The sequence below is a fragment of the Streptomyces sp. NPDC127129 genome (assembly GCF_042671585.1).
GTDB lineage: Bacteria > Actinomycetota > Actinomycetes > Streptomycetales > Streptomycetaceae > Streptomyces.
The window spans coordinates 112,562-159,409 of the sequence record NZ_JBHXTV010000020.1 but is presented as its reverse complement, the minus strand read 5'-3'; the positions used below and the strand labels follow the sequence as shown (position 1 = coordinate 159,409).

General features: G+C 72.2%; 42 protein-coding genes (1 of these 42 running past the window's edge). 18 read left to right on the top strand and 24 right to left on the bottom strand.

The features are described from left to right. Together ACFVGW_RS31675 and trpS are read left to right on the top strand one after the other, a co-directional pair. Positions 1 to 265: hypothetical protein (locus tag ACFVGW_RS31675; protein ID WP_385854354.1), on the top strand; the 265-nt coding region annotated here is incomplete at its 5' end. 413 nt (positions 266 to 678) lie between these two features. Beyond that, the gene (gene trpS / locus ACFVGW_RS31670) at positions 679 to 1,677 is read left to right on the top strand and encodes a tryptophan--tRNA ligase (RefSeq protein ID WP_385854353.1); all 999 of its coding nucleotides are present in this window, start codon (positions 679 to 681) and stop codon (positions 1,675 to 1,677) included. Here trpS and ACFVGW_RS31665 read toward each other — a convergent pair. Beyond that, complete coding sequence (locus ACFVGW_RS31665; protein ID WP_385854352.1) at positions 1,644 to 2,645, bottom strand: GlxA family transcriptional regulator; 1,002 nt, start codon at positions 2,643 to 2,645, stop codon at positions 1,644 to 1,646. The two genes, trpS and ACFVGW_RS31665, sit on opposite strands and share 34 nt — an antisense overlap. Positions 2,646 to 2,720: 75 nt before the next feature. Here ACFVGW_RS31665 and ACFVGW_RS31660 point away from each other — a divergent pair, with 75 nt between their 5' ends. Continuing rightward, positions 2,721 to 3,311, top strand: a complete 591-nt coding sequence (locus ACFVGW_RS31660; protein WP_385854351.1) for a cysteine hydrolase family protein — start codon at positions 2,721 to 2,723, stop codon at positions 3,309 to 3,311. 15 nt (positions 3,312 to 3,326) lie between these two features. Here ACFVGW_RS31660 and proC read toward each other — a convergent pair whose 3' ends face one another. The 6 genes from proC to ACFVGW_RS31630 all read right to left on the bottom strand — a co-directional run bounded on the left by proC (position 3,327) and on the right by ACFVGW_RS31630 (position 8,013). Next, entirely contained in the window at positions 3,327 to 4,136 is an 810-nt protein-coding gene (gene proC, locus ACFVGW_RS31655) for a pyrroline-5-carboxylate reductase (RefSeq protein ID WP_352187815.1), read from the bottom strand. Positions 4,137 to 4,272: 136 nt separating this feature from the next. Beyond that, positions 4,273 to 5,010, bottom strand: coding sequence for an ABC transporter permease (locus ACFVGW_RS31650; protein ID WP_383289067.1), 738 nt, complete (start codon positions 5,008 to 5,010; stop codon positions 4,273 to 4,275). After that, positions 5,007 to 5,801, bottom strand: coding sequence for an ABC transporter ATP-binding protein (locus ACFVGW_RS31645; RefSeq protein WP_385854350.1), 795 nt, complete (start codon positions 5,799 to 5,801; stop codon positions 5,007 to 5,009). Before ACFVGW_RS31645 ends, ACFVGW_RS31650 begins: the two co-directional genes overlap by 4 nt. A gap of 94 nt (positions 5,802 to 5,895) precedes the next feature. Continuing rightward, the gene (locus ACFVGW_RS31640) at positions 5,896 to 7,077 is read right to left on the bottom strand and encodes an NAD(P)/FAD-dependent oxidoreductase (protein ID WP_385854349.1); all 1,182 of its coding nucleotides are present in this window, start codon (positions 7,075 to 7,077) and stop codon (positions 5,896 to 5,898) included. Between the two features lie 63 nt (positions 7,078 to 7,140). Next, positions 7,141 to 7,668, bottom strand: a complete 528-nt coding sequence (locus tag ACFVGW_RS31635) for a hypothetical protein (RefSeq protein WP_385854348.1) — start codon at positions 7,666 to 7,668, stop codon at positions 7,141 to 7,143. A gap of 33 nt (positions 7,669 to 7,701) precedes the next feature. After that, a complete protein-coding gene (locus tag ACFVGW_RS31630) occupies positions 7,702 to 8,013 on the bottom strand; it encodes a peptidase (RefSeq protein WP_352187810.1) in 312 nt (103 codons plus the stop codon). Between the two features lie 153 nt (positions 8,014 to 8,166). Here ACFVGW_RS31630 and ACFVGW_RS31625 point away from each other — a divergent pair, with 153 nt between their 5' ends. Next, positions 8,167 to 10,356, top strand: a complete 2,190-nt coding sequence (locus ACFVGW_RS31625; RefSeq protein ID WP_385854347.1) for a protein kinase — start codon at positions 8,167 to 8,169, stop codon at positions 10,354 to 10,356. 242 nt (positions 10,357 to 10,598) lie between these two features. Here the strand turns inward: ACFVGW_RS31625 and ilvD are convergent, their stop codons facing one another. From ilvD to ACFVGW_RS31605, 4 genes are all read right to left on the bottom strand, one after another. After that, entirely contained in the window at positions 10,599 to 12,452 is a 1,854-nt protein-coding gene (gene ilvD, locus ACFVGW_RS31620) for a dihydroxy-acid dehydratase (RefSeq protein WP_385854346.1), read from the bottom strand. Positions 12,453 to 12,628: 176 nt separating this feature from the next. Next, positions 12,629 to 13,258, bottom strand: a complete 630-nt coding sequence (locus ACFVGW_RS31615) for a TetR family transcriptional regulator (RefSeq protein WP_352187807.1) — start codon at positions 13,256 to 13,258, stop codon at positions 12,629 to 12,631. Then, on the bottom strand, positions 13,255 to 14,088 hold the full coding sequence (locus tag ACFVGW_RS31610) for a sugar phosphate isomerase/epimerase family protein (RefSeq protein WP_385854345.1): 834 nt from the start codon (positions 14,086 to 14,088) through the stop codon (positions 13,255 to 13,257). The genes ACFVGW_RS31615 and ACFVGW_RS31610 overlap by 4 nt, the downstream gene beginning before the upstream one ends. 163 nt (positions 14,089 to 14,251) lie before the next feature. Then, on the bottom strand, positions 14,252 to 15,184 hold the full coding sequence (locus ACFVGW_RS31605) for a Ppx/GppA family phosphatase (protein WP_385854344.1): 933 nt from the start codon (positions 15,182 to 15,184) through the stop codon (positions 14,252 to 14,254). Positions 15,185 to 15,224: 40 nt separating this feature from the next. Here ACFVGW_RS31605 and ACFVGW_RS31600 point away from each other — a divergent pair, with 40 nt between their 5' ends. Then, positions 15,225 to 16,073, top strand: coding sequence for a hypothetical protein (locus ACFVGW_RS31600; RefSeq protein ID WP_385854343.1), 849 nt, complete (start codon positions 15,225 to 15,227; stop codon positions 16,071 to 16,073). Between the two features lie 163 nt (positions 16,074 to 16,236). On the opposite strand, the gene ACFVGW_RS31595 is transcribed toward ACFVGW_RS31600, so the two are convergent. Then, positions 16,237 to 17,958: a hypothetical protein gene (locus tag ACFVGW_RS31595; protein ID WP_385854342.1), complete on the bottom strand. Its 1,722-nt coding sequence runs from the start codon at positions 17,956 to 17,958 to the stop codon at positions 16,237 to 16,239. Between the two features lie 173 nt (positions 17,959 to 18,131). Between ACFVGW_RS31595 and radA the strand changes: the two genes are divergently transcribed. Further along, entirely contained in the window at positions 18,132 to 19,535 is a 1,404-nt protein-coding gene (gene radA, locus ACFVGW_RS31590; protein ID WP_385854341.1) for a DNA repair protein RadA, read from the top strand. Positions 19,536 to 19,897: 362 nt separating this feature from the next. Next, positions 19,898 to 20,956 carry a DNA integrity scanning diadenylate cyclase DisA gene (disA, locus tag ACFVGW_RS31585; RefSeq protein WP_383179004.1) on the top strand — a complete coding sequence of 353 codons (1,059 nt, stop codon included), beginning with the start codon at positions 19,898 to 19,900 and terminating at the stop codon, positions 20,954 to 20,956. A gap of 284 nt (positions 20,957 to 21,240) precedes the next feature. Here the strand turns inward: disA and ACFVGW_RS31580 are convergent, their stop codons facing one another. Continuing rightward, complete coding sequence (locus ACFVGW_RS31580; protein ID WP_385854340.1) at positions 21,241 to 22,059, bottom strand: hypothetical protein; 819 nt, start codon at positions 22,057 to 22,059, stop codon at positions 21,241 to 21,243. A gap of 183 nt (positions 22,060 to 22,242) precedes the next feature. Here ACFVGW_RS31580 and ACFVGW_RS31575 point away from each other — a divergent pair, with 183 nt between their 5' ends. The 6 genes from ACFVGW_RS31575 to cseC all read left to right on the top strand — a co-directional run bounded on the left by ACFVGW_RS31575 (position 22,243) and on the right by cseC (position 27,423). After that, entirely contained in the window at positions 22,243 to 22,896 is a 654-nt protein-coding gene (locus tag ACFVGW_RS31575) for a phosphatase PAP2 family protein (RefSeq protein WP_385854339.1), read from the top strand. A 33-nt stretch (positions 22,897 to 22,929) separates the two neighbouring features. Then, complete coding sequence (locus tag ACFVGW_RS31570) at positions 22,930 to 23,859, top strand: A/G-specific adenine glycosylase (protein ID WP_383222211.1); 930 nt, start codon at positions 22,930 to 22,932, stop codon at positions 23,857 to 23,859. Positions 23,860 to 24,085: 226 nt separating this feature from the next. Further along, a complete protein-coding gene (locus ACFVGW_RS31565; RefSeq protein ID WP_352187798.1) occupies positions 24,086 to 24,649 on the top strand; it encodes a SigE family RNA polymerase sigma factor in 564 nt (187 codons plus the stop codon). Next, on the top strand, positions 24,637 to 25,344 hold the full coding sequence (locus ACFVGW_RS31560) for a hypothetical protein (protein ID WP_383222213.1): 708 nt from the start codon (positions 24,637 to 24,639) through the stop codon (positions 25,342 to 25,344). The genes ACFVGW_RS31565 and ACFVGW_RS31560 overlap by 13 nt, the downstream gene beginning before the upstream one ends. 25 nt (positions 25,345 to 25,369) lie before the next feature. Beyond that, the gene (gene cseB / locus ACFVGW_RS31555) at positions 25,370 to 26,074 is read left to right on the top strand and encodes a two-component system response regulator CseB (protein ID WP_385854338.1); all 705 of its coding nucleotides are present in this window, start codon (positions 25,370 to 25,372) and stop codon (positions 26,072 to 26,074) included. 32 nt (positions 26,075 to 26,106) lie between these two features. Next, positions 26,107 to 27,423, top strand: coding sequence for a two-component system sensor histidine kinase CseC (cseC, locus tag ACFVGW_RS31550; protein WP_383222217.1), 1,317 nt, complete (start codon positions 26,107 to 26,109; stop codon positions 27,421 to 27,423). A gap of 157 nt (positions 27,424 to 27,580) precedes the next feature. Here cseC and ACFVGW_RS31545 read toward each other — a convergent pair whose 3' ends face one another. After that, entirely contained in the window at positions 27,581 to 29,158 is a 1,578-nt protein-coding gene (locus ACFVGW_RS31545) for an MDR family MFS transporter (protein WP_383222218.1), read from the bottom strand. 101 nt (positions 29,159 to 29,259) lie between these two features. Here ACFVGW_RS31545 and ACFVGW_RS31540 point away from each other — a divergent pair, with 101 nt between their 5' ends. Then, positions 29,260 to 29,817: a TetR/AcrR family transcriptional regulator gene (locus ACFVGW_RS31540; protein WP_383222220.1), complete on the top strand. Its 558-nt coding sequence runs from the start codon at positions 29,260 to 29,262 to the stop codon at positions 29,815 to 29,817. Between the two features lie 13 nt (positions 29,818 to 29,830). On the opposite strand, the gene ACFVGW_RS31535 is transcribed toward ACFVGW_RS31540, so the two are convergent. Continuing rightward, on the bottom strand, positions 29,831 to 30,535 hold the full coding sequence (locus ACFVGW_RS31535) for a M23 family metallopeptidase (RefSeq protein ID WP_385854337.1): 705 nt from the start codon (positions 30,533 to 30,535) through the stop codon (positions 29,831 to 29,833). Between the two features lie 489 nt (positions 30,536 to 31,024). On the opposite strand from ACFVGW_RS31535, the gene ACFVGW_RS31530 reads away from it, so the two are divergent. The 3 genes from ACFVGW_RS31530 to ACFVGW_RS31520 are packed head-to-tail and all read left to right on the top strand — an operon-like array spanning position 31,025 to position 37,399. Then, positions 31,025 to 34,135: an NACHT domain-containing protein gene (locus ACFVGW_RS31530; RefSeq protein WP_385854336.1), complete on the top strand. Its 3,111-nt coding sequence runs from the start codon at positions 31,025 to 31,027 to the stop codon at positions 34,133 to 34,135. A 28-nt stretch (positions 34,136 to 34,163) separates the two neighbouring features. Continuing rightward, complete coding sequence (locus tag ACFVGW_RS31525; protein WP_385854335.1) at positions 34,164 to 34,493, top strand: trypco2 family protein; 330 nt, start codon at positions 34,164 to 34,166, stop codon at positions 34,491 to 34,493. Further along, positions 34,490 to 37,399, top strand: coding sequence for an NACHT domain-containing protein (locus tag ACFVGW_RS31520; RefSeq protein WP_385854334.1), 2,910 nt, complete (start codon positions 34,490 to 34,492; stop codon positions 37,397 to 37,399). The genes ACFVGW_RS31525 and ACFVGW_RS31520 overlap by 4 nt, the downstream gene beginning before the upstream one ends. A 76-nt stretch (positions 37,400 to 37,475) precedes the next feature. Here ACFVGW_RS31520 and ACFVGW_RS31515 read toward each other — a convergent pair whose 3' ends face one another. Then, complete coding sequence (locus ACFVGW_RS31515; RefSeq protein ID WP_361442350.1) at positions 37,476 to 40,001, bottom strand: ATP-dependent Clp protease ATP-binding subunit; 2,526 nt, start codon at positions 39,999 to 40,001, stop codon at positions 37,476 to 37,478. Positions 40,002 to 40,463: 462 nt separating this feature from the next. Here ACFVGW_RS31515 and ACFVGW_RS31510 point away from each other — a divergent pair, with 462 nt between their 5' ends. After that, positions 40,464 to 41,114 (top strand): SCO3374 family protein, encoded by a 651-nt coding sequence (locus tag ACFVGW_RS31510; RefSeq protein ID WP_385854333.1) that lies wholly within the window; start codon positions 40,464 to 40,466, stop codon positions 41,112 to 41,114. On the opposite strand, the gene ACFVGW_RS31505 is transcribed toward ACFVGW_RS31510, so the two are convergent. The 8 genes from ACFVGW_RS31505 to ACFVGW_RS31470 all read right to left on the bottom strand — a co-directional run. Next, positions 41,093 to 41,428: an Lsr2 family protein gene (locus ACFVGW_RS31505; protein WP_147979058.1), complete on the bottom strand. Its 336-nt coding sequence runs from the start codon at positions 41,426 to 41,428 to the stop codon at positions 41,093 to 41,095. The two genes, ACFVGW_RS31510 and ACFVGW_RS31505, sit on opposite strands and share 22 nt — an antisense overlap. A gap of 144 nt (positions 41,429 to 41,572) precedes the next feature. Next, complete coding sequence (locus ACFVGW_RS31500) at positions 41,573 to 42,100, bottom strand: amino-acid N-acetyltransferase (RefSeq protein WP_385854332.1); 528 nt, start codon at positions 42,098 to 42,100, stop codon at positions 41,573 to 41,575. Positions 42,101 to 42,109: 9 nt separating this feature from the next. Then, a complete protein-coding gene (locus ACFVGW_RS31495) occupies positions 42,110 to 42,625 on the bottom strand; it encodes a BlaI/MecI/CopY family transcriptional regulator (RefSeq protein ID WP_385854331.1) in 516 nt (171 codons plus the stop codon). 109 nt (positions 42,626 to 42,734) lie between these two features. Next, the gene (locus tag ACFVGW_RS31490) at positions 42,735 to 42,911 is read right to left on the bottom strand and encodes a hypothetical protein (RefSeq protein WP_352187784.1); all 177 of its coding nucleotides are present in this window, start codon (positions 42,909 to 42,911) and stop codon (positions 42,735 to 42,737) included. Between the two features lie 14 nt (positions 42,912 to 42,925). Continuing rightward, entirely contained in the window at positions 42,926 to 43,531 is a 606-nt protein-coding gene (locus tag ACFVGW_RS31485) for a hypothetical protein (RefSeq protein ID WP_385854356.1), read from the bottom strand. A gap of 129 nt (positions 43,532 to 43,660) precedes the next feature. Further along, positions 43,661 to 44,467, bottom strand: coding sequence for a type III pantothenate kinase (locus tag ACFVGW_RS31480; protein WP_352187783.1), 807 nt, complete (start codon positions 44,465 to 44,467; stop codon positions 43,661 to 43,663). After that, the gene (nadC, locus tag ACFVGW_RS31475; RefSeq protein WP_352187782.1) at positions 44,467 to 45,486 is read right to left on the bottom strand and encodes a carboxylating nicotinate-nucleotide diphosphorylase; all 1,020 of its coding nucleotides are present in this window, start codon (positions 45,484 to 45,486) and stop codon (positions 44,467 to 44,469) included. The genes ACFVGW_RS31480 and nadC overlap by 1 nt, the downstream gene beginning before the upstream one ends. Continuing rightward, a protein-coding gene (locus tag ACFVGW_RS31470) for an L-aspartate oxidase (RefSeq protein WP_385854330.1) crosses the window boundary here: on the bottom strand, positions 45,483 to 46,848 show its 3' portion. The gene runs 329 nt beyond the window's last position; the window shows 1,366 of its 1,695 coding nt (coding positions 330-1,695); its start codon lies beyond the right edge, outside the window; its stop codon occupies positions 45,483 to 45,485. The genes nadC and ACFVGW_RS31470 overlap by 4 nt, the downstream gene beginning before the upstream one ends.

The window sequence follows — 46,848 nt, the reverse complement described above, 5'->3', positions numbered from 1 at the left end:
GCACGCTGTTGAGTTCTCAAGGAACGGACGCTTCCTTCGTACTCACCCTCTCGGGCTTTCCTCCGGGCTTTTCCCTTCGGTCTTTCGTGTTTCCAGCTTAGCAGATCCGTTTTCCGTTTCTGCCACCCGCTGGAGCGGGCTGCCGGGCCGTTCTTCGCTTTCGCGTTTCCCTTTCCGGCGGTTCCGACTCTATCAGATCCTTTCGGGCCTGATTCCCAGTCAGCGGGAGTTGTCTTCGCGGCTGTTGGGCCGTTCCGACGAGTGAGACTTTAGCGGATTCCTCGCCCCCGACGCTAATCGGGGACTCACGCTCAAACCTTCGAACGCGGATTCCTCATTTCGCAAAAACGCACGGAAAGCGTGACGGCACGACGAAGCACCATCAGCTGGTAGTGGATCTTGCGGAATGGCTGTCCGGGGCCGACCGGAGTCGGTGCTCACGTCGGACAACTCGGAGAACACTACGTATCGGGGAATCCCGTGTCAACCCCCGTCCTCTCCCGTAGCCTCTCCGTATGACCACGCATGCGCACACGACCCAGTGGTGGGCCGCCTGACAGGGCGGCCCCTACTGACGCATGCACTCAGCGGCCGCCGACTCGGCGGCCGTTCGCGTATCCCCACTCCGGGACGTGCGGCCGACAGGTCGGCGCACAGGAGAGAGGGAGAACCAACGCGATGAAGCGGATCTTCAGCGGGATCAAGCCCACCGGGCATCTGACCCTGGGCAACTACCTCGGAGCCGTACGGCGGTGGGTCGAAGAGGACCAGCACCGGTCGGACTCGCTCTTCAGCGTGGTGGATCTGCACGCGCTGACCGTCGAGCACGACCCGGCCCGTGTGCGGCGGCTGAGCCGGCAGGCGGCCACGCTCCTGCTGGCGGCCGGCCTCGACCCCAAGCTCTGCACCCTCTTCGTCCAGAGTCATGTGGACGAGCACGCCCGGCTGTCGTACCTGCTGGAGTGCACGGCCACCGACGGTGAGCTGCGACGGATGATCCAGTACAAGGAGAAGGGCGCGCGGGCGCTGGCGGCCGGGCAGGGGGTCCGGCTGTCGCTGCTGACGTATCCGGTGCTGATGGCGGCGGACATCCTGGCCTACGGGACGGACGAGGTGCCGGTCGGCGACGACCAGACGCAGCATGTGGAGCTGACCCGGGATCTGGCCGTGCGGTTCAACCAGCGGTACGGGCATGTGTTCACGGTGCCGAGGGCGACGCATCCCGCGGTGGGGGCTCGGGTGATGGATCTGCAGGACCCGGGTTCCAAGATGGGGAAGTCGCACGAGAACGCGGCGGGGATCGTCTATCTCCTGGACGACGAGGCGACCGTGCGCCGGAAGATCATGCGTGCGGTGACGGACAGCGGGCGGGATGTCGCCTACGACCGGGAGGGCCGGCCGGGGGTCGCGAATCTGCTCGATCTGCTGGCCGCCTCGACGGGTGGGAACCCGGAAGCCCTGGCCGGTGTATATGAGTCGTACGGATCCTTGAAGCGGGACACGGCGGACGCGGTGGTCGAGCTGCTGAGGCCGGTGAGGGAGCGGCACGCGGAGCTGGCGGCCGATCCGGGACATGTGGATCAGGTGCTACGGGACGGGGCCGAGCGGGCCCGGGGGATGGCGCGGCCGTTGGTGGACCGGGCCTATCGGGCGATCGGGTTGATGCCTGCCGTGTGACGGAAGGCGTTGCGGTAGTCGCGCGGGTTGGTGGCGAGGTGCGAGGCGAAGTGCTGGCGCATCGTGACCTCGCTGCCGAATCCCGCGCGGCGGGCGACTTCGGGGAGGGGGTGGTCGGTGAGTTCGAGGAGTTTCTGGGCGGCGGCGACGCGCTGGGTGATGAGCCAGTGCAGGGGGGTGGTTCCGGTGGTGGCGTGGAAGTGGCGGGCGAAGGTGCGCGGGGACATACCGGCGCGGGCGGCCAGGCCGGCGACGGTGTGGGGTTCGTCGAGGTGGGCGAGGGCGTAGGAGCGGACGGCGGCCAGGGCGTCGGCGTCGCGGTCGGCCCGGGGTGTGGGGCGCTCGATGAACTGGGCCTGGGTGCCGGTGCGGAAGGGGGCGGTGACCATCGAGCGGGCGATCGTCGCGGCGGCCTCGGCGCCGTGGGCGGTACGGACGAGGTGGAGGCAGAGGTCGATGCCGGCGGCGGTGCCGGCCGAGGTCCAGATGCCGGAGTCCTCGACGAAGAGGGCGTCGGGTTCGACGGTGATCCGGGGGTACCGGGTGGCGAGGGTCGGGGCGAGGTGCCAGTGGGTGACCGCGCGCCGGCCGTCGAGGAGTCCCGCCTGGGCGAGGACGAAGGCGCCCGCGCAGAGGGAGGCGACGGGGGTTTTGGCGGTGTGGGCCCGGCGGAGAGCTTCGAGGACGGGGGCCGGGGTCTCGGCGTCGGGGTTCTCGATGCCGGGGACGAGGACGAGGTCGGCCTCGGCGAGCCAGGAGAGGGGACGGTCGGGGGTGAGGGTGAGGCCGCCGCGGAGGGTGACGGGGGTGGCCGGGTCGGCGGCGACGCGGCGGAGTTCGAAGGGAGGCACACCGCGGAGGTCGCGCTCGCTGCCCCAGACCTCGGTGATGACCGAGACGTCGAAGGCACGGATGCCGGGGAAGGCCATCAGGGCGATGCGTCGGGGCTCTTCCGGGGCTGTCGGCATGGGTGGCAGTAAACCATCGATCGCTGGCTTCTCCCCCTCTGGGTGCGGCAGCCCGGGGGCGGCAGCATCGGGGGTATGGAGATCGCGGAGAACACAGCGCTGGTTGTCGTCGACGTACAGAAGGGCTTCGAGGAGGAGTTCTGGGGGCAGCGGAACAACCCCGCCGCCGAGGGGAACATCGCGGCACTGATCGATCTGTGGCAGGAGACGGGGCGGCCGGTCGTGTTCGTACGGCACGACTCGCCGGCCGGGTCGCGGTCGCCGTTGCGGGTCGGGCACGTGGGGAACGAGTTCAAGGACTTCGTCGAGGAACGGAGGGGGAAGGGGAACGGGCCGGAGCTGCTGGTGACGAAGAGCGTGAACTCGGCGTTCTACGGGGAGCCGTCGCTGGACGTGTGGCTGAAGGGGGAGGGCATCGCGCAGATCGTGATCGTCGGGATCCAGACGAACATGTGCAACGAGACGACGGCGCGGATGGGCGGCAATCTCGGGTACGACGTGGTGTTTGCGCTGGACGCGATGCACACGTTCGACCTGGAGGGGCCGTTCGGATGGTCGGCGACGGCCGAGGAGCTGACCCGTGCGACGGCGGTGTCGCTGCACGGCGGTGGGTTCGCCCGGGTCGTGTCGACGGAGGACGTGCTGAAGGGTGCTGCGGCCCGGTGAGGGGGCCGGGGGCGGTCAGCCGTTGCCGGAGGCGAGCTCGCGGCTGCGGTCGCGGGCGGCTTCCAGGGCGGCGATGAGGGCGGCCCGTACGCCGTGGTTCTCCAGCTCGCGGATGGCGCTGATGGTGGTGCCGGCCGGGGAGGTGACGGCCTCGCGGAGCTTGACCGGGTGTTCGCCGCTGTCGCGGAGCATCACGGCGGCGCCGATGGCGGCCTGGACGATCAGGTCGTGGGCCTGGGCGCGGGGGAGGCCGAGGAGGATGCCGGCGTCGGTCATGGCCTCGACGAGGAAGTAGAAGTAGGCCGGGCCGGAGCCGGAGAGGGCGGTGGCGGCGTCCTGCTGGGACTCGGGGACGCGGAGGGTCTTGCCGACGCCGCCGAAGATCTCCTCGGCGTGGACGAGGTGGTCGGGGGTGGCGTGGCTGCCGCCGGAGATGACGGACATGCCTTCGTCGACGAGGACGGGGGTGTTGGGCATGACGCGGACGACGGGGGTGCCGGTGGTGAGCCGGTCCTCGATGAAGGAGGTGGGGATACCGGCGGCGGCGCTGATGACGAGGCGGTCGGCGGCGACGTGGGGGGCCAGTTCGTCGAGGAGGCGGCCCATGTCCTGCGGCTTCACGGCGAGGATGAGGGTGTCGGCGCGCTTGGCGGCCTCGGCGTTGCTGACGGCCTCGACGCCGTAGCGGGCACGCAGTTCTTCGGCGCGCTCGGTGCGGCGGGCGGTGACCACGAGGTTGGCGGGGCGCCAGCCGGCCCGGATCATGCCGCTGAGGAGCGCTTCACCGATCTTGCCGGTGCCGAGGACTGCGACGGTCTGGGTCATGGCTCTGTTCACCTCGCCGGAAGGGCATGTGCCGTGGTCCGTCCGTATGGACGGTTCGTCCACACGCAGGGACATCCTCCCATCGTGCGGGTGGGGACGGTGGGGGCGTCCGAGGGGCGGTACGCCCCCCGGCACGTCAGGCGGTGCGGCGGCGGAGGGTGGCGGCGCCGAGGGCGAGGACGAGCACGGCGCAGCCGGCGACGACGAGGGCGTCGCGGATGAAGTCGCCGGTGATGTCGGGGTGGCGGAGGACCTCGTTCATGCCGTCGACGGCGTACGACATGGGCAGGGCGTTGGAGATCCCTTCGAGAACGGGATGCATCTGGTCGCGTGCGATGAAGAGGCCGCAGAGGAGCAGCTGGGGGAAGATCACGGCCGGCATGAACTGGACGGCCTGGAACTCGGAGGCGGCGAAGGCCGAGACGAAGAGGCCGAGGGCGGTGCCGAGGAGGGCGTCGAGGAGGGCGACGAGCAGGAGGAGCCAGGGCGAGCCGATGACGTCGAGTCCGAGGAGGCCGACGGCGAGTCCGGTGGCGAGCGCGGACTGGACGATGGCGAGGAGTCCGAAGGCGAGGGCGTAGCCGGCGATGAGGTCGCCCTTGCCGAGCGGCATGGCGAGCAGCCGTTCCAGGGTGCCGGAGGTGCGCTCGCGCAGGGTGGCGATCGAGGTCACGAGGAACATCGTGATCAGCGGGAAGATGCCGAGCAGCGAGGCGCCGATGTTGTCGAAGGTCTCCGGGCTGCCGTCGAAGACGTACCGGAGCAGGAGCAGCATCAGGCACGGGACGAGGATCATCAGGGCGATCGAGCGCGGGTCGTGGCGCAGTTGGCGCAGGACGCGGGCGGCGGTGGCGAGGGTGCGGGCGCTGCTCATCGCTGGTGCTCCTGGAGGGGTACGGCCGCGCGGGCGTCGGCGGCGTCGACGAGGTGGAGGAAGGCCTCTTCGACGGTGGCGGTGTCGTTGCGTCGGCGCAGGGCTTCGGGGGTGTCCTCGGCGAGGATCTCGCCCTCGCGCATGAGGAGCAGCCGGTGGCAGCGCTCGGCCTCGTCCATGACGTGGGAGGAGACGAGGATCGCGGCCTCGCGCTCTTCGGCGATGCGGTGGAAGAGGTTCCAGAGGTCGCGGCGCAGGACGGGGTCGAGTCCGACGGTGGGTTCGTCGAGGACGAGGACCTCCGGGGTGCCGAGGAGGGCGACGGCGAGGGAGACGCGGCTGCGCTGGCCGCCGGAGAGTCGACCTGCGAGCGAGTCGGCGTGGCTGCCGAGGTCGACGTCGTCGATGGCGCGGGCGACGGCTGCGCGGCGGTCGTCGCGGTGGGCGCGGCCGGGGAGGAGGACGGCGGCGAAGTAGTCGAGGTTCTGGCGGACGGTGAGGTCGTCGTAGACGGACGGCGCCTGGGTGACGTAGCCGATGCGGGAGCGCAGGGAGGCGTCGCCCGCCGGTCGGCCGAGGACGTCGAGGGTTCCGGTGACGTGGGCCTGGGTGCCGACGATCGCGCGCATCAGGGTGGACTTGCCGCAGCCGGAGGGGCCGAGGAGGCCGGTGATCCGGCCCGGGGGCACGGCGAAGTCGAGGTCGCGCAGGACGGTGCGGGCGCCTCGTACGACGGTGAGGCCGCGCGCCACGATCGCCGGGGCGGTGCCCCCTTCCGAGTAATTCATCATGCGTTGAATAATGCTCGCGGGGGGTCGGAGCGTCAAGCGGCCTGCCCCGGCCGTCCATGGCCTTTTCGGCAGCGCTCCGGAAGAGGTCGGCGGGTCAGCCGATGCCGGGGATGAAGCGGACCAGCGAGGGGCGACGGGCCGCCAGGCGGAGGAAGCGGACCGTCGAGCGGACGATCTGCTCCTTCGTGGCGGCGGCGGCCCGGCCGGTGAGGAGACGTTCGCGCGGGGAGTCGTCGGGGCGGACGAACTGGACCAGGCCGTCGTGGCGGCCGAGGCTGACGCACTGGATGAGATAGCCGAAGCCGAGAGGGGCGGGCTGCTCGCCCCTCAGCTCGCCGATGATCGACGCAGCGGCGTGGCCACCCGTCGGCAGAGCGGTCGCGCAGGCCATCCGGAGCGCTCCGGCGATGGGGGTGGTGGCGGCGCCCGCGTCTCCGGGGACGTAGATGTCGGGGTGCGAGACCGCGCGCAAGGAGGCGTCGACGGCGATGCGGCCGGAGGGGGCGAGGGCGAGGCCGGCGGAGGCGGCGAGTTCGGCGTTGGGCGCCAGGGCGGCGGCCCAGACGACCACGGCGGCGTCGATGTCCTCGGGGTGCGCGACCCGGTGGCCCTCCTCGATCAGCACCCCGCGAGCCCGCAGGACCGAGCGGACATGGGCGGCGCCTCGGGGCGCGAGGCCCCGGCCGAGGCGGTCGGCGGTCAGCAGGCGGACGGGCGTGCCCGCGGGACCGTAGGTCTCGGCGAGTTCGGCGGCCATCTCGATGCCGGTGAGCCCGCCGCCGACGACGGTGACCGAGCCGGGACGGTCCCGCAGGTGCTTGTGGAGTTCGGGGGCCGTCTCGGCGGTGTAGGTGGCGGGGGCGGAGGCGCCACGGCCGGCGCCGGCGGAGGAACCGCGGCCCGCCGCACCTGCGCCGCCGCCCGGGAGGGCCGTGCGGCTGCCGAGGGCGTAGACGAGCCGGTCGTACGGCAGGCTGCGGCCGTCGTCGGTCGTGACCAGCCGGGCCTCCGGATCGAGGGCGGTGGCCCGGGCGGCGATGTGCTCGATCCCCGTGCCGCGCAGGAAGCCGGCGAGGGGGTGGGTGACGTCGGGGCGGCCGGCGGCGCGCTCGTGGAGCCGTACGCGTTCGGTGAACCGGTCGGCCGGGTCGACCAGGGTGACGTGGGCGTGCGGGGCCAGGCGGAGAGCCGCCATGAGACCGGCGTAACCGGCTCCGAGGACCAGGACGCGGGTGGCGGTGGCGTGCGGGCCGGGGTGCTGCGGTGTCGTCTTCATGCAAGGGGGACGGCCGGCCCCCTCGGAATGTGACATCGGCGGCCGCGTCGCCGCCCCGCGCCGCTATCTGCGCCTGGGCTTCTTGCGGGCCGCCGGGTTGCCCGTCCGGGCGCCGCGCCGCTTCTCGTACCGGCTGCGGGCCGTCTCGTACTCGGTGCGGTGCAGCTTCTCGCCCGGAGCCTCGACGAGGCTCCGGAAGAAGTAGGCCAGCAGCGAGCCGATGAAGCCGATCATCTTCAGACTGCGGAGCGCGTCCTCACGGGCCGGGTCGGCCGGGCGGCGGACGAAGCCCTCCCAGGTCTTGCGGAACGCGATGGCGCTGCAGATCGCGAACATGAGCACCACGAGCAGGTTCACGAAGCCGCCGACCTCGGCGATCTCCAGACCCTGGTAGGCGAACCGCAGCACGAAACAGCCCGCGGCCGCGGCGGCGAGCGCCCCGAGGGCGACACCGGCGCGGCGCAGGCCGTACTGCCCGTCGTGCTCCACCCAGGTCGTCCCGAAGAAACGGATCTCCTCGGGCTGCGGTCCGGCGGGGGTGGAGCCGGGCTCGGTGCTGCGGGGCTCGGCGGTCTGGTCTTCGTCGCTCACGAGGTCGATTATCCCCGGGCGGCGAGGGAAGGGTCAGCCGCAGCGCGGGGCGACGTACCCGTCACTGCCCGTCTTCACGTACGCGTCGGAGATGAACTCCCCGGACCCGATGTTGTCCCAGATGTTCGTCGTGCCGTACGGGCCGGTGATCGTCTGGCCGGGCGTCTGGCAGCGGATCGCCACCCAGGAGCCCGCGGGCAGGCTCCGCACCACCGCGTACTGCGTACCCGGGCCCGAGCGGACGTTGACGCGCGTCCCCGGCGCGATCGGGTACCGCGTCCCGCTCAGCGCCGACACCGCGTCCAGCCCGGCGGTCACCGCTTCCTTCGTGTCGTCCACGCCCATGGCGTCCTCCCCCGTGGAGCAAGCGCTCCGGTGCGATTCACTCTCTGCGACGCGCAGGCTAGCAAGCCCCACCGACATCCCGGGTGCCATCGACTAGGCTCCGTGCGTCGCGCACGCGCGCGACACTCGACGGGGACCACACGGGGGTGGGCGATGCCGCCGTTGCGCAGGACCGGGGCCGACCGGGACGCGGAAGAGCCCGAGTACGCGGGCGAGTACCGCCTCCAGGCCTGCCTCGGCTCGGGCGGCATGGGCGTGGTCCATCTGGCCAGCTCCGCCTCCGGGCTGCGGCTCGCGGTCAAGGTGGTCCACGGACAGTACGCGGAGGACCCGGAGTTCAGGGCCCGCTTCCGCCAGGAGGTGGCCGCCGCGCGCCGGGTCAGCGGAGCCTTCACCGCGCCCGTCGTGGACGCGGACCCCGACGCCGAACGCCCGTGGATGGCCACGCTCTACGTCCCCGGCCCCACCCTCGCCGACCAGGTGAAGCGGAACGGACCCCTGTCCCCCGCCGAACTGCGCCGGCTGACGGCCGGACTCGCCGAGGCCCTGCGCGACATCCACCGGGCCGGTGTCGTCCACCGCGACCTCAAGCCGAGCAACGTCCTGCTCACCGACACCGGGCCGAAGGTCATCGACTTCGGCATCTCCCGGCCGGTCGACAGCGATCTGCACACGGAGACCGGGAAGTTGATCGGGTCGCCGCCGTTCATGGCACCCGAGCAGTTCCAGCGGCCCCGCGAGGTCGGCCCGGCGGCGGACGTCTTCGCGCTCGGTTCCGTACTGGTGCACGCGGCCACCGGGCACGGGCCGTTCGACTCCGACAGCCCGTACATCGTCGCCTACCAGGTCGTCCACGACGAGCCCGATCTGACGGGCGTCCCGGAGGCCCTCGCCCCGCTCGTCGCGCGCTGCCTGGCCAAGGAGCCGGCGGAGCGCCCGACTCCGGCCGAGATCATGGCGGCGCTGCTGCCGCCCTCGTACGAGGCCGCGGCCTTCATACCCGCACAGCGGCGGCCGCCCGTGCTGCCCGGACACCTCGGGGACCCGCCCCGCCCGGACGTCGCGTCCGGGGCCGGCGGGACGTCAGCAGCGTGGGACGCGGACACGCCCGTACGCGCCCCGGCGCCGCGAGCCCGCCGACGACGACGGCGGCGGTCGTCGGTCGTGGCCGCCGCCACGCTCGCCGTCCTCGCGGCGGGCGGCGCGTTCGTGGTGCTGCGCGCCGGCGGCGAGGACCCCGCACCCCGGCCGAACCCGGCCGAGGCGGCCGCCGCCTTCGACGGCTGGCAGACCGTCCTGCGGAAGGACGGCGAGCCCTCCGCGCCGACCTGCACCCATGGCGCGGACGCCCTCTACTGCACGGGCGGGGGCACGGCCGCCGCCCGGCTCGACCCGGTGACCGGTCGGATCCTGTGGTCGCGCCCCGCCGCCGGCGGCCCGTCCGCACCGCCCGTCGCGGCCCCGCCGTCCGTGCTGCCGGGAGGGCTCGTCGCCGTCCCCTCGCCGAACGGTCCCCTGCGCACCTACGCGGCCACCGACGGCGCACCCGGCTGGCACACCGGCCCGGCCGTCGCCGAGCGGGTCGGACCCGCCGGGACGGCCGTCGTCCTGTCCACCGGGACCGGCGGGATCCGGGCCGTCGACAGCTCCACCGGGCAGCAGCTCTGGCGGCATGGCCTCCCCGGGTTCACCGCACCCCAGTTGGGGCCCTACGAGGCGACCACCGACCTCGTGACCGTCTCCGAGTCCTCCGCCGACGGAAGCCGCACCCGCGTGGCCGCGCTGCGCCCCGCGACCGGCGAAGTGGTCTGGCAGCGGCGTCTGGAGGGCCACCTCTCGCCGATCGGGCAGATGGGGGACGGCTCGCTGCTCCTGGCCTCGCACCATCGCGGCATGGAGGTCGACGCCCTGGTCCGCTACGACCCCGCCGACCACTCCGTCCGCCGTACGGCCCTGCAGGTCCGGCTCTACGACGCGCGGTTCGCCGTGCGCGGCGACACCGTGTACATGCTCGACCAGGCCGGCCACGTCACGGCCGTCGACACCGCCGCCGGCCCGTCCGGCAGTGTCCTGTGGGAGCTGGACACCGCGGCGGGATACGTCTCGGCGCCCGTCCTCGGTCCCGGCGAGCGGCTCTATCTCTCGGTGGCCGACGGGAGGCTGCTCGCCGTCGACACCGGGCGCGGGGCGCTCCTCGGGCAGACCGCGCCGCGGCTGCGGGACGGTCGGCTCGGGTACACGACGACCGTGCCGGCGCCGGTCGTCGCCGGGGAGAAGGTCTTCGCGACCGCGCCGGACGGGTCCGTGTTCGCGGTGGACGGGCGGAACCCCGCCGACTGGTGACGGCGGGTCAGCGTCCTGACGTACAGAAGCCGGTGTGGGCGGACGTGCCCCCGGCCCACGTCGACGGCCGTGGACGTGCCCCCGGCCCACGTCGACGGCCGTCGAAAAACGGCGGACGCGGGGAGGGAGCGTTTCCGCCCCGTCCCCGCGTCCGTCCGTCAGGTGTCTCCGGGTGGCCGGCCGGTGGCGGCCGAGCCGGGCCGCCACGACTGCCGGGCCGAGCCGGCTGCCGGGCCGCCGGGTCAGGCCAGCTTCGTCACGTCGCGCACCGCGCCCTTGTCCGCGCTCGTCGCCATCGCCGCGTACGCCCGCAGCGCCGCCGAGACCTTCCGCTGCCGGTTCTTCGGGGCGTAGACCCCGCCCAGGGCCTCACGGCGGGCCGCCAGCGTGGCCTCGTCGACGAGCAGCTCGATGGAGCGGCTGGGGATGTCGATACGGATCCGGTCACCGTCCTCGACCAGCGCGATCGTGCCGCCCGATGCCGCCTCGGGGGACGCGTGACCGATCGACAGGCCCGACGTACCGCCCGAGAAACGGCCGTCCGTCACCAGCGCGCAGGTCTTGCCCAGGCCCCGGCCCTTGAGGAAGGAGGTCGGGTAGAGCATCTCCTGCATGCCGGGGCCGCCGCGCGGGCCCTCGTAGCGGATGACGACCACGTCGCCGTCGGTGATCTGCTTGTTGAGGATCTTCTCGACGGCCTCGTCCTGCGATTCGCAGACGACGGCCGGGCCCTCGAAGGTCCAGATCGACTCGTCCACGCCGGCCGTCTTCACGACGCAGCCGTCGACGGCGAGGTTGCCGCGCAGGACCGCGAGTCCGCCGTCCTTCGAGTACGCGTGGGCCGCGTCGCGGATGCAGCCGCCGGCCGCGTCCGTGTCCAGGGAGTCCCAGCGCTCGGACTGCGAGAAGGCGGTCGCCGAGCGGACGCAGCCGGGCGCCGCGTGCCACAGCTCGACGGCCTCCTCGGAGGGGGAGCCGCCGCGCACGTCCCAGGTCCCCAGCCACTCCTTGATGGAGCGGGAGTGGACGGTGTGCACGTCCTCGTTGAGGAGGCCCGCGCGGTACAGCTCGCCCAGGATGGCCGGGATGCCGCCGGCGCGGTGCACGTCCTCCATGTAGTACGTGCCGCCGGGCGCGACGTTCGGCGCGACCTTGGCCAGGCACGGCACGCGGCGCGAGACCTCGTCCATGTCGGAGAGGCCGTAGTCCAGCTCGGCCTCCTGGGCGGCGGCCAGCAGGTGCAGGATCGTGTTGGTCGAGCCGCCCATGGCGATGTCCAGGGCCATGGCGTTCTCGAAGGCGGCGCGGGTGGCGACGGAGCGCGGCAGGACCGAGTCGTCGTCCTCGTCGTAGTAGCGACGGGTGATGTCGACGACCGTGCGCGCGGCGTTCTCGTACAGCGCCTTGCGGGCCGTGTGGGTGGCGAGGACCGAGCCGTTGCCGGGGAGGGAGAGGCCGATGGCCTCGGTCAGGCAGTTCATCGAGTTGGCGGTGAACATGCCGGAACAGGACCCGCAGGTCGGGCAGGCGTTCTCCTCGATCCGGAGGATGTCCTCGTCCGAGATCTTGTCGTTGACCGCGTCGGAGATCGCGTCGACCAGGTCGAGCGTACGGACCGTGCCGTCGACCAGCGTCGCCTTGCCGGACTCCATCGGACCGCCGGAGACGAAGACCGTCGGGATGTTGAGGCGCAGGGCGGCGTTCAGCATGCCCGGGGTGATCTTGTCGCAGTTGGAGATGCAGATCAGGGCGTCGGCGCAGTGGGCCTCGACCATGTACTCCACGCTGTCCGCGATCAGGTCGCGGGAGGGCAGGGAGTAGAGCATGCCGCCGTGGCCCATCGCGATGCCGTCGTCGACGGCGATCGTGTTGAACTCGCGCGGGATGGCACCGGCGGCCGTGATGGCCTCGGAGACGATCCGGCCGACGGGCTGGAGGTGGGTGTGGCCCGGGACGAACTCGGTGAAGGAGTTCGCCACCGCGATGATCGGCTTCCGGCCGATGTCCGCGCCGGGTACACCGGAGGCGCGCATAAGGGCGCGTGCGCCCGCCATGTTGCGGCCGTGGGTGACAGTGCGGGACCTCAGCTCGGGCATCGTCGCTCGCTCCTCAGTGATGGGTGTGCTTGCTGTCGAGCGTACGCTGCGCGACCAAGATCTGGACGGTGCGTCCGCATGTCGGACGTACTGTTCAGCCTTCGGTCAGAGCGTGGGGCGGAGCGTGGGGCGGAGCTTCGGTCGATGCGTCGGCCGGGTTTCGGCCAGGGCCCGGGTCACGACGTGGGGGACGGGTCCGTGAGGTAGCGCTGGAGCGTCGGGGCGACGTGGGCCACGATCTCCTCCGGGTCGGCGGAGGCCATCGGCTCGACCTTGATGACGTACCGCAGGATCGCGATCCCGATCATGTGGGAGGCGGCGAGCTCCGCGCGGAACTTCGGATCCGGTACGTCGAGATCCGCGGCGATCCGCTCCAGGAGCCGGCGCAGGACGAAGCCGCGCAGCACCTTGGCCGCCGCCTCGTGCGTCAGGGCGGAGCGGATGATCGCGAGGAGCGGGGCGCGGCTGACCGGGTTCTCCCAGACGCCGATGAAGTAGCGGGCGAGCCGCTCGCCGATGCCGTCGAGGGGGCCGCCGAGGATCGCGGGGAGGACGACGGCGGGCTCGAAGGAGACCTCGATCGCGGCGGCGAAGACCTCGTCCTTCGTACCGAAGTAGTGGTGCACGAGCGCCGGGTCCACGTCGGCCGCCTTGGCGATGCCGCGCACGGAGGTCTTGTCGTAGCCGCGCTCGGCGAACTGCGCGCGGGCGGCTTCCAGGATGCGCTCGCGCGCGCCGGGTCCGCTCTCCTCCTCGGTACGGGAGGGGCGGCCGCGGCGCCGCGGGGCCGGGGCCGGTCCCGTCATGAGCGGGGCACTCGGGAGGACTTGGCGGCGGAGACCAGGTGCAGGCGGGTGAAGGCGAGGGCCTCGGCGAGGTCCGCCTCGCGTTCGGCCGCGGACATCGCCCGCCGGGTGTTGACCTCGATGACCACGTGGCCGTCGAAGCCGCCCAGCGCCAGTCGCTCCAGGACCTCGGCGCAGGGCTGGTTGCCGCGGCCGGGGACCAGGTGCTCGTCCTTGGCCGAGCCCTTGCCGTCGGCGAGGTGGACGTGGCCGAGGCGGTCGCCCATGCGGTCGATCATCGCGAGGGCGTCCGTACGGGCGGTGGCGGTGTGGGAGAGGTCGACCGTGAAGTGGCGGTAGTCGTCCTTGGTGACGTCCCACTCGGGGGCGTACGCGAGCATCTCGCGGTCCTTGTACCGCCAGGGGTACATGTTCTCGACGGCGAACCGGACGTCCGTCTCGTCGGCCATCCGCCAGATGCCGTTGACGAAGTCGCGGGCGTACTGGCGCTGCCAGCGGAACGGCGGGTGGACGACGACCGTGGTGGCGCCGAGCTTCTCCGCGGCCGCCTGGGCGCGCTGGAGCTTGACCCAGGGGTCCGTGGACCAGACGCGCTGCGTGATCAGCAGGCAGGGTGCGTGAACGGCGAGGATCGGGACCTGGTGGTAGTCCGAGAGGCGGCGCAGGGCCTCGATGTCCTGGCTGACCGGATCGGTCCACACCATGATCTCGACACCGTCGTAACCGAGGCGCGCGGCGATCTCGAAGGCCGTCGCCGTCGACTCCGGATAGACCGAGGCCGTCGACAGGGCGACCTTCGCATCCGGGATGCGCACCACTGGTTCTGCCACGAAGGACAGCGTACGGGGCGGGGCGGTGGCCGGGGAGGTGGTTCCCGTCACGCTCGGTCGCGACGGGCGCGCGGGGGCGGCTCGCGAGCCCCCACGCGCGCGTGGAGCCGGGACTCCGGCCGGTACCGCTCCACGCACGCGTGGAGCCGGACTCCGACCGGGGCTACTCCTCCGGCAGGTGGTCCAGACGGCGCAGGATCACGCCCTCGCGCAGCGCCCAGGGGCAGATCTCCAGCTCGTCCACGCCGAAGAGGTCCATCGCTCCCTCCGCCACCAGCGCGCCCGCGAGCAGCTGACGCGCGCGGCCCTCCGACACGCCCGGGAGGCCGGCGCGCTGGGCCGCGCTCATCGCGCCGAGCTTGGGGACCCACTCCTCCAGGGACGCGCGGGTCAGGACGCGCCGCAGATAGAGCCCCCTCTCGGAGCCGGCCGCTCCGGCGATCCGGGCGAGCTGCTTGAAGGTCTTGGACGTGGCCACGACATGGTCGGGCTTGCCGAAGCGGCTGAATTCTCCGACCGTGCGGGCGATCTGGGCGCGCGCGTGGCGGCGCAGCGCCCGTACGTCCTCCGGGGCGGGCGGGTCGCCCGGCAGCCAGCCCGACGTCAGCCGGCCCGCTCCCAGGGGCAGCGAGACCGCCGTGTCCGGCTCCTCGTCGATGCCGTACGCGATCTCCAGCGAGCCGCCGCCGATGTCCAGGAGGAACAGCTTTCCCGCGGACCATCCGTACCAGCGGCGCGCCGCCAGGAACGTGAGCCGGGCCTCCTCGTCGCCGGTGAGGACCTGGAGGTCGATGCCGGTCTCCCGCTTCACGCGGTCGAGGACGGCGTCGGCGTTGGTCGCCTCGCGCACCGCGGAGGTCGCGAACGGCAGCACCTCCTCGCAGCCCTTGTCCTCGGCGGCCTGCAGCGCGCCCCGGACGGTCGCGATGAGCCGCTCGACCCCGTCGGGGGCGATGGCACCCTCGCCGTCGAGGAGCTCCGCCAGGCGCAGCTCGGCCTTGTGGGAGTGGGCGGGCAGCGGGCGGGCGCCGGGGTGGGCGTCCACCACCAGCAGGTGCACTGTGTTCGAACCGACGTCGAGGACTCCGAGTCTCATGGACGGAACGCTACTGCTCCCACCCGCATACGCTTGTCGTGTGCCAAAGACGAAAAAGGCGAAGCCGGGCAAAGACAGCACTGCCAAGGCTCAGAAGACCTCCAAGAAGCAGGGCGCGACCCCCGGGCCGGGCGAATCGGACGAGAAGGGCCTCGACTTTCCGCGCGCCTGGGTCGAGTTTCCCGATCCGGCCGACGACGAGCAGGTCTTCCGCTGTGACCTGACCTGGCTCACCTCCCGCTGGACGTGCATCTTCGGCAGCGGCTGCCAGGGCATCCAGGCCGGCCGCGCCGACGACGGCTGCTGCACGCTCGGCGCGCACTTCTCCGACGAGGACGACGAGAAGCGGGTCGCCTCGTACGTGGACCGGCTCACGCCGGAGCTCTGGCAGTTCCACGACGTCGGCACGGAGTCGGGCTGGACACAGCTCGACGAGGACGGCGACCGGCAGACCCGGCGGTGGGAGGGGTCCTGCATCTTCCAGAACCGCCCGGGGTTCGAGGGCGGCGCCGGCTGCTCGCTGCACATCCTGGCCCTCAAGGAGGGCAAGGAGCCGCTGGAGACCAAGCCGGACGTCTGCTGGCAGCTGCCGGTGCGCCGGACGTACGAGTGGATCGACCGGCCCGACGACTCCCGGATCCTCCAGGTGTCGATCGGCGAGTACGACCGTCGGGGCTGGGGCCCGGGCGGCCACGACCTGCACTGGTGGTGCACGTCGGCGACGTCGGCGCACGGGGCCGGGGAGCCCGTGTACGTGACGTACCGGCCCGAGCTGACCGAGCTGATGGGCAAGGCGGCGTACGACGTGCTCGTGGAGCTGTGCGAGGCGCGGCTGGCGGCCCAGCTGCCGCTGGTGGCTCCTCACCCGGCGGACCCGGCCGAGCGGTAGCCGAGCCGTAGCCGGGCGGTAGCCGGGCGAGCGGTAGCCGGCCGGGCGGTAGCCGGGCGAGCGGTGGCCGGCGGGCGGTAGCCGGCCGGGCGAGCGGTAGCCGGCCGGGCGGTAGCCAGGCGAGCGGTAGCAGGCCGGGCGGTAGCTGTGCCGTCGGGCCCGTCTAGGACGGCGGCGGTGAGTCCGGTCCGCCGGGCGTGCCGGGGTCGGTGGACGAGGGCGGTTCGGTCGTCGGGGTCGGCTCCGTCGTGGGCGGAGGGGTCGTCGGCTCCTCCGTGGTCGGCGGCGGCTCCTCCGTCGTCGGCGGGGGCGTCGTGGGCTCCTCCGTGGTCGGCGGCGGCTCCTCGGTCGTCGGCGGGGGCTCCTCCGTCGTCGGGGGCGGCGGGGTCGTCCTCCCGCGGCCGTCGATCCGTACGACGGCGCCCGACGGGTCGACCCCGACCCGGGCGGACCAGGCGCCCGCGGGCTCGCGCGCGTGGTCGACGGAGATCCGGACCGTCACCGACTCGCCGGGCCGCAGGGTGCCCGAGGCCTGGCTCACGTACAGCCAGGGCGCGTCCGACCAGAGCGCCCAGTCGACGGGCGAGCCGCCGGAGGCGGTGAGGGTGAGCAGCGTCGTGCCGCCGTTCCCCTGGGCCGTGACCGTGATCCGGCCGGGCCCGGCCCGGCCGGGCAGCGACGGTCCCACGGGCCCGCCGGGGCTGATCACCTCGACCGAGACGTCCGGGGACCTGCTGCCCCGGGTGAAGCGCGGATCGGGGGTGGTGCGGGCGTTGCCCGCGTTCTCGTAGTGGTCGTACGGGGTGCCGTCGAGGCCCGTCGGGTCGTCCGCCTCGCTCGCGCTGACCGGCGCGCCGGCGTGACCGTCCTCGCCCACGGCATCGCCTCGGTACGAGGCCCACAGGGCGAGCACCGGGGCCGCGACCACGGCAGCCACGACGGTCGTCGTCACCGCGCGGGCCCGCATGCGGTCACGGCGGGCCGCGTGGTCCTTGGGGTCCAGGGGGAATCCGGCCGGTCCGAAGCGGGGAGCGACGGCACGCGCGCGAGGGGCGTGCAGCATCGCCACGTACGCGGCCGCCCTCGGCGCCCCGACCAGCGGGAGCCGGGCCGGGGTGGGCGACGCCGCACCGGGCCACGGGCCGCCCGCGCCCGCCCGCTCGGCGGCCCGGCGGCAGCGCGGGCAGTCGTCGACATGGCGGACCAGCTCGGCGCGCAGGGTCGCGGAGAGCAGCACCTGGTGGTCGCCGGTGAGCCGGGCCACCGTGGGGCAGTTCCCGGTCTCGACGACCGCGAGCGCGGCGCGGGTGCGCTCGACCTCGCAGGCGGCCGAGGAGAGCAGCTCGCGGGCGGCGAGCGGGTCGAGGGAGAGCACGGCGGCGACCTCACGGTGGCCGAGGCCGTGCCGGACGGCGAGTTCGAGCGCCTCGCGCTGCTCGGGCGTGGTGCCCGCGGCCTCCGGCCAGGCCAGCAGCGCCAGTTCGGCGCGGCGGCGCTCGGCGACCTCCTCGGAGACCCGGGGCGGCGGCGGCTCCTCGACGGCCGGGCGCCCGGTGTGCGCGCCCGGCCTCGTGCGGCGCTGCTCGGCGAGGCTGCGCAGACAGGCCCAGCGCGCGAGCGCGTAGAGCCAGGCCGTGCGACCGCCCTCGTCGGAGGGGCAGCGGCCGCGGTGGCGCTCGGCGACGGCGAGGACGTCACCGAGGACGCCGGTCGCGGCGTCGTGGTCGCAGAGCACGGAGAGGCAGTAGGTGAACAGACCGTCCAGATACGCCTCGTAGCGGGCGGGCGGGTGCTGGCCGAGGGTGCGGGGACCTTCGGCCGCCCGCCGGTGCGCCCGGTGTGCGCCGGTGGTGTGCGTGGGGGGTTCCAGCCTGCTGCTCGTCACTTGGCGACCGTAGGCAAGGCGGGGCGGACTCTTCGTACCGGTTGAACACTTTTAATCCTTACGGGTGAAGGTATCGCTCGAAAGGGGACAGGAGGGGGACATTCCGATGCCGCGGGGCCGGCGGGATTCCGGCCCGGCGTCCGCTGTCAGTGGGGGCCGCTACGGTGTGGCGCATGGCTGCCCGTACGAAATCCGCCAAGGACCGGCCGTCCTACCGCTGCACCGAATGCGGCTGGACGACCGCCAAATGGCTCGGCCGTTGCCCCGAGTGCCAGGCCTGGGGGACGGTCGAGGAGTACGGCGCGCCCGCTGTCCGTACCACCGCCGCCGGCCGCGTCTCCACGGCCGCGCTCCCGATCGGCCAGGTCGACGGCCGGCAGGCCACCGCCCGCTCCACGGGCGTGGACGAGCTGGACCGGGTCCTCGGCGGGGGGCTCGTGCCCGGAGCCGTCGTGCTGCTCGCCGGCGAGCCCGGCGTCGGCAAGTCCACGCTGCTGCTCGACGTCGCCTCGAAGGCCGCGAGCGAGGAGCACCGCACGCTGTACGTCACGGGCGAGGAGTCCGCGAGTCAGGTCCGGCTGCGCGCCGACCGGATCAACGCCCTCAGTGACCATCTGTACCTGGCCGCCGAGACGGATCTGTCCGCCGTCCTCGGCCACCTCGACGCCGTGAAGCCGTCGCTGCTGATCATGGACTCGGTGCAGACGGTCGCCTCGCCCGAGATCGACGGGGCACCGGGCGGCATGGCCCAGGTGCGCGAGGTCGCCGGGGCGCTCATCCGGGCCTCGAAGGAGCGCGGGATGGCCACGCTCCTCGTCGGCCATGTCACCAAGGACGGCAACATCGCCGGACCCCGGCTCCTGGAGCACCTGGTCGACGTCGTCCTGAGCTTCGAGGGCGACCGGCACGCGCGCCTGAGGCTCGTCCGCGGCGTGAAGAACCGGTACGGGGCGACCGACGAGGTCGGCTGCTTCGAGCTGCACGACGAGGGGATCACGGGCCTCGCCGACCCCTCCGGGCTCTTCCTGACCCGGCGCGACGTGGCCGTGCCCGGGACCTGCCTGACGGTCACCCTGGAGGGCCGTCGGCCGCTGGTGGCCGAGGTGCAGGCGCTGACGGTCGACTCCCAGATCCCGTCGCCCCGGCGCACCACCTCGGGCCTGGAGACCTCCCGGGTCTCGATGATGCTGGCCGTCCTGGAGCAGCGCGGCCGGATCAGCGCGCTCGGCAAGCGGGACATCTACTCGGCGACCGTGGGCGGCGTGAAGCTCTCCGAGCCCGCCGCCGACCTGGCGATCGCCCTCGCCCTGGCCTCCGCCGCCAGCGACACCCCGCTCCCGAAGAACCTCGTCGCGATCGGCGAGGTCGGTCTCGCGGGCGAGGTCCGCCGGGTCACGGGCGTGCAGCGCCGCCTGGCCGAGGCGCACCGGCTCGGGTTCACACACGCGCTGGTCCCCGGCGATCCGGGGAAGGTGCCCGCGGGCATGAAGGTCACCGAGGTGGCGGACATGGGGGACGCGCTCAGCGTGCTGCCCCGCACCCGGCGACCTGCCGCCGCCCGCGACGAGCAGGGGTAGCGGGGGCGGAGGCGGGGAGGTCGGAGGCGGGGAGGCGGAGGCGGGAGCACCGTCAACCCAGGGCTCTCGCCAAGGCCGCGGAGGCCGTCGTTCGGGGCTGCGGACGGCTCCGGCCCGAGGCCGCGGAGGCCGCGTTCCGGGGCTGCGGACGCCCTCGCCGCGGGGCTGCGGACGGCTCCGTTCCGGGGGCGTGGACGGCGTCGGGGCGGGGTGGCGCGTGCGGGTCGCCCGGGGCGATGGGCGGTGCGCTCCGGCGTGCGGCGGAGGAGCGCGGGGCGGTGTCGCTAGACTTTGCCCTGGTCTCGCCCATCCGTACGAGCCGGAGGAGAGCAGTGGCAGCCAAGGACGGGAACGAAGCGCTGATGCGCGCGGCCCTCAGCGCGGTCGCTCCCGGCACCGCACTGCGCGACGGCCTCGAGCGCGTTCTGCGGGGCAACACCGGCGGTCTGATCGTGCTCGGCATGGACAAGACGGTGGACTCGATGTGCACCGGCGGCTTCGTGCTGGACGTGGAGTTCACGGCGACCCGGCTGCGTGAGCTGTGCAAGCTCGACGGCGGTCTGGTCCTCGACAAGGACATCTCCAAGATCCACCGGGCCGGTGTCCAGCTCGTGCCGGACGCCTCCATCCACACCGAGGAGACCGGCACCCGTCACCGCACGGCGGACCGGGTCTCCAAGCAGTGCAACTTCCCGGTCGTCTCCGTCTCCCAGTCGATGCGGCTCATCGCCATCTACGTGAACGGCGAGCGTCGCGTCCTGGAGGAGTCGGCCGCGATCCTCTCCCGCGCCAACCAGGCACTCGCGACCCTGGAGCGGTACAAGCTCCGTCTGGACGAGGTCGCCGGCACGCTCTCCGCGCTGGAGATCGAGGACCTCGTGACCGTCCGGGACGTCACGGCCGTCGCCCAGCGCCTGGAGATGGTCCGCCGGATCGCCACCGAGATCGCCGAGTACGTCGTCGAGCTCGGCACCGACGGCCGGCTTCTCTCGCTCCAGCTAGACGAGTTGATCGCGGGCGTGGAGCCCGAGCGTGAGCTCGTCATCCGCGACTACGTGCCGGAGCCCACGGCGAAGCGTTCGCGCACGGTCCCGGAGGCGCTGACCGAGCTCAACGCGCTCACCCACGCGGAGCTCCTCGAACTCCCCATCGTGGCAAGGGCCCTGGGCTACAGCGGCTCCCCCGAGACCCTCGACTCCGCGGTCTCCCCGCGCGGCTACCGGCTCCTGGCCAAGGTCCCGCGCCTGCCCGGCGCGATCATCGAGCGGCTCGTGGAGCACTTCGGCGGCCTGCAGAAGCTGCTCGCCGCCAGCGTCGACGACCTCCAGACCGTCGACGGCGTCGGCGAGGCCCGGGCGCGCAGCGTCCGCGAGGGCCTGTCCCGGCTCGCGGAGTCCTCGATCCTGGAACGGTACGTCTAGGGTCTTCCGTTTGGATCAGGCCGGATCACTGAGCGGGGTCTGGTGCCGTGGATCGCAAGGCGGAGGAGGGAGGCATGGCGGAGCCATGCCGACCGACGACAACGCGGCGAGGCGCGGCACCAGGGCACGCGAGCCCGGCAAGATCCAAACGAGAGGCCCCAGGCGGCGGCAGGCCCAGTCCGGCAGCGGTGAGCGGCAGGGGCCGTACGGAGAATCCCGTACGGCCCCTGCCGCTTGCTGTCGGCCCCGGGCCCGTCGGCCGCGGTCCGTCAGTCCTCGGCCCGTCAGTCCTTGGCCAGCGTGAACGAGGCCGGAGGCACCTTCACACCCGGCAGCGTCGCCTCCACCAGATACGTCCCCGGTCCCACCGGGCCCGCCGGGGCGGTGGCGCACTGCGGGGCGCTCCGGGCGCGGTCCCACTCCACGGTGCGCGTGATCTCCGAACCCGCCGGGACCCGGAGGAACACGGCGCCGGCCGGGCGCGGGCAGTCCTTGGAGGACCAGACGTCGTCGTCCTGATCGTCACTGATCGTCAGGACCGCGTTCCCGGGGCCGAGATCGGCCTTGCAGTCGGCGGCCGAGGTGTTCTTGGCGACCAGGTGGAAGCGCGGTTTCTCGCCCGGCGCGTACGAGACCTGGGCGCTACGGAGGGTCAACTGCAGGGATCCGGCGGCGCAGTTCGGCAGCGGGGAATCGGCCGGAACCTGCTGGCCCGCGCTCGATCCCGCCCCGCCGTCACCGCCTCCGCCGTCGGTGTCGCCGTTCTTGCCACCGTCACCGGTGCCCGCGTCACCGCCCGCGCCGGCGTCGGTGCCGCCGTCACCGCCGTCCCCACCGGAGTTCTCGCCGGAATCGCCCGACTCGTCGCGGCCGCCCGGCTGTTCGCTGATCGCGGGGCCGGAACCGGAGGGTCCGGGGGTGATCGAGGGTGCGGGAGACGAGCCGTTGGCGGAGTCGTCGGGCTTCTTCCCGCCGCCTCCACCGGAGGTGACGGCCCAGATGGCGATCAGCGCCATCAGGGCGATCAGGCACAGCGCGACCGCCCTCCGTCGCCAGTAGATGGAGGAGGGAAGCGGCCCGACCGGATTGCGCAGTGATCCCACGCCACGAACCTTACGAGAGATCGGCCCCAACTCCCGCCCCACCCGCCGCCCCAGGTACCAAGTTTTGCCGATGATCACATCCGGGGCACACGTCCCTCTCCGTAATCCCCCACTTTCGTCGGGGGTGGTGGTGGTCGTTCGCTCCGGGTGCCGGGCATCGGCCGCCGGTTAGCGTCACCGACCATGAACACGCTCTCCGACGATCTCTATCTCGATGTCACGGACTTCGCCCACGCCACCCCGCACTGGTTCCAGCAGTTGGCCGAGGTGTGGACGGAGGCCGGGCTGCTCCTCTTCGGTGTGCTGTTCCTCGCGGGATGGTGGCGGGCGAGATCCGGGACGAGCGGTGCGATGGCCCTCGCGCTGCTCGCGCCGCTCGCGACCGCCTTCGGTTACGTGGTGAGCGAGGCGCTCAAGTCGCTGGTGGACGAGGAGCGTCCGTGCCGGGCGGTCGCCGGCGCACCGGCCTCGCTCGTGCCGTGCCCGCCGACCGGCGACTGGTCCTTCCCCAGCAACCACGCCGCGATCGCGGGCGCGGCGGCGGTGGCCCTCGCGCTGTCCTGGCGCGGGATCGTATGGCTGACCGTCCCGATGGCGCTGCTCATGGCCTTCTCCCGGGTCTTCGTCGGCGTCCACTACCCGCACGACGTGGCCGCCGGGTTGCTGCTCGGCGGTGTGGTGGCGTTCCTGGCGGTGAGGGCGGCGGACCGGCCCGTGCGGTCGGTGGTGGAGGCGGCGCGGTCGAGCCGGAACGGCGCCGTGGTGTGGTGCGCGGGGCGCGGGCCGCGCCCGCGCGCCTCCACGCGCCCCGAGGGCGTGCGCCACGGCGCGTACTGAACGCGCGCCGGACGTGCCAGGATCGGGGGTGCGATGACTTCCACCGATGCCCCCATTCCTGTGTTCGACGCCCCGGCCGTCCCGGCACCCGCCGCCGCACTGCACGGGCCCGTCCTCGCCTGGTTCGACCGGCACGCCCGCGACCTGCCCTGGCGCCGCCCCGAGGCGGGCGCGTGGGGCGTGATGGTCAGCGAGTTCATGCTCCAGCAGACTCCGGTCGTACGGGTCCTGCCGGTGTACGAGCAGTGGCTGGCGCGCTGGCCGCGTCCGGCCGACCTCGCCGCCGACGCGCCCGGCGACGCCGTCCGTGCCTGGGGCCGGCTCGGCTATCCGCGGCGCGCGCTGCGGCTGCACGCCGCGGCCGTCGCCATAACGGAACGGCACGGCGGCGACGTGCCCCGCGAGCACGCGGCGCTGCTGGCGCTGCCCGGGATCGGCGAGTACACGGCGGCGGCGGTGGCCTCGTTCGCGTACGGGCAGCGGTATCCGGTGCTGGACACCAACGTCCGCCGGGTCTTCGCCCGGGCGGCGACGGGCGTGCAGTACCCGCCGAACGCCACGACCGCGGCCGAGCGCAGGCTCGCGCGGGAGCTGTTGCCGCAGGACGAGGGGACGGCGGCGCGCTGGGCGGCGGCCTCGATGGAGCTGGGCGCGCTGGTGTGCACGGCGAAGAACGAGGACTGCGGGCGGTGCCCGATCGCCGACCGGTGCGCGTGGCGGCTGGCCGGGAAGCCGGCACACGACGGCCCGCCGCGCCGCGGCCAGACGTACGCGGGGACGGACCGGCAGGTACGGGGCCGGCTGCTCGCGGTCCTGCGGGACGCGCCCGGCCCGGTGGGGCAGGCCGCCCTGGACGCGGTCTGGGACGACCCGGTCCAGCGCGCCCGTGCGCTGGACGGCCTGGTGGCGGACGGCCTGGTGGAACCCCTGGAGAACGCGGAGTACCGCCTCCCCCAGTCCTGACGGGCGCGACCCCGGGCTCCTCCGGGTCCCCGTACCCGAGGAGCCCGGAGGACGCCGGCCCCGCGCACAGGCAATCCGCCCCTATACCCACTCCAGGCCCCTGTTACACAACCGATGGACAGCCGTGTGTCTGTCGACGGCCTGCTCGCACAGCCTCGTGACAAGCGCTCCGTAGCGTCATCTCCGTCAAGCGAACAAGCAGGTCACGGGGATGGAGGCGGTCGGTATGTCGCACGGCGAGGTGCTCGACTTCGAGGAGTACGTACGGACGCGGCAGGACGCGCTGCTGCGCAGCGCCCGCCGGCTCGTCCCCGACCCGGTCGACGCCCAGGACCTGCTCCAGACCGCTCTCGTCCGTACCTTCGGCCGCTGGGACGGCATCGCCGACAAGTCCCTCGCCGACGCGTACCTCCGCCGCGTGATGATCAACACGCGGACGGAGTGGTGGCGCGCCCGCAAGCTCGACGAGGTGCCCACCGAGCAGCTGCCCGACGCCTCCGTCGACGACGCCACCGAGCAGCACGCCGACCGCGCGCTCCTCATGGACATCCTCAAGGTCCTCGCCCCGAAGCAGCGCAGCGTCGTCGTCCTGCGGCACTGGGAACAGATGAGCACCGAGGAGACCGCGGCCGCGCTCGGCATGTCGACCGGTACGGTGAAGTCCACGCTCCACCGCGCACTGGCCCGACTGCGGCAGGAACTGGAGAGCCGCGGAGTCGAGGACGCCCGCGCTCTGGAGCGGTCGACCGTACGACGTGACGAACGGGGGCAGGACCGGTGCGCGGCCTAGGCGCCAGATACGACGGCGACGACGGGCCCGGCGGCCCGCGCCGTCGGACCCTCAAGGCGGTGAGCATTTCGGCGGTGGCCGTGCTCGCCGCCGTCGGCCTGTTCGTGACCGCCTGCTCCACCGGCGGTACGGGCTCCCGTGACGAAGGCGCGGCCCGCGCCGACGAGGCGGGTTCGGTGGTCCCCGCGCCGTCCCCCTCCGGCTCCGCCTCCGCAGGCCGGATGCCCGCCGAGCGGGTCGACCCGATCGCGCTCATCAAGGGCGACCCGAAGATCGGGGAACGGCTGAAGGCGGACCTCAAGCCCTGCGTCGCGGACGCGTACCCGGTGGACACGTCGTACGGGAACCTGACCGGCGGTGAGAAGCCGGATGTCGTCGTCAACGTGATGACCTGCGGTGACGCCGTCGGCATCGGCACGTACGTGTACCGCGAGGACGGCGACGGCTACAAGAACGTCTTCATGGCCGAGGACGCGGCGGTGTACGCCACCATCGACCGGGGCGATCTGGTCGTGACCAAGCAGGTGTACGCCAAGGGCGACCCGGTCGCGTACCCCTCGGGCGAGGACGTGATCACGTACCGCTGGGCGGGAAGCAAGTTCTCCCAGCACGACTGGGTGCACAACGACTACAGCCGCGCGGTCGGCGACGGCGGCATCGACGGCGCCCCGACGACCGCGCCGAGCGGCAGCTGAACGGAAGGTAAGGGAAGGGCGCGCGATGGCCGAGACCCATGTGCTGTTCGTCGAGGACGACGACGTCATCCGCGAGGCCACCCAGCTCGCACTGGAGCGGGACGGCTTCGTGGTGACCGCCATGCCCGACGGACTGTCGGGGCTGGAGGCGTTCCGGGCGGACCGGCCCGACATCGCCCTGCTCGACGTGATGCTGCCGGGGATGGACGGGGTGAGTCTGTGCCGTCGCATCCGTGACGAGTCGACCGTCCCCGTGATCATGCTCTCCGCGCGCGCCGACTCCATCGACGTCGTCCTGGGCCTGGAGGCCGGGGCCGACGACTATGTGACCAAGCCCTTCGACGGGTCCGTGCTCGTGGCCCGGATCCGGGCCGTGCTGCGCCGCTTCGGCCACGCCGGCGGCCCGGCGCCCGGCGCCCCGGGGGCCGACGGCACGCCCGAGGGCGGGCTGCTGGTCTTCGGCGACCTGGAGGTGGACACCGAGGGCATGGAGGTCCGTAGGGGCGGCGTACCGGTGGGGCTGACCCCGACCGAGATGCGGCTGCTGCTCGAGTTCTCCTCCGCGCCGGGCACGGTCCTGTCCCGCGACAAGCTCCTGGAGCGGGTCTGGGACTACGGCTGGGGTGGCGACACCCGGGTCGTGGACGTCCATGTCCAGCGACTGCGCACGAAGATCGGCCAGGACCGGATCGAGACGGTCCGCGGCTTCGGCTACAAGCTCAAGGGATGACCACGCCTGATGCCTGAGAAGCAGGTCCGCAGGTGAGGCCGCCCGCCCTCCGTACCGGCGTCCGCTGGAAGATCGCCGTCGCCATCGCCGCCGTCGGCGCCCTCATCGCGGTCACGCTGAGCCTGGTCGTGCACAACTCCGCGCGCGTCTCGATGCTCGACAACGCGCGCGAGGTGCAGATGGAGCGGCTGCTGTTCGCCCAGCGGATGTACGAGAGCTCCAAGCCGAAGGAGCCGCGGTTCGGCACGAAGATCAACGACCCGATGCTGCCGCCCCAGCTCGACCAGTTGATGCGGGACAGGCGCCGCGGCACGTACGTACAGGAACACCGTCACGGTGGTCCGCCGGACGTCTGGGCGGCCGTGCCGCTGGCCAACGGCGACGTGCTGTCCCTGCACATCCCGTTCGCCGACCGCAGCGCGACGATCATGAAGGATCTCGACCGGGCGCTGATCATCGGCTCGGTCTCGGTCGTCATGGGCGGCTGCGCGCTCGGCGTGCTCATCGGCGGTCAGCTCTCGCGCCGGCTGCGGAAGGCCGCCGCGGCGGCCGGCCGGGTCGCTCAGGGCAACACGGAGGTACGGGTACGGGACGCCATCGGCGGAGTCGTACGCGACGAGACCGACGATCTGGCCCGCGCGGTGGACGCCCTGACCGACGCCCTCCACGAGCGCATCGAGGCCGAGCGCCGGGTCACCGCCGACATCGCGCACGAGCTGCGCACCCCGGTGACCGGGCTGCTCACGGCGGCGGAGCTGCTGCCGCCCGGGCGCCCCACCGAGCTGGTACGGGACCGGGCACAGGCGATGCGGACGCTGGTCGAGGACGTCCTGGAGGTCGCCCGGCTCGACAGCGCGTCGGAGCGGGCCGAGCTGCAGGAGATCGCGCTCGGGGAGTTCGTGGAGCGGCGGGTGCGGGCGCTCGACCCGGAGGCGGTCGTGCACGTGGTCCACGAGTCCTGGGTGAGCACCGACCCGCGGCGCCTGGAGCGGATCCTCATCAACCTGCTGGCGAACGCGGCCAAGCACGGGAAACCGCGGGTCGAGGTGACGGTCGAGGGCCGGGTGGTTCGCGTACGGGACCACGGTCCCGGTTTCCCCGAGGCGCTGCTCCGCGAGGGCCCGAGCCGGTTCCGTACCGGCGCGAGCGACCGCGCGGGCCAGGGGCACGGGCTCGGTCTGACGATCGCGGCGGGGCAGGCCCGGGTCCTCGGGGCCCGGCTGACCTTCCGCAACGCCGCTCCCGAGGGCACACCGCAGGGGGCGGGCGGCGCGATCGCGGTGCTCTGGCTGCCGGACCACGCACCGACGAACACGGGCAGCTTCCCGATCATCTCTTTCGCGGACTGACCGGACCGGCGGACCGGTCGACCCGGCCGACCCAGCGGACCCGGCCGACCCGGCGGACCCGGCCGACCCGGCGGACCCGGCCGACCCGGCCGACCTGGCGCATGCGAAGGCCCCGGCGCATCACGTGTGCCGGGGCCCTTCGCATGTACGGGAGGGGTCAGACGGTCTCGGCGACCTTCGGTGCCTCGTCCGAGCCCTGCGGGCCCTTCTCCGGTCCGGCGCCGCGCAGCGCGACCTCCTTGACCAGGAAGGCGAGGAGGAAGCCGAGGACCGCGACCGCCGCGCCGACCAGGAACGCGGAGTGGGTGCCGGCGGCCACCGCGTGCTGGTACGCCTCGCGCAGCGCGGCCGGCAGCTTGGCCAGCGAGGCCGCGTCGAGCTGGGCGGAGTGCTGTGTCAGCCCCGAGCCGCCACGCTCCGCCATCTCGTCCTGGACGCGGCTCGTGAAGAGCGCGCCCATGATCGCGACGCCGAACGAGGAGCCGAGGGTACGGAAGAGGGTCGTCGAGCTGGAGGCGACGCCCATGTCCTTCATCTCGACGCTGTTCTGGGCGACGAGCATCGTGATCTGCATCAGGAAGCCCATGCCGGCTCCGAGGAGCGCCATCCAGACGCCGGAGACCAGTCGCGAGGTGCCGGTGTCCATCGTGGAGAGCGCGAAGAGCCCGACCACCATCAGGGCGCCGCCCGCGATGGGGAAGATCTTGTACTTGCCGGTGCTGGTGGTGAAGCGGCCGACGAGCAGCGAGACGACCATCATCGACAGGAGCATCGGCAGGAGCAGCAGCCCGGAGTTGGTGGCCGAGGCGCCCTGCACGGACTGCTGGAAGATCGGCAGGTAGAGGACCGCGCCGAACATCACGAAGCCGGTGATGAAGCCGATCAGGGACATCACGGTGAAGTTGCGGCTGCGGAAGATGTGCAGCGGCATGATCGGGTCGCTCGCCCGCGTCTCGACGTACAGGAAGGCGGCGAGCGCGACGGCTCCGCCGACCGCGAGGCCGACGATGGTGGCCGAGCCCCAGGCGTACTCCGTGCCGCCCCAGGTCGTGACGAGGACGATCGCGGTGATGCCGACGGTCAGCAGTCCGGCACCGAGGAAGTCGATCCGGGTTCCGGTGGCGCGCTGCTTCTTCGGCAGGTGCAGGACGGTGGTGACCATGGCGAGGGCGACGGCGCCGAGCGGCAGGTTGATGTAGAAGGACCAGCGCCAGCCCCAGTGGTCGGTGATGGTGCCGCCGACGAGCGGGCCGCCGATCATGGCGAGGGCCATCACGCCTGCCATCATGCCCTGGTACTTGCCGCGCTCCCGGGGCGGGATGAGGTCGCCGATGATCGCCATGACGCCGACCATCAGACCGCCGGCGCCGAGGCCCTGGATCGTGCGGAAGCCGATGAGCTGGCCCATGTCCTGGGCCATGCCGCTGAGCGCCGAACCGATCAGGAAGATCACGATCGAGGTGAGGAAGATGCCCTTGCGGCCGAACATGTCGCCGAGCTTGCCCCAGATCGGCGTGGAGGCGGCGGTGGCCAGGGTGTAGGCGGTGACGACCCAGGAGAGGTGCTCCAGGCCGCCGAGCTCGCCGACGATCGTGGGCATGGCGGTGCCGATGATCATGTTGTCCAGCATCGCGAGCAGCATCGCGATCATGAGCGCGAGGAGTACGACGCGGACGCTGCGCGGCGGCGCCTCCGTCGCCTCGCTCGGAGTGGTGGTGGTCGACTGCGCAGCCATGTCATTCCCTTACTTGCCGCCCGGCTAGTTACTACACTGGGGACGGTAGACGTGTAACTTGCCGGTCGTCAAGTAAGTTTTGTGGAAAGTGGAGAGCAGCCATGGCCCGAGGCAACACCCGCCAGCGCATCCAGGACGTGGCCCTGGAACTCTTCGCCGCACAGGGCTACGAGAAGACCTCGCTGCGCGAGATCGCCGAGCACCTCGATGTCACCAAGGCCGCGCTGTACTACCACTTCAAGACCAAGGAAGACATCATCATCGGGATCTTCCAGGACCTCACCCGGCCCATGGACGAGCTGATCGCCTGGGCGAGGGAGCAGCCGCGCACCCTGGAGGTCAAGGAGGAGATCATCCGCCGCTACCAGCAGTCCCTGGTCGGCGCGGCCCCGCTGTTCCGCTTCATGCAGGAGAACCAGGCGGCCGTGCGTGAGCTGAGCATCGGCATGACCTTCAAGGAGCGGCTGCTGGAGCTGAGCGGTCTGATCCAGGAGCCGGACTTCGCCGTGATCGACCGCGTGCGCTGCGTGAGCGCGATCTTCGCCCTGCACTCGGGCATGTTCTTCATGGACAACGTCGAGGGCGACCCCGAGGAGAAGCGCGAAGCCGTCCTCGAGGTCGCCCTCGATCTGATCACCCAGGCGCACAGCGCGCGGTGAGGCGTTCTTCAGGTCAGATGGTGACGCCCATCGAGCGCAGGAACGCGGCCGGGTTGAGGGCGGAACCGTAGTTCGGGGTCGTACGGATCTCGAAGTGCAGGTGGGGGCCGGAGGAGTTGCCGGTGTTGCCCGAGAGGGCGATCTTCTGACCGGCGCCGACCTTCTGGCCGATGTGCACGTTGATCTTCGACAGGTGGGCGTACTGCGAGTACTTGCCGTTGGCGTGCTTGACGACGATGGCGTTGCCGTACGCGGGGCCGTCGCCGCCGCCGTTCGGGCCGGCCTTCACGACGGTGCCGGCGCCGGCGGCCTTGACCGGGGTGCCGGTCGGGACGGCGAAGTCCTGGCCGGAGTGCTTGTGGGCCCACATGGCGCCGCCCTGGTTGAAGCTGGCGCTCAGGGTGTAGCCGCCGACCGGCTTGACCCAGGAGGGGGCCTTCTTGGCGGCGACCGGGGCGGCCTTCACGGCCTTGGCGACAGCAGCCTTCTTGGCGGCGGCCTGCTTGGCGACGGCGGCCTTCACGGCGGCCTGGGCCTGGGCATCGGCCTGCGCGGCGACGGCAGCGGACGCACCGGTCGCGGCAGTCGCGATGGTGGCGGCCTTGCCCTCGGCGGCGAAGGCGGACCCTGCTCCGGCCACCAGCGACACTCCCAGACCCGCGGTGGCGAGAGCGACGGCGGTGGTACGGACGGCGGGGTTCATAACGCGCTTCGACATACGGGGGAAAACCTCCGGAAAGAGCGGGACCCGACGCGATCGCTGCGCCGGGCGGGCTGTTGCTCATCCTTGGTAACCCGGACCCCCATCCGGCGTAAACCACCCCATCTACGACATTGCGTCGTAGCGACGGGCGGGGAAGTTCAGCTCTTGACGACCGGGATCTCCACCTTCGAAATCGGACATACCGGCACCAATGAACTGGTTTATCCGCACGTCGGACCCGCCCGAAACGGACCTACAGGCCACTTCCCGTACGGTTCGGCCCCTCTCGGGACCAAAGTCCCACCACTGGCGCCCTGAACGTCCCGAATGAACACCAATCGGTGTCACTATCCCGGTTAGTACCCCTCAAAAGGCCTGTGCGCCTTGTCACGGCGCACCGGCCCCCAATGCGACCTGGGTCACGCAACCAGGGCCGTCGGAACCCCGTCCGCGACTACGGTGTGCAGGAGTTGGACTTGTTCGGGCGACGTTCGGGGGACGTACGTGGAACCAGCGCTCATCGGCACCCGGCTCGCATCGGCGGCGATCGGCCCGCTCCTGCGAAAACTCCTGGTCAAGGACGGTCCGGGGGCCGGTCTCACCGGCACCCGCAAGCCGATCAGGCTCTCCCGGCTCGTCTCCTTCCGCGGCGAACGGCGGACGCTGGACGAGCGGGACGTCCGGAAACTGGCCGCGACCCTCGTCGAGCGCGCCGCCACCGGCCCCGGAGAGCCTCCGTTCCCCGCCGACGAGACCGAGGCGCTCACCGACACCCTGGCCGCGACGCTCCTCGCCCTCGGCGACCTGGACATGGACGACGTCCAGGCGGTGAGCCTCGGCGCTCCGGCCCTCGCCCGCGCCCTGCGCGCGGCGGCCCCGGCCCCGGACGGCCTGTCGACGGACTCCGTCCTCTTCCTCGGCTCGCTCACCGAGTGGGCCTGCCTGCACATCCTGGAGTTCTTCACCCAGCGGTCCACGTTCGTGGCCCGGTCCCTCGTGGAGCAGACCCGCGGCCAGGCGGAGCTGACGGCCAAGGTCGACGAGGTGATCCGCCGTACGCCACGGGTGGACGCGCGGGACGCGGAGTTCGAGCGCCGCTACCGGGCGTACGTGGCGAAGAAGCACGGCAGCCTCACCATCTACGGGGTCGACCTGCGGGACGCGCCGGAGAGGTGGCCCCTGGACGTGGCGTACCTGTCGCTGGAGGCGACGGGGGCGGAGCTGAGCCTGTCGTCGGCGACAGACGACGGGCTCAGCCCCTGGTCCCGCCTCCTGGGACACGGCGCCGCCGATGAAGCCGAGCGCCGCCTTCGCCTGGCAGCCCTGTCCGGGCTGGAGTTCCGGGATACGGGCAACGACATGCAGACCGTCACGGTCACGTCCGAACAGCGCGACGCCATCATCGCGGCGACCGACCGTCTGATCCACTCCATGCGCCTCGGCGGCCCCGCCGACCAGGCCCTCGCCCGGCACGACAAGATGCTGCTGCGCGGCACAGCCGGCTCCGGCAAGACCACCCTCGTCCAGTGGCTGGCGGTCTCCGCGGCACGCGATGAGCAGGCCGCCGACATGGCGTACCTCCGCGACCGCATCCCCTTCGTCCTGCCCCTCCGCACCCTCACCCGCCACGGCGAGCGGCTCCCCACCCCCGACCGCTTCCTGGCCTCCGTCGACTGCCCCCTCTCCCCGCCCGACGGCTGGGCGGACCGGGTCCTCGCCTCCGGGCGCGGCCTGGTCCTCGTCGACGGCATCGACGAGATCCCCGAGGCGGAGCGGGAGCGGGCCCGCCGCTGGCTCCGCGACCTGCTCGACTCCTACGACGGCAACCGCTGGCTGGTGACCTCCCGCCCCACCGCCGTACGCGACGACTGGCTGGCCGGCGAGGGCTTCGCCGAGCTGACCCTCGCCCCCATGTCGACCGCCGAGGTCACCACCTTCGTGCGCCGCTGGCACCAGGCGGCGGGGCCTGACGCGGCGCCATACGAACGGCCCCTCCTCGACGCTCTGCGGTCCACCTCCGAGGTCGCCCAGCTCGCCACCAACCCCCTGATGTGCGGCCTGATCTGCGCCCTGCACCGCAGCCGCCGGGGTTTCCTGCCGCGCGGCCGGAAGGCGCTCTACGACGCGGCCCTCTCGATGCTCCTCAGCCGCCGGGACCGCGAGCGGGACATGGGCACGCCGTACGGGATCGAGCTGGGCGAGGCCCCGCAGGTCCAGCTGATCCAGCGGATCGCGTACTGGCTGACCCTCAACGGCCGCACGACGATCGACCGTTCACACGCGGAGTCGGTCGTACGGGAGGCGGTGCCGGCCATCACCGAGGCGGCCGGGTACCACCCGGACGCGGTCTTCACGCACCTCCTCCACCGCAGCGGCCTCCTGCGCGAACCCACCGCCGACACCGTCGACTTCGTGCACCGCACCTTCCAGGACTACCTCGCGGCGAAGGCCCTGGTGGACCGCTGGGACATCGGCGTCCTGACCCGGCACGCGGCGGACGACCAGTGGGAGGACGTCATCCGCATGGCCGTCGGCCACGCCCGCCCGCGCGAATGCGCGGAGATCTTCGAGGAGTTGCTGCGCGCGGTCGACGCGGCGCCCGGCCGCCGTACCCGGCTGCGGATCCTCGTCGTGGCGGCGACCGCCCTCGACCACGCGACAGAGGTGGCACCGGAGATCCGGGACCGGGTCCTGCGCCGGACAGCGGCGGTCATCCCGCCGTCCGGCCCGGAGGAGGCACGGGAACTGGCGTCGGCGGGGCGGGCGGTCCTCGACCTGCTCCCGGGGCCGGAGGGGCTCGACGACGAAGCGGCGCGGGCGGTGGTGATCACGGCGACGCACATCACGGACGACGCGGCGCTGCCGTATCTGGCCAAGTTCACCCGCCACAGGAGCCTGCAGGTCCGTTCCCAACTCATGTGGGGATGGACCCGTTTCGGCTCCTCCGCCTACGCCGACGAGATCATCGCCCGGCTGGACTCGTCGGACCTCAACTTCACGGTCATGACCGACGAGAACGCCGCCGACATCGTGCGGCTCGGACTGCGTCCGGACGGCCTTGAACTGCGCGGCAGGCTCACCCCGCACGGGGTGGACCTGCTGAGCGACGTGCTCGGCAGCGCGAAACGCCTGGGTGTGCACGGTTCACTGGCCCAGCTGCTGGCGACCTTTCCCGTCGGCGACGAGCTGGAGCAGCTCACTCTGGAAGTGCGCCCCCGCGGAGGATTCGGCGTTCTCCGCCCGCTGACCGGCCTCAGAGGCCTCAATATCCTCGCTCCACTGGGGATGATCACTGAGGACTGGCGGGCGCTCGCAGAGCTCGACACGCTCGCTCGACTCTCAGCCCCGGGCACAGCCGTGCGGGGCATCCCGGACTCACTACGGCTCCCGATCGAGGCGCTTTACGTGGATTGCGAAGGCGCCTCCATGCCTCTCGACGTGATCGCTCGCGCCTTCCCGAACCTGGAACAGCTGGTCCTCTGGGACCTGGACCCCCGCCCGGTCCATGACCTCGCTCCGCTGGCGCCACTGAAACGGCTCTTCCGCATCATGGCCGACGGCGGTCGGTTCACCGGCGCCGAACACCTTCCGCCCACCGCCGAACTCCATACCTGACCCACCCTCCCCCGGTACGTTCACGATCATGACCGACATAGAGCTCGCCGACGCCATCGAATCCGTACGCGATCAGCTCGTCGACGCCGCCACTCGCGCCACCGGGAAGGCCGTCGCCTTCGAAGTGGGGGACATCGAGATGGAGTTCACGATCGAGCTGCGCAAGGAGGTGAAGGGCGGGGCCAAGGTCAAGGCGTGGGTCGTCGAGGCCGGGGCCGACGCCTCGCGGACCCGCGGCGACACCCACCGTGTCTGCTTCACCCTCAAACCCCGCAACGCCGCGACGGACGGCCCCTGGCGCGTCGGCAACGACGACGCCGGCGACACCTCCGACTTCGGTGGCGGGCCGGGGCGTTGACGGCCCCCGGACCGCGGCCCTCCGTACGGCTCCCCGTCGCCGTCCACTCCGAGGAGCACGGACGGCAGGGCAGCGGCGTCCTGCTCACCGCGGACACCGTCCTCACCTGCGCCCATGTACTGCGGGCCGCGTACACCGCCTGGGTGTCCGTGCCCGGGCGCGCCGAGCGCGTTCTCTGCCAGGTGATCTGGTCGGACCAGCGGCTCGACGCCGCGCTGCTCCACGCCCCGGGGGGCCTGGTCCTCCCGCCCGGCGACCCGTACCGGGCGAGGATCAGCCTGCTCGCGGGCGACCGGCCGCTGCCCGGCTGCGAGATCCTCGGCTACCCGCGCGTCCAGCGGTACGAGCAGGGCCGGAAGCTGGAGAGCGACCAGTACCGGGGCACGCTCCTCCCCCTGGCCGGGCTCGTCCGCCGGACGATGGTCCTCGAACTCGACGTGCCTCCGGCGACGGAGCCCGCCGACGGGAGTTCGCCGCTCGCCGGGCTGTCCGGCGGACCCGTCGTCGCGGGCGACGGGCTGCTCGGCATCGTCAGGGAGGTCCCGCGGGGCCGCGGCCACCGGCGGGTCGAGTGCGTGCCCCTGAGCGCCGTCGCCGCCCGGGCCGACTTCCTCCTCGCCTTCACGCAGGCCACGGGCCGGGGTGTGCCCTCGATCACCACCCTCACCCGGCACAGCTCGGTCGACTCCCCCTACGAGCAGGAGTACGGCGAGGCCGTCGGCGCCGCCTACCGCCGGACCAAGGTCTTCGGGCTCGACGAGCTCGACCGCCGTTCCTCCACCTGGGACCTCGACACCGCCTACCTGACCCTGGAGGCGGCGGCGAAGGGGCCCGGCCCGGCTCCCGTACCGCAGCGCGTCGACGACCTGCTCGCCACCCGCCCCCGTGTCCTGCTCCGCGGGGACGCGGGGGCGGGCAAGACCACGCTCCTGTGGTGGCTCGCCGCCCACGCCGCGGCGGGCACGCTGGGCGCCGGTCTCGCCGAGCTGAACGGGCTCGTACCGTTCGTGGTCCCCCTCCGCACCCTCCGCTCCCACGGCTCCGCCTTCCCCACTCCCTCCGAGCTGCCCCGTGTCGCCGGGCTGATGGTCGACCCGGCGCCCGACGGCTGGGCGGGCCGCGTCCTGGCCGCCGGGCGGGCGCTCCTGCTCGTGGACGGTCTGGACGAGGTGCCCACGGAGGACCGCGAGGCCGCCCACGCCTGGCTCTCCGGCCTCCTGGCGCGCTATCCGCGCACCCGATGCGTGGCGACCGTCCGGCCGCTCGCCGTGGGGCCGGGCTGGCTGGACGCCGAAGGCTTCGAGGAGCTGACCCTGCTGCCGATGCGGGACCGGGACATCCAGGAGTTCGTGGCCGCGTGGCACGACGCGGCGCGCCTCGACGGCGACGCCGCGTACCTGACGGCGCTCGAACGGGATCTGGTCGCGCAGTTCCGCCACAGTCCCGTCCTCGCCGACCTGGCCCGCACGCCCCTGCTGTGCGCCGTCGTCTGCGCCCTCCACCGGTTACGGGACGGGTTCCTGCCCGAGACGCGCTGGGCGCTCTACGACTCGGCCCTGCGGATGCTGCTGGGCACCCGGGACGCCCGGCGCCGGGTCGACGCCCCCGACGGCATCCGGATGTCGGTCGAGGAGCACCAGGAACTCCTCCAGCGGCTCGCCGCCCGGCTGGTCCGGGCCGGGCAGACGGAGTTCACGCGGGACCAGGCGCTGCACCAGCTGGACCGCGCCCTGCCGGGGATGCCACGGGTGAGGGACCAGGGGACCGCCGAGGAGGTCCTCACCCACCTTCTCAACCGCAGCGGTCTGCTCCAGGAGCGGACGGACGGCGTCTACCAGTTCACCCACCGCACCTTCCAGGACTTCCTGGCGGCGAAGGAGTTCGTCGAGGACGATCTGGTCGCCGAGCTGCTGCGGCACGCCCACGACCAGCAGTGGCACGACGTCCTGCTCCTCGCCGCCGGGCACTGCACCCGTCGTGACCTGCCCGTCCTCGTGGAAGGCCTGCTGGCGGCGGGCGCGGCCGCCGACAAGCCGAACATCAGGACGGGTCTGTTCGTCCTGGCGGCCCTCTGCTCCCGGCACGCGACCTGGCTGACCGGGGCGGTGTACGGCGGGGTCGAGGCGGCGATCGCCTCCGTCGTGCCGCCCGTCACCCCGGTCCAGGCGGATCACCTCAAGCGTCTGGGCGGTTACGTCCTGCCGTTCCTGCCGGCGCCGGAGAAGCTGCCCTCGGAGAGCGTGAACCTGGTGCTCGAAGTGGTCGCCTCGATCGGCGGGCCCGCGGCACTCCCCTACGCGGAATCCATGGCCCGGGCCGGGCACGCCAGGAGGCTGGTGCAGGACTGGCGGCGCTATCCCACGGAGGCGTTCGCGCGCGGCGTCCTCTCCCGGGTGCCCCACGCACAGCTCTCCGTCCACGACCGGGACCAGCTGCGGCACCTGCGGCACATGCCCCACATGCGTTTCTTCGTCATCGGTGACCACGGAGCCTCCGAGCTGGCCGAGAACCTCGGACCGTGCCGGATCACGGAGCTGGCGCTCGCCGGGAACAGCCTGCTGAGCGACCTCGCGGTGCTGCGGGAGCTGGACACCCGCGTTCTCGGGCGCCTGGGGCTCCAGTCGTGCGGAAACCTGACCGACCTGAGCGCCCTCGCCTCCCTGCCCGCCCTGACCCACCTCGATCTGACCCTCATGCCGGCGGACAGGCCGGTCCTGGAGACCGTGGCCCGGATACCCGGGCTGCGCGAGCTGTCCGTCGAACACCCCCGCCTCCAGGACGGCCGCCTCGATCTCACCCCGTTGCACGGCGTCCCCGGGCTGCGGATCAGGGTCATGGACGTCCGCGCGATCGTCGGCGGCGCCGCCTTCGGTGACCGTCTCCTCGAGGACGACAACGTGGGCTGACGCGCTCCCGCCCGCCGAAAAGGGGCTGCCCCCGGACCCGTGCGGGTCCGGGGGCAGCCCCTTCAGCGGTTTCGCCTCACGCGTCCTTCGAGAGGTTCGGGCCCGCTCCGCCCGTCGCCTGCTCGATCGGCGGGACGTCCGGCAGGGCCGACTTCTCCTCGCCGCGGAAGGTGAACTTCTTCTCCTCACCCTCGCCCTCGGTGTCCACGACCACGATGTGGCCGGGGCGCAGCTCGCCGAAGAGGATCTTCTCGGAGAGCGAGTCCTCGACCTCGCGCTGGATCGTCCGGCGCAGCGGCCGGGCGCCCATGACCGGGTCGTAACCCTTCTTGGCGAGCAGCTCCTTCGCGGACTGGGAGAGCTCGATGCCCATGTCCCGGTCCTTCAGGCGCTCGTCCACCCGGCTGATCATCAGGTCGACGATCTGCAGGATGTCGGCCTCGGTGAGCTGCGGGAAGACGATGATGTCGTCCACACGGTTCAGGAACTCCGGGCGGAAGTGCTGCTTCAGCTCGTCGCTGACCTTGGCCTTCATCCGCTCGTAGTTGGACTTCGTGTCGCCCTGGGCGGCGAAGCCCAGGTTGAAGCCCTTCGAGATGTCCCGGGTCCCGAGGTTGGTCGTCATGATGATGACCGTGTTCTTGAAGTCCACGACCCGGCCCTGGGAGTCGGTCAGACGACCGTCCTCCAGGATCTGGAGAAGGGAATTGAAGATATCGGGGTGGGCCTTCTCGACCTCGTCGAAGAGGACGACGGAGAACGGCTTGCGGCGCACCTTCTCGGTGAGCTGGCCGCCCTCTTCGTAGCCCACGTATCCGGGGGGAGAACCGAAGAGGCGGGAAACCGTGTGCTTCTCGCTGAACTCCGACATGTCGAGGGAGATCATCGCGTCCTCGTCGCCGAAGAGGAATTCGGCGAGCGCCTTGGACAGCTCGGTCTTACCGACACCGGACGGGCCGGCGAAGATGAACGAGCCACCGGGACGCTTCGGGTCCTTCAGACCGGCTCGCGTACGACGGATCGCCCGCGAGAGGCCGATGACGGCGTCCTTCTGGCCGATGACGCGCTTGTGGAGCTCGTCCTCCATGCGGAGCAGCCGGCTCGACTCCTCCTCGGTCAGCTTGAAGACCGGGATGCCGGTGGCGGTCGCGAGGACCTCGGCGATCAGCTCGCCGTCGACCTCGGCGACGACGTCCATGTCGCCGGCCTTCCACTCCTTCTCCCGCTTGGCCTTCGCCGCCAGCAGCTGCTTCTCCTTGTCGCGGAGAGACGCCGCCTTCTCGAAGTCCTGGGAGTCGATCGCGGACTCCTTGTCCCGGCGGACGCCGGCGATCTTCTCGTCGAACTCGCGGAGGTCCGGCGGCGCGGTCATCCGGCGGATGCGCATCCGGGATCCGGCCTCGTCGATCAGGTCGATCGCCTTGTCCGGCAGGAAGCGGTCCGAGATGTACCGGTCGGCCAGGGTCGCGGCCTGGACGAGGGCCTCGTCCGTGATGGAGACCCGGTGGTGGGCCTCGTACCGGTCACGCAGACCCTTGAGGATCTCGATCGTGTGCGGCAGCGACGGCTCGGCGACCTGGATGGGCTGGAAGCGGCGCTCGAGGGCCGCGTCCTTCTCCAGGTACTTGCGGTACTCGTCCAGCGTGGTCGCACCGATGGTCTGGAGCTCACCGCGGGCCAGCATCGGCTTGAGGATGCTGGCGGCGTCGATCGCGCCCTCGGCGGCACCCGCACCCACCAGGGTGTGGAGCTCGTCGATGAACAGGATGATGTCGCCGCGGGTGCGGATCTCCTTGAGGACCTTCTTCAGGCGCTCCTCGAAGTCACCGCGGTAGCGGGAGCCGGCGACCAGCGCGCCGAGGTCCAGGGTGTAGAGGTGCTTGTCCTTGAGGGTCTCGGGCACCTCGCCCTTGACGATGGCCTGCGCCAGGCCCTCGACGACGGCGGTCTTGCCGACGCCGGGCTCGCCGATGAGAACCGGGTTGTTCTTCGTACGGCGGGACAGCACCTGCATGACCCGCTCGATCTCCTTCTCGCGCCCGATGACCGGGTCGAGCTTGGATTCGCGGGCCGCCTGGGTGAGGTTGCGGCCGAACTGGTCGAGGACCAGGGACGTCGAGGGGGTGCCCTCGGCAGGACCGCCGGCCGTGGCGGCTTCCTTGCCCTGGTAGCCGGAGAGCAGCTGGATGACCTGCTGCCGCACCCGGTTGAGATCGGCGCCCAGCTTCACGAGGACCTGGGCGGCGACGCCCTCGCCCTCGCGGATCAGGCCGAGCAGGATGTGCTCCGTGCCGATGTAGTTGTGGCCGAGCTGGAGGGCCTCGCGGAGCGACAGCTCCAGGACCTTCTTGGCACGCGGGGTGAAGGGGATGTGACCGGACGGGGCCTGCTGCCCCTGCCCGATGATCTCCTCAACCTGCTGGCGGACCGCCTCGAGCGAAATCCCGAGGCTCTCCAGGGCCTTAGCGGCGACACCCTCACCCTCGTGGATAAGGCCCAGGAGGATGTGCTCGGTGCCGATGTAGTTGTGGTTGAGCATCCGGGCTTCTTCCTGAGCCAGGACGACAACCCGCCGCGCGCGGTCGGTGAACCTCTCGAACATCGTTAATCGCTCCTCAGAGCGGTCAGTCAGTTAGGGGTCGATCCCCTCCCTGTCCTTCCGCAGCTTAGTCCCGCAAGCGGGGACCGCTCATTCCAACTGCCGACATCCGTCCGGATCACCCCCTTGTCCGTGGGGAGACCTGCTGCCGAACAGCCGACAAATGCTCCAACTCGATGGTGCGAGACGATGTTCCCGCAGGCCAAGCAGTTACCCGCGCCTTCAGTACGCCGATGGCGAACGTGAGACGCGAAAGCCCGCGAGTCGCCCGTCCTCACTAGGAATGTCTTACCCGTCCGCACTGACACTCCATGCGGCACACCCCGGTTCCCTCCGCTACGGGCGAACATCCTTGCGCTGCCGAATGCACCCGTACGCCCCCATCACGGACACTGTGTGCAGTGGATCACTGACGCAGGGTCGCCGGCGGCGTAACCAAGGGACCCCCGCGGGCGTTCCCCGGACATGCCCTTCACCGCGCCGCGCGTGCCGCCGCCCCGCTCGCCGGCCGACGGCGGTCCGGAGCGCTGGTACGAGGAGGGGCTCGGCTGGGCGACGGTGGCCGGCCCGCCGGTGGGCCTGGTCACGGGTCTGCGCTTCGACGTCCTCGACCTGCCCGCCGAGGCAGGCCGGGCGGTGCTGCGCCGGACGGGCGCGGGTGCCACCGGGCCGGTGGCCCTCACGGGGCGGAGGATGCGGCTACTGGTGGCCGCGGGAAGCGCGGAGGAGCTGCCGGGGCTGCTCGACTGGCTGGAGTGGGGCGGGATCGCGCTGGACCTCGTCGCCCTGGGCGCCGGCAGCCGGATGCCCGCCCCTGTTCCCCCAGGATGGAGCGGTTCCGGCGCGCCGGGCGCCGCGGTGTGGCTGCGCGCCCCCGAGCCGGGCCGCGACGTGGAGCCGTCGCTGCCGGCCCTGTGGACCGCGGAGCGGGGCGGTGCGGCCGCCCCCTGTCTCGTACGGCTCGTGGCCGCCGCCGCGGCGGAGTGCCATCGGGTACGGCTGCTGAGGGCGCGGTCCCGGGAGATCCTTCCGGGGCGCCCCGGAGGGCGGCCGGTGGAACGTTCCGCGAGGCCGGTCGCTCAGCAGCTGACTCCTCAGCGGTTCGCGTCCTCGTAGGCCGCCTTGATCTCCGCCGGAACGCGACCGCGGTCGTTCACGTTGTAGCCGTTCTCCTTGGCCCACGCGCGGATCTTCGCGGTGTCCGGGCTGCCGCCGGCGGCGACCCGGCCCTTGCCGCGCGTACCGGCGCTGCGGCCACCGGTGCGCCGACCGCTCTTGGTGTACGGCTCGAGCAGGCCACGGAGCTTGTCCGCGTTGGCGGTGGTGAGGTCGATCTCGTAGGTCTTGCCGTCCAGCGCGAACGTCACGGTCTCGTCCGCCTCGACGCCGTCGAGGTCGTCGACAAGAAGGACCTGAACCTTCTGTGCCACCGGATTTCCTTTCATCGAAAATGCAGTACGCGGAAAGGAAACCGCTTTTCCCGGAAAAACACAAACCCCTGGGAGAGGTTCAGAAGCCCGGCAGTGCGGGAAACGTGCGCGATTCGGACATAGGGTTCCGTGCGCTCGTCAGGATCACAGATGCAGAAGCATCCGGCTGTTGCCCAAGGTGTTCGGCTTCACTCGTTCGAGACCCAGGAACTCGGCGACACCCTCGTCATAGGAACGCAGGAGCTCGCTGTACACATCTCCGTCGACCGGAGTCTCGCCGATCTCGACGAAGCCGTGCTTCGCGAAGAACTCGACTTCGAAGGTCAGGCAGAATACGCGGCGCACCCCGAGCCAACGGGCGGTGTGCAGCAACTTGTCGAGCACGTGATGTCCGACACCGGCGCCCTTGAAGTCGGGATCGACGGCGAGAGTACGCACTTCCGCGAGGTCTTCCCACATCACGTGGAGTGCCCCGCAGCCGACGACGACGCCGTCCTCGTCGCGTTCGGCGACCCAGAACTCCTGGATGTCCTCGTAAAGCGTCACGTCGGCTTTGTCGAGCAGGATGCCCCGGCGGGCGTAGGGGTCGACAAGGCGGCGTACGGCGGCGACATCACCGGTACGGGCACGGCGGACGGTGACGGCTTTCGAGGCGGCGGAGGACGACGGCATGGGGGGACGTTATCGCCCGTCGCCCTCGGGCTCCGAGGCAGCCTCTCCGGCGTCCGCGGGCGGGCCCCCGGCCGCACCCTCGTCCGCCCTCCCGCCTGCTTCCTCGCGGGCCCCCTCGGGCTGCGGGGCGGGGGTCTCCGGCAGGGGCGCGGGAGCCTCCGGCAGGGTGGGACCGACGATTCGGATCGCGTCGGTGAGGGCTTCCCGCTGCGCGCTCGACATCATGCCGAAGAACGCGACAAGGGCGGCCGCCGGGTTGTCGCTCTGGGCCCACGCCTCGTTCATCAGTGCGGCCGAGTAGGCGGCCCGGGTGGAGACCGCGGTATATCGATAGGCGCGGCCGTCGACTTCCCTCCGTACCCAGCCCTTCTGATGGAGATTGTCCATTACCGTCATGACGGTGGTGTAGGCGATGGACCGTTCCTGCTGGAGATCCTCCAGGACTTCCCGGACGGTCACCGGGCGGTTCCATTGCCAGACGCGTGTCATGACGGCGTCTTCCAGCTCTCCCAATTGGCGGGGCACACCGCCACCATAGTCGGCGAAGCGGGAATGGCCTGCTATTGACGGATGAAACGCAACAAAAAGGACGTACGACCTGAAAGCTGTCGTACGTCCTTCGGTGCGGGTGACCCTACGGGGCGTTGCCGTCCGCCTGGCGGGTCGCCTCGGCGCGGGCGAGAGCGGCGTCCACGGCCGCGTCTTCCTTGGCCTTGTTCGGGCCGCCCTGGCTCTTGACGATCGTGACGACGAGCGCCGTGAAGAACAGGGCCATCACGACGGGCGGCAGGAGCGCGGATACGTAGTCCATGCCGACCAGGGTAGCTATCCGGCGACGCGTTCCTCGGGCGGGGGCGGCGGTACGGGCCGCCGGCGCGGCGGGAAGACCTCGGACGGCTTCGGGGCCGGGCGCTTCGTCGGCGCGGGCGGCTGCTTCGGGGCCGGCTTCGGCTCGTCGGCGGCGCGGCCGCCGGGGAGGGCCAGCAGCCGGGCCCGGGGCACGGGGGCCACGGCCTGGGAGACGCGGGCGAGCGAAGCGAGGTGGGGGTCCCCCCAGGCGAAGCTCTGGGGGAGGGCGCGTACGGACCGTTCGGCGAGGACCTGGCAGCGCTCCAGGAGGCCGGACGCCCGCGGGTGGGCCCGCAGGGTGCGCAGGGCCGCGAGGTCGTCGGCACCCGGGTCGTATCCGGCGCCGAGGGCTTCCTGGAGGAGATCCAGGTAGCCGGCGCGCGAGCCCGGCAGGGCCTCGCGGTACCGGGTCAGGTCGGCGAGGAGGAAGGCACGCAGCCGGCCGGCCTCCCGGACGACGTCGTCCACGGACGCGGCGAGCCGCAGGCAGTCCTGGACGTCCTCGTCCTGAAGGGGGGCGGGGTTGAGGGCGGTGGCAAGGGCGCGTCGGAGCACACGCAGCTCGTCCGCACTGAACGCCATGCCGCCGCGGGATCCGTATGGCGTGGGCATGAGGTGACAATACGCGCTAATCGGACAAATTTCGTTTACCGATCAGCTCGGTGTGGCGGCGCCCCGACCGCTCCGGCGCCGCCCACGCGAGAGCCCCCGCTACATGCGCGAGACGTTGCGCTCGTACACCAGGCGCAGGCCGATCAGCGTCAGCCACGGCTCGTGCTCGTCGATCTGGGCGGAGTCGCCGAGGACCATCGGGGCGAGGCCGCCCGTCGCGATCACCGTCACGGTGGAGGGGTCGCCGTCCCGGCCCACGAGTTCGCGCTTCATGCGCGAGACCACGCCGTCGACCTGGCCCGCGTATCCGTAGACGATGCCCGACTGCATCGCCTCGACCGTGTTCTTGCCGATCACGCTGCGCGGCCGGGCCAGCTCGATCTTGCGGAGCATGGCGCCCTTGACGCCCAGCGCCTCGACCGAGATCTCGATGCCGGGCGCGATCGCGCCGCCCGCGTACTCGCCGCGCGCGGTGATCGCGTCGTACGTCGTCGCCGTGCCGAAGTCGACCACGATCGCCGGACCGCCGTAGAGCTCGACCGCCGCGACCGCGTTGATGATGCGGTCCGCGCCGACCTCCTTCGGGTTGTCCGTGAGGATCGGGACGCCCGTCTTGACGCCCGGCTCGACCAGCACGGCCGGGACGTCGCCGTAGTACCGCCGGGTCACCTCGCGCAGCTCGTGCAGCACCGAGGGCACCGTCGCGCAGATCGCGATGCCCTCGATGCCGTCGCTCAGCTCGACGCCCAGCAGCGGGTGCATGCCCATGAGGCCCTGGAGCAGGACCGCCATCTCGTCGGCGGTGCGACGCGGGTCGGTCGAGATGCGCCAGTGCTCGACGATCTCGTCCCCGTCGAAGAGGCCGAGGACCGTGTGCGTGTTGCCGACGTCGATGGTGAGCAGCATCAGGCCCGCACCTCGCGCAGGTCGAGGCCGATGTCGAGGATCGGGGAGGAGTGGGTCAGCCCGCCGACCGCGAGGTAGTCCACGCCCGTCGCCGCGTAGGCCGCCGCGTTCTCCAGCGTGAGGCGGCCGGAGGACTCCAGCACCGCGCGGCCGGCGACCAGCGCGACGGCCTCCTCGGTCTCCAGGGGGGTGAAGTTGTCCAGCAGGATCAGGTCGGCGCCCGCGTCCAGGACCTCGCGGACCTGGTGCAGCGTGTCGACCTCGACCTCGATCGGCACGTCCGGGAACAGCTCCCGCACGGCCTTGAAGGCCTGCGCCACACCGCCGGCGGCCACCACGTGGTTGTCCTTCACCAGCGCCGCGTCCGACAGCGACATGCGGTGGTTGACGCCGCCGCCGCAGCGCACCGCGTACTTCTCCAGGGCGCGCAGCCCCGGCGTGGTCTTACGGGTGTCCCGGACGCGGGCCCCTGTGCCCTCCAGGGCGTCCGCCCACGCGCGCGTGGCGGTGGCGATGCCGGAGAGGCGGCACAGGATGTTCAGCGCGCTGCGCTCGCCGGTGAGCAGGTCGCGGGTGCGGGTCGTGACGCTCAGGAGCTTCTGCCCGGCCTCGACGCGCTCGCCGTCCTCGACGTGCCGCTCGACCTCGAAGGTCTCGGTGCAGACGATGGAGAGCACCGCCTCGGCGACCCGCAGGCCGGCCACCACGCCCGCCTCACGCGCGGTGAAGTCGGCGGTGGCGACCGCCTCCTCGGGGACCGTCGCCACGGTCGTCACGTCCACCCCGCCGTCGAGGTCCTCCTCGATGGCCAGGTGGGCGATGTCCTCGACCTGCACCGGGTCGAGCCCGGCGTCGGCGAGGAGCTGCGCGAGCGCGGGGTCGAGCCCGCACTCGTAGACCTCGTCGCCGTCGGCGCAGCCGCAGCCGTCACCGCAGCCGCCCGCCTCCTCGGCCGGGGCGCTGATCTGGATCAGAGGGACGTCCACGGGCTGCGGACGTGCTTCTTCGGGCGTGCTCACGACTGCGGCTCCCTGGTTGCGTCGGCGGTTACGGGCGGAAAGTCTGCGGTGTCGGTACGGCGGACCACGAGCCGCCGGTCCGGGGTGAGGCGCACGATCAGATGGCGCCGCCACTCGTCGTCGCGCTCGGGATGGTCCTCGCGCCAGTGGCAGCCACGGGTCTCCCGGCGCTCCTGCGCGGCGGCGACCAGCACCCGGGCGACGCACAGCAGGTTCGTCGTCTCCCAGGACTCGACGCCCGGCTCGGCCGCCTTGCCCCGGCGGTCCTCCGCCTGCGAGAGGCTCAGCGCCTCCAGCGCGTCGGCGGCGGCCCCGAGGCTCTCGCCGGAACGCAGCACTCCGGCGTCCGCGCTCATGATCCGCTGGATCCGGACCCGGGTCTCGGGCGCGAGCAGCGGCAGCACGGACGGGGTGGCGGGCACGGCCGGCAGGCCCTCGCGGTGCGGGCCGCGCGTGGCGATGTCGTCGGCGATCCGCTCGGCGAAGACCAGGCCCTCCAGGAGCGAGTTCGACGCCAGGCGGTTGGCGCCGTGGACGCCCGTGCAGGCCACCTCGCCGCACGCGTAGAGGCCCGGGACGGTGGTCCGGCCCGTCAGGTCGGTGCGGACGCCGCCGGAGGCGTAGTGGGCCGCGGGGGCGACCGGGATCGGCTCGGTGACCGGGTCGATGCCGTGGGCCCGGCAGGCGGCGAGGATCGTGGGGAACCTGGTCTCCCACATCTCGGCGCCGAAGTGCCGGGCGTCCAGGTACATGTGCTCGGCGCCCCGCTCCTGCATCCGGCGCATGATCGCCTTGGCGACGATGTCCCGGGGGGCGAGCTCGGCCAGCTCGTGCTGTCCGAGCATGAAGCGGACCCCGTCGGCGTCGACGAGATGGGCGCCCTCGCCCCGTACCGCCTCGGAGACCAGCGGCTGCTGGCCCTCGGAGTCGGTACCGAGGAAGAGCACCGTCGGGTGGAACTGGACGAACTCCAGGTCGGAGACCTCGGCCCCGGCGCGCAGGGCGAGCGCGACGCCGTCGCCGGTGGAGACGGCCGGGTTCGTGGTGGCCGAGAAGACCTGGCCCATGCCGCCGGTCGCGAGGACCACGGCGGGGGCGTGGACGGCGCCGACGCCGTCGTGCTGGCCCTCGCCCATGACGTGCAGGGTCACACCCGCCGTACGCCCGTCGTCGTCCTTGAGGAGGTCGAGGACGAGCGCGTGCTCGATGGTCCGCAGCCCGCCGTCCCGTATCGCCTCCACTAGGGCGCGGGAGATCTCCAGGCCGGTGGCGTCTCCGCCGGCGTGGGCGATCCGGCGGCGGTGGTGGCCGCCCTCGCGGGTCAGGGCGATCTCGCCGTCGTCCGTCTTGTCGAAGTCGGCG

What these genes read in the sequence shown, in the direction of transcription:
- trpS (WP_385854353.1), top strand. Translation starts at nt 679, where the DNA reads ATGAAGCGGATCTTCAGCGGGATCAAGCCCACCGGGCATCTGACCCTG.
- proC (WP_352187815.1), bottom strand. Translation starts at nt 4,136, where the DNA reads ATGACCCAGACCGTCGCAGTCCTCGGCACCGGCAAGATCGGTGAAGCG.
- ACFVGW_RS31625 (WP_385854347.1), top strand. Translation starts at nt 8,167, where the DNA reads ATGCCGCCGTTGCGCAGGACCGGGGCCGACCGGGACGCGGAAGAGCCC.
- radA (WP_385854341.1), top strand. Translation starts at nt 18,132, where the DNA reads ATGGCTGCCCGTACGAAATCCGCCAAGGACCGGCCGTCCTACCGCTGC.
- disA (WP_383179004.1), top strand. Translation starts at nt 19,898, where the DNA reads ATGCGCGCGGCCCTCAGCGCGGTCGCTCCCGGCACCGCACTGCGCGAC.
- ACFVGW_RS31525 (WP_385854335.1), top strand. Translation starts at nt 34,164, where the DNA reads ATGACCGACATAGAGCTCGCCGACGCCATCGAATCCGTACGCGATCAG.
- ACFVGW_RS31545 (WP_383222218.1), bottom strand. Translation starts at nt 29,158, where the DNA reads ATGGCTGCGCAGTCGACCACCACCACTCCGAGCGAGGCGACGGAGGCG.
- ACFVGW_RS31570 (WP_383222211.1), top strand. Translation starts at nt 22,930, where the DNA reads ATGACTTCCACCGATGCCCCCATTCCTGTGTTCGACGCCCCGGCCGTC.
- ACFVGW_RS31480 (WP_352187783.1), bottom strand. Translation starts at nt 44,467, where the DNA reads ATGCTGCTCACCATCGACGTCGGCAACACGCACACGGTCCTCGGCCTC.
- ACFVGW_RS31645 (WP_385854350.1), bottom strand. Translation starts at nt 5,801, where the DNA reads ATGATGAATTACTCGGAAGGGGGCACCGCCCCGGCGATCGTGGCGCGC.
- ACFVGW_RS31575 (WP_385854339.1), top strand. Translation starts at nt 22,243, where the DNA reads ATGAACACGCTCTCCGACGATCTCTATCTCGATGTCACGGACTTCGCC.
- ACFVGW_RS31605 (WP_385854344.1), bottom strand. Translation starts at nt 15,184, where the DNA reads ATGAGACTCGGAGTCCTCGACGTCGGTTCGAACACAGTGCACCTGCTG.
- ilvD (WP_385854346.1), bottom strand. Translation starts at nt 12,452, where the DNA reads ATGCCCGAGCTGAGGTCCCGCACTGTCACCCACGGCCGCAACATGGCG.
- ACFVGW_RS31650 (WP_383289067.1), bottom strand. Translation starts at nt 5,010, where the DNA reads ATGAGCAGCGCCCGCACCCTCGCCACCGCCGCCCGCGTCCTGCGCCAA.
- ACFVGW_RS31540 (WP_383222220.1), top strand. Translation starts at nt 29,260, where the DNA reads ATGGCCCGAGGCAACACCCGCCAGCGCATCCAGGACGTGGCCCTGGAA.
- ACFVGW_RS31630 (WP_352187810.1), bottom strand. Translation starts at nt 8,013, where the DNA reads ATGGGCGTGGACGACACGAAGGAAGCGGTGACCGCCGGGCTGGACGCG.
- ACFVGW_RS31665 (WP_385854352.1), bottom strand. Translation starts at nt 2,645, where the DNA reads ATGCCGACAGCCCCGGAAGAGCCCCGACGCATCGCCCTGATGGCCTTC.
- ACFVGW_RS31535 (WP_385854337.1), bottom strand. Translation starts at nt 30,535, where the DNA reads ATGTCGAAGCGCGTTATGAACCCCGCCGTCCGTACCACCGCCGTCGCT.
- ACFVGW_RS31510 (WP_385854333.1), top strand. Translation starts at nt 40,464, where the DNA reads ATGCCCTTCACCGCGCCGCGCGTGCCGCCGCCCCGCTCGCCGGCCGAC.
- ACFVGW_RS31615 (WP_352187807.1), bottom strand. Translation starts at nt 13,258, where the DNA reads ATGACGGGACCGGCCCCGGCCCCGCGGCGCCGCGGCCGCCCCTCCCGT.
- ACFVGW_RS31490 (WP_352187784.1), bottom strand. Translation starts at nt 42,911, where the DNA reads ATGGACTACGTATCCGCGCTCCTGCCGCCCGTCGTGATGGCCCTGTTC.
- ACFVGW_RS31515 (WP_361442350.1), bottom strand. Translation starts at nt 40,001, where the DNA reads ATGTTCGAGAGGTTCACCGACCGCGCGCGGCGGGTTGTCGTCCTGGCT.
- ACFVGW_RS31565 (WP_352187798.1), top strand. Translation starts at nt 24,086, where the DNA reads ATGTCGCACGGCGAGGTGCTCGACTTCGAGGAGTACGTACGGACGCGG.
- ACFVGW_RS31640 (WP_385854349.1), bottom strand. Translation starts at nt 7,077, where the DNA reads ATGAAGACGACACCGCAGCACCCCGGCCCGCACGCCACCGCCACCCGC.
- ACFVGW_RS31660 (WP_385854351.1), top strand. Translation starts at nt 2,721, where the DNA reads ATGGAGATCGCGGAGAACACAGCGCTGGTTGTCGTCGACGTACAGAAG.
- cseB (WP_385854338.1), top strand. Translation starts at nt 25,370, where the DNA reads ATGGCCGAGACCCATGTGCTGTTCGTCGAGGACGACGACGTCATCCGC.
- ACFVGW_RS31500 (WP_385854332.1), bottom strand. Translation starts at nt 42,100, where the DNA reads ATGCCGTCGTCCTCCGCCGCCTCGAAAGCCGTCACCGTCCGCCGTGCC.
- ACFVGW_RS31485 (WP_385854356.1), bottom strand. Translation starts at nt 43,531, where the DNA reads ATGGCGTTCAGTGCGGACGAGCTGCGTGTGCTCCGACGCGCCCTTGCC.